This window comes from Variovorax sp. GW821-FHT06D12, from assembly GCF_059419205.1.
The window spans coordinates 276,383-330,843 of sequence record NZ_JBWKRI010000006.1; the positions used below are offsets into that span (position 1 = coordinate 276,383).

53 protein-coding genes (2 of these 53 running past the window's edge) are annotated in these 54,461 nt (G+C 67.6%); 31 read left to right on the top strand and 22 right to left on the bottom strand.

Translation table 11 applies throughout. The features are described 5' to 3' along the window. The 3 genes from dbpA to AC07SQ_RS20265 form a co-directional block, all read right to left on the bottom strand. Positions 1 to 49 carry the 5' end (the start) of an ATP-dependent RNA helicase DbpA gene (dbpA, locus tag AC07SQ_RS20255; protein WP_062482564.1) on the bottom strand. 1,394 nt of this gene lie to the left of the window's left edge, so only the first 49 of its 1,443 coding nucleotides appear in the window; the start codon lies at positions 47 to 49; its stop codon lies off the left edge, out of view. A gap of 124 nt (positions 50 to 173) precedes the next feature. Continuing rightward, the gene (infA, locus tag AC07SQ_RS20260; RefSeq protein ID WP_062482563.1) at positions 174 to 443 is read right to left on the bottom strand and encodes a translation initiation factor IF-1; all 270 of its coding nucleotides are present in this window, start codon (positions 441 to 443) and stop codon (positions 174 to 176) included. A gap of 553 nt (positions 444 to 996) precedes the next feature. Then, on the bottom strand, positions 997 to 2,247 hold the full coding sequence (locus AC07SQ_RS20265) for an MFS transporter (RefSeq protein WP_495272656.1): 1,251 nt from the start codon (positions 2,245 to 2,247) through the stop codon (positions 997 to 999). A gap of 87 nt (positions 2,248 to 2,334) precedes the next feature. Between AC07SQ_RS20265 and pdxR the strand changes: the two genes are divergently transcribed. Then, a complete protein-coding gene (pdxR, locus tag AC07SQ_RS20270) occupies positions 2,335 to 3,801 on the top strand; it encodes a MocR-like pyridoxine biosynthesis transcription factor PdxR (protein WP_495272657.1) in 1,467 nt (488 codons plus the stop codon). An 11-nt stretch (positions 3,802 to 3,812) separates the two neighbouring features. On the opposite strand, the gene AC07SQ_RS20275 is transcribed toward pdxR, so the two are convergent. Then, a complete protein-coding gene (locus tag AC07SQ_RS20275) occupies positions 3,813 to 4,289 on the bottom strand; it encodes an Lrp/AsnC family transcriptional regulator (RefSeq protein WP_159274176.1) in 477 nt (158 codons plus the stop codon). Between the two features lie 120 nt (positions 4,290 to 4,409). On the opposite strand from AC07SQ_RS20275, the gene AC07SQ_RS20280 reads away from it, so the two are divergent. Further along, on the top strand, positions 4,410 to 5,708 hold the full coding sequence (locus AC07SQ_RS20280) for an aspartate aminotransferase family protein (protein ID WP_495272658.1): 1,299 nt from the start codon (positions 4,410 to 4,412) through the stop codon (positions 5,706 to 5,708). Here the strand turns inward: AC07SQ_RS20280 and AC07SQ_RS20285 are convergent. Then, entirely contained in the window at positions 5,705 to 6,760 is a 1,056-nt protein-coding gene (locus tag AC07SQ_RS20285) for a sugar phosphate isomerase/epimerase family protein (RefSeq protein WP_495272659.1), read from the bottom strand. The genes AC07SQ_RS20280 and AC07SQ_RS20285 overlap by 4 nt on opposite strands. Positions 6,761 to 6,865: 105 nt before the next feature. Here AC07SQ_RS20285 and AC07SQ_RS20290 point away from each other — a divergent pair, with 105 nt between their 5' ends. Continuing rightward, positions 6,866 to 7,753, top strand: a complete 888-nt coding sequence (locus AC07SQ_RS20290) for a gamma-glutamyl-gamma-aminobutyrate hydrolase family protein (RefSeq protein ID WP_062480404.1) — start codon at positions 6,866 to 6,868, stop codon at positions 7,751 to 7,753. A gap of 165 nt (positions 7,754 to 7,918) precedes the next feature. Here AC07SQ_RS20290 and AC07SQ_RS20295 read toward each other — a convergent pair whose 3' ends face one another. The 3 genes from AC07SQ_RS20295 to AC07SQ_RS20305 are packed head-to-tail and all read right to left on the bottom strand — an operon-like array spanning position 7,919 to position 11,974. After that, positions 7,919 to 9,433 carry a class I adenylate-forming enzyme family protein gene (locus AC07SQ_RS20295; protein ID WP_495272660.1) on the bottom strand — a complete coding sequence of 505 codons (1,515 nt, stop codon included), beginning with the start codon at positions 9,431 to 9,433 and terminating at the stop codon, positions 7,919 to 7,921. A gap of 17 nt (positions 9,434 to 9,450) precedes the next feature. Further along, positions 9,451 to 11,100, bottom strand: a complete 1,650-nt coding sequence (locus tag AC07SQ_RS20300; protein ID WP_495272661.1) for an acyl-CoA dehydrogenase family protein — start codon at positions 11,098 to 11,100, stop codon at positions 9,451 to 9,453. 37 nt (positions 11,101 to 11,137) lie between these two features. After that, positions 11,138 to 11,974: a thioesterase family protein gene (locus AC07SQ_RS20305; RefSeq protein WP_495272662.1), complete on the bottom strand. Its 837-nt coding sequence runs from the start codon at positions 11,972 to 11,974 to the stop codon at positions 11,138 to 11,140. A gap of 150 nt (positions 11,975 to 12,124) precedes the next feature. Here AC07SQ_RS20305 and AC07SQ_RS20310 point away from each other — a divergent pair, with 150 nt between their 5' ends. Beyond that, positions 12,125 to 12,679, top strand: coding sequence for a TetR/AcrR family transcriptional regulator (locus AC07SQ_RS20310; protein ID WP_495272663.1), 555 nt, complete (start codon positions 12,125 to 12,127; stop codon positions 12,677 to 12,679). 9 nt (positions 12,680 to 12,688) lie between these two features. On the opposite strand, the gene AC07SQ_RS20315 is transcribed toward AC07SQ_RS20310, so the two are convergent. The 3 genes from AC07SQ_RS20315 to AC07SQ_RS20325 all read right to left on the bottom strand — a co-directional run bounded on the left by AC07SQ_RS20315 (position 12,689) and on the right by AC07SQ_RS20325 (position 14,820). Then, positions 12,689 to 12,868, bottom strand: a complete 180-nt coding sequence (locus AC07SQ_RS20315; RefSeq protein ID WP_062480395.1) for a hypothetical protein — start codon at positions 12,866 to 12,868, stop codon at positions 12,689 to 12,691. 95 nt (positions 12,869 to 12,963) lie between these two features. Continuing rightward, the gene (locus AC07SQ_RS20320) at positions 12,964 to 13,845 is read right to left on the bottom strand and encodes an N-formylglutamate amidohydrolase (protein WP_095948349.1); all 882 of its coding nucleotides are present in this window, start codon (positions 13,843 to 13,845) and stop codon (positions 12,964 to 12,966) included. A gap of 12 nt (positions 13,846 to 13,857) precedes the next feature. Continuing rightward, positions 13,858 to 14,820, bottom strand: a complete 963-nt coding sequence (locus tag AC07SQ_RS20325; RefSeq protein WP_062480391.1) for a tripartite tricarboxylate transporter substrate binding protein BugE — start codon at positions 14,818 to 14,820, stop codon at positions 13,858 to 13,860. Between the two features lie 109 nt (positions 14,821 to 14,929). Here AC07SQ_RS20325 and AC07SQ_RS20330 point away from each other — a divergent pair, with 109 nt between their 5' ends. Then, positions 14,930 to 15,865, top strand: a complete 936-nt coding sequence (locus AC07SQ_RS20330; protein WP_369645665.1) for a LysR substrate-binding domain-containing protein — start codon at positions 14,930 to 14,932, stop codon at positions 15,863 to 15,865. Positions 15,866 to 15,872: 7 nt separating this feature from the next. On the opposite strand, the gene AC07SQ_RS20335 is transcribed toward AC07SQ_RS20330, so the two are convergent. Together AC07SQ_RS20335 and AC07SQ_RS20340 are read right to left on the bottom strand one after the other, a co-directional pair. After that, the gene (locus AC07SQ_RS20335) at positions 15,873 to 16,850 is read right to left on the bottom strand and encodes a tripartite tricarboxylate transporter substrate binding protein (protein ID WP_495272664.1); all 978 of its coding nucleotides are present in this window, start codon (positions 16,848 to 16,850) and stop codon (positions 15,873 to 15,875) included. A gap of 6 nt (positions 16,851 to 16,856) precedes the next feature. After that, on the bottom strand, positions 16,857 to 19,826 hold the full coding sequence (locus AC07SQ_RS20340; protein ID WP_062480385.1) for a DNA topoisomerase III: 2,970 nt from the start codon (positions 19,824 to 19,826) through the stop codon (positions 16,857 to 16,859). An 84-nt stretch (positions 19,827 to 19,910) separates the two neighbouring features. Here AC07SQ_RS20340 and AC07SQ_RS20345 point away from each other — a divergent pair, with 84 nt between their 5' ends. From AC07SQ_RS20345 to AC07SQ_RS20355, 3 genes are read left to right on the top strand one after another with little or no spacing between them, the layout of a single operon-like run. After that, complete coding sequence (locus AC07SQ_RS20345; protein WP_370870000.1) at positions 19,911 to 20,639, top strand: SET domain-containing protein; 729 nt, start codon at positions 19,911 to 19,913, stop codon at positions 20,637 to 20,639. Positions 20,640 to 20,641: 2 nt separating this feature from the next. Then, positions 20,642 to 21,457: a biotin--[acetyl-CoA-carboxylase] ligase gene (locus AC07SQ_RS20350; protein WP_492737545.1), complete on the top strand. Its 816-nt coding sequence runs from the start codon at positions 20,642 to 20,644 to the stop codon at positions 21,455 to 21,457. Positions 21,458 to 21,465: 8 nt separating this feature from the next. Then, a complete protein-coding gene (locus AC07SQ_RS20355; RefSeq protein WP_495272665.1) occupies positions 21,466 to 21,666 on the top strand; it encodes a sporulation protein in 201 nt (66 codons plus the stop codon). 6 nt (positions 21,667 to 21,672) lie between these two features. Here AC07SQ_RS20355 and AC07SQ_RS20360 read toward each other — a convergent pair whose 3' ends face one another. After that, a complete protein-coding gene (locus AC07SQ_RS20360; RefSeq protein ID WP_495272666.1) occupies positions 21,673 to 22,398 on the bottom strand; it encodes a HEAT repeat domain-containing protein in 726 nt (241 codons plus the stop codon). After that, positions 22,395 to 23,837, bottom strand: coding sequence for a sensor histidine kinase (locus AC07SQ_RS20365; protein WP_495272667.1), 1,443 nt, complete (start codon positions 23,835 to 23,837; stop codon positions 22,395 to 22,397). The genes AC07SQ_RS20360 and AC07SQ_RS20365 overlap by 4 nt, the downstream gene beginning before the upstream one ends. 142 nt (positions 23,838 to 23,979) lie before the next feature. Between AC07SQ_RS20365 and AC07SQ_RS20370 the strand changes: the two genes are divergently transcribed. Further along, positions 23,980 to 24,945, top strand: a complete 966-nt coding sequence (locus AC07SQ_RS20370; protein WP_487847660.1) for a hypothetical protein — start codon at positions 23,980 to 23,982, stop codon at positions 24,943 to 24,945. Between the two features lie 26 nt (positions 24,946 to 24,971). Here AC07SQ_RS20370 and AC07SQ_RS20375 read toward each other — a convergent pair whose 3' ends face one another. Beyond that, entirely contained in the window at positions 24,972 to 25,646 is a 675-nt protein-coding gene (locus tag AC07SQ_RS20375) for a response regulator transcription factor (RefSeq protein WP_056575150.1), read from the bottom strand. A gap of 62 nt (positions 25,647 to 25,708) precedes the next feature. Beyond that, a complete protein-coding gene (locus AC07SQ_RS20380) occupies positions 25,709 to 26,194 on the bottom strand; it encodes a MarR family winged helix-turn-helix transcriptional regulator (protein ID WP_062482795.1) in 486 nt (161 codons plus the stop codon). Between the two features lie 146 nt (positions 26,195 to 26,340). Here AC07SQ_RS20380 and recA point away from each other — a divergent pair, with 146 nt between their 5' ends. The 3 genes from recA to AC07SQ_RS20395 are packed head-to-tail and all read left to right on the top strand — an operon-like array spanning position 26,341 to position 28,396. Beyond that, positions 26,341 to 27,450, top strand: coding sequence for a recombinase RecA (recA, locus tag AC07SQ_RS20385; RefSeq protein WP_062482792.1), 1,110 nt, complete (start codon positions 26,341 to 26,343; stop codon positions 27,448 to 27,450). A gap of 60 nt (positions 27,451 to 27,510) precedes the next feature. Then, positions 27,511 to 27,984 (top strand): recombination regulator RecX, encoded by a 474-nt coding sequence (gene recX / locus AC07SQ_RS20390; RefSeq protein WP_495272668.1) that lies wholly within the window; start codon positions 27,511 to 27,513, stop codon positions 27,982 to 27,984. Next, positions 27,953 to 28,396: an SRPBCC family protein gene (locus AC07SQ_RS20395; protein WP_495272669.1), complete on the top strand. Its 444-nt coding sequence runs from the start codon at positions 27,953 to 27,955 to the stop codon at positions 28,394 to 28,396. Before recX ends, AC07SQ_RS20395 begins: the two co-directional genes overlap by 32 nt. Positions 28,397 to 28,408: 12 nt before the next feature. Here AC07SQ_RS20395 and yiaA read toward each other — a convergent pair whose 3' ends face one another. Further along, positions 28,409 to 28,849, bottom strand: a complete 441-nt coding sequence (gene yiaA, locus AC07SQ_RS20400) for an inner membrane protein YiaA (protein ID WP_062482786.1) — start codon at positions 28,847 to 28,849, stop codon at positions 28,409 to 28,411. 114 nt (positions 28,850 to 28,963) lie between these two features. Here yiaA and AC07SQ_RS20405 point away from each other — a divergent pair, with 114 nt between their 5' ends. From AC07SQ_RS20405 to scpC, 3 genes are all read left to right on the top strand, one after another. Continuing rightward, positions 28,964 to 29,686 (top strand): hypothetical protein, encoded by a 723-nt coding sequence (locus AC07SQ_RS20405; RefSeq protein ID WP_495272670.1) that lies wholly within the window; start codon positions 28,964 to 28,966, stop codon positions 29,684 to 29,686. Between the two features lie 133 nt (positions 29,687 to 29,819). Beyond that, positions 29,820 to 30,770: a bestrophin family protein gene (locus tag AC07SQ_RS20410; RefSeq protein WP_495272671.1), complete on the top strand. Its 951-nt coding sequence runs from the start codon at positions 29,820 to 29,822 to the stop codon at positions 30,768 to 30,770. Between the two features lie 68 nt (positions 30,771 to 30,838). Then, positions 30,839 to 32,338: a succinyl-CoA:acetate CoA-transferase ScpC gene (scpC, locus tag AC07SQ_RS20415; RefSeq protein ID WP_495272672.1), complete on the top strand. Its 1,500-nt coding sequence runs from the start codon at positions 30,839 to 30,841 to the stop codon at positions 32,336 to 32,338. Positions 32,339 to 32,395: 57 nt separating this feature from the next. Here scpC and argC read toward each other — a convergent pair whose 3' ends face one another. Further along, positions 32,396 to 33,319: an N-acetyl-gamma-glutamyl-phosphate reductase gene (argC, locus tag AC07SQ_RS20420; RefSeq protein ID WP_495272673.1), complete on the bottom strand. Its 924-nt coding sequence runs from the start codon at positions 33,317 to 33,319 to the stop codon at positions 32,396 to 32,398. A 207-nt stretch (positions 33,320 to 33,526) separates the two neighbouring features. Here argC and sucC point away from each other — a divergent pair, with 207 nt between their 5' ends. The 15 genes from sucC (at position 33,527) to AC07SQ_RS20495 (ending at position 51,472) form a co-directional block, all read left to right on the top strand. Beyond that, the gene (gene sucC, locus AC07SQ_RS20425; protein ID WP_062475330.1) at positions 33,527 to 34,693 is read left to right on the top strand and encodes an ADP-forming succinate--CoA ligase subunit beta; all 1,167 of its coding nucleotides are present in this window, start codon (positions 33,527 to 33,529) and stop codon (positions 34,691 to 34,693) included. A 10-nt stretch (positions 34,694 to 34,703) separates the two neighbouring features. Then, a complete protein-coding gene (sucD, locus tag AC07SQ_RS20430; RefSeq protein ID WP_056575184.1) occupies positions 34,704 to 35,597 on the top strand; it encodes a succinate--CoA ligase subunit alpha in 894 nt (297 codons plus the stop codon). A 116-nt stretch (positions 35,598 to 35,713) separates the two neighbouring features. Beyond that, positions 35,714 to 36,397, top strand: a complete 684-nt coding sequence (locus AC07SQ_RS20435; protein ID WP_062475329.1) for a TerC family protein — start codon at positions 35,714 to 35,716, stop codon at positions 36,395 to 36,397. Between the two features lie 28 nt (positions 36,398 to 36,425). Beyond that, positions 36,426 to 37,235, top strand: a complete 810-nt coding sequence (locus AC07SQ_RS20440) for a Stp1/IreP family PP2C-type Ser/Thr phosphatase (RefSeq protein WP_070063289.1) — start codon at positions 36,426 to 36,428, stop codon at positions 37,233 to 37,235. Positions 37,236 to 37,308: 73 nt separating this feature from the next. Next, positions 37,309 to 37,959, top strand: a complete 651-nt coding sequence (locus tag AC07SQ_RS20445; protein ID WP_062475325.1) for an FHA domain-containing protein — start codon at positions 37,309 to 37,311, stop codon at positions 37,957 to 37,959. 72 nt (positions 37,960 to 38,031) lie between these two features. Further along, the gene (locus tag AC07SQ_RS20450; protein ID WP_495272674.1) at positions 38,032 to 40,290 is read left to right on the top strand and encodes a CHASE2 domain-containing protein; all 2,259 of its coding nucleotides are present in this window, start codon (positions 38,032 to 38,034) and stop codon (positions 40,288 to 40,290) included. 29 nt (positions 40,291 to 40,319) lie between these two features. Beyond that, positions 40,320 to 41,123 carry a 3',5'-cyclic-nucleotide phosphodiesterase gene (locus AC07SQ_RS20455; protein ID WP_307637740.1) on the top strand — a complete coding sequence of 268 codons (804 nt, stop codon included), beginning with the start codon at positions 40,320 to 40,322 and terminating at the stop codon, positions 41,121 to 41,123. A gap of 202 nt (positions 41,124 to 41,325) precedes the next feature. After that, positions 41,326 to 41,862, top strand: a complete 537-nt coding sequence (locus AC07SQ_RS20460; protein ID WP_495272675.1) for a pilin — start codon at positions 41,326 to 41,328, stop codon at positions 41,860 to 41,862. A 302-nt stretch (positions 41,863 to 42,164) separates the two neighbouring features. Further along, positions 42,165 to 42,824 carry a GspH/FimT family pseudopilin gene (locus tag AC07SQ_RS20465; protein ID WP_495272676.1) on the top strand — a complete coding sequence of 220 codons (660 nt, stop codon included), beginning with the start codon at positions 42,165 to 42,167 and terminating at the stop codon, positions 42,822 to 42,824. 53 nt (positions 42,825 to 42,877) lie between these two features. Further along, positions 42,878 to 43,480 (top strand): type IV pilus modification protein PilV, encoded by a 603-nt coding sequence (gene pilV / locus AC07SQ_RS20470; RefSeq protein ID WP_495272677.1) that lies wholly within the window; start codon positions 42,878 to 42,880, stop codon positions 43,478 to 43,480. Next, positions 43,477 to 44,487 carry a PilW family protein gene (locus AC07SQ_RS20475; protein WP_495272678.1) on the top strand — a complete coding sequence of 337 codons (1,011 nt, stop codon included), beginning with the start codon at positions 43,477 to 43,479 and terminating at the stop codon, positions 44,485 to 44,487. The genes pilV and AC07SQ_RS20475 overlap by 4 nt, the downstream gene beginning before the upstream one ends. Next, complete coding sequence (locus tag AC07SQ_RS20480) at positions 44,484 to 45,113, top strand: PilX N-terminal domain-containing pilus assembly protein (protein WP_495272679.1); 630 nt, start codon at positions 44,484 to 44,486, stop codon at positions 45,111 to 45,113. Before AC07SQ_RS20475 ends, AC07SQ_RS20480 begins: the two co-directional genes overlap by 4 nt. A gap of 26 nt (positions 45,114 to 45,139) precedes the next feature. Next, positions 45,140 to 45,631: a type IV pilin protein gene (locus AC07SQ_RS20485; protein WP_495272680.1), complete on the top strand. Its 492-nt coding sequence runs from the start codon at positions 45,140 to 45,142 to the stop codon at positions 45,629 to 45,631. Between the two features lie 124 nt (positions 45,632 to 45,755). Beyond that, the gene (locus AC07SQ_RS20490) at positions 45,756 to 49,658 is read left to right on the top strand and encodes a pilus assembly protein (protein WP_495272681.1); all 3,903 of its coding nucleotides are present in this window, start codon (positions 45,756 to 45,758) and stop codon (positions 49,656 to 49,658) included. Between the two features lie 107 nt (positions 49,659 to 49,765). Further along, a complete protein-coding gene (locus tag AC07SQ_RS20495; protein WP_495272682.1) occupies positions 49,766 to 51,472 on the top strand; it encodes a PglL family O-oligosaccharyltransferase in 1,707 nt (568 codons plus the stop codon). Positions 51,473 to 51,482: 10 nt separating this feature from the next. Here the strand turns inward: AC07SQ_RS20495 and moaC are convergent, their stop codons facing one another. Further along, on the bottom strand, positions 51,483 to 51,971 hold the full coding sequence (gene moaC, locus AC07SQ_RS20500; RefSeq protein WP_062475294.1) for a cyclic pyranopterin monophosphate synthase MoaC: 489 nt from the start codon (positions 51,969 to 51,971) through the stop codon (positions 51,483 to 51,485). 54 nt (positions 51,972 to 52,025) lie between these two features. Here moaC and AC07SQ_RS20505 point away from each other — a divergent pair, with 54 nt between their 5' ends. Beyond that, a complete protein-coding gene (locus tag AC07SQ_RS20505; RefSeq protein WP_495272683.1) occupies positions 52,026 to 53,597 on the top strand; it encodes a M48 family metalloprotease in 1,572 nt (523 codons plus the stop codon). A 21-nt stretch (positions 53,598 to 53,618) separates the two neighbouring features. Here AC07SQ_RS20505 and AC07SQ_RS20510 read toward each other — a convergent pair whose 3' ends face one another. After that, positions 53,619 to 53,975 (bottom strand): phage holin family protein, encoded by a 357-nt coding sequence (locus AC07SQ_RS20510; protein ID WP_095747298.1) that lies wholly within the window; start codon positions 53,973 to 53,975, stop codon positions 53,619 to 53,621. Between the two features lie 109 nt (positions 53,976 to 54,084). Next, positions 54,085 to 54,461, bottom strand: partial view of a hypothetical protein gene (locus AC07SQ_RS20515; RefSeq protein ID WP_070063278.1) — the 3' portion only. Its footprint extends 88 nt past the window's final position; the window shows 377 of its 465 coding nt (coding positions 89–465); the start codon falls outside the window, past its right edge; the stop codon is at positions 54,085 to 54,087.

The following is a 54,461-nucleotide window of genomic DNA, read 5'->3' on the forward strand; positions in this document are numbered from 1 at the left end:
CGTGGGGTTCGGCCTGGAGGCCGCCGGCTGGGGAGGTGGTGGAGTTCATCGTTCGGCAGCCGGAGACAGACAGACAGGAAAACGCAAAGGGGGAAAAGTGACGGCCCGGAAAAGACAAAGGCCTTGCAGGGCCCCCTCCGGGAGGGCGCTCTGCAAGGCCGGCCGGGCGTCGCTCAGCGGCGGGGCGTGTTGTTGCCCGAGTTGGTCGGCGGGGGACCGCGGCGTTCCAGGTGACGGAACGTGATGCGGCCCTTGGTCAGGTCGTAGGGCGACAGCTCGAGCGAGACCTTGTCGCCGGCCAGGATGCGGATGTGGTGCTTGCGCATCTTGCCGCCGCTGTAGGCGATCAGCTGGTGGCCGTTGTCGAGCGTGACGCGGTAGCGCGAGTCGGGCAGGACTTCGGTCACTGCGCCGTTCATTTCGATCAGTTCTTCCTTGGGCATGTGTGATTACCTCTGAATCGTTCGATGTGTGTTGGAGATGAAGATGGGCGTGTTGGTTTCAGTCGGCCGGCGGGTCAGCCGGCGTCCAGGAATCTGTCGTTGCGGTGCGGGAAGCAGAAACCTGCCCACCGCGATGCTGTTGCGAAAGTGTCCATGAAGCCTGGGGCGCTGCGTGCCGGTGCGGGGCGCGCAATGCCGAAAAATTAGTGAGAACGGACGCGCCGCACGCGCGATTCGCTTCAACAGGAACGAAGGCAGTGGTGGCATTCATGGGCGCCCGGTCTGGCGCTCCAACACACTGTGAAAGCCGGCGTGGCCCGAGGGCTGGAAACGAGAAGCCTGATGAATCCTGGATCCCGGATTCAGATGGCAACGCAGATCGGCCGGCGGGGGTGACGAAATTCTTCGTCGTGGTATCGAAACGAACCCGACATTATAGCTTGCAGGGCATGACAGTTGCTTGTCTTAAAAACAACGTCCGCATGAAAAAGGCCCCGAAGGGCCATCCATCCTGCAAAGGTAGCTATTAAAAATATAGCAACCCGCCGCAGGGTCAGGCGCAGGCCGGTGCCGATGACGCCACAGGCGCGGCCGACCGGGCCCGCCGCGCCGCGCGCCACAGCAGCACCAGCCCCGCCAGCTGGGCGGCGGCGCCCACCCAGCCCACCGCGCTCACGCCGAACCACGCGATCGTCGCGCCGCCCAGCCCCGAGCCCGCCGCGATGCCCAGGTAGACCGCCGAGGCGTTGAGCGACAGCGTCATCGGTGCGCGCTCGGGCGCCAGACGGATCAGCCGCACCGCCTGCGCCGGGCCGAAGCCCCAGCCGGCGAAGCCCCACAGTGCCGACAGGCCCACGATCAGCGGCAGCGCCAGCCCGCGCGGCAGCATCTGCGCGGCGAACGAGAGCCCGCCCATGATCACCACCAGCGCCAGCGCGAAGCCCCGCGCCATGCGGTCGGCGCCGAAGCGGTCGGTGGCCCAGCCGCCGGTCGCGGTGCCCAGCGCGGCGGCCACGCCGATCGCGAAGAACACCGCGCCCACGCCCTCGGCCCCGAAGCCCAGCGTGTGGCCGAGGAACAGCGCGATGTAGGTGTAGAAGCTGAAGCCGCCCGTGGCCCACAGCACGGTGGCCAGCAGCGCCGGCGCCACGCCGGGTTCGCGCGCCACGGCGAAGGCCGAGGTGCGCGGGGCCGCGTCAGTGGGGGCCTGCACCAGCGTGCGCGGCAGCCCCACGAACAGGCCCCAGGTGGCCAGTGCCGCCACCGCGGCGATCAGCAGGTAGGCCGTGCGCCAGCCGCCCCAGCCCGCGATCCAGGCGCCCAGCGGCACGCCGAGCGCCACCGCCACGGTGCCGCCGCCGGTCACGATGGCCAGCGCCCGGCCGCGCAGCGCGGGCGACACCATCGCCGCCGCCACCGCGCTGGCCGTCGGCAGGAACACGCCCGCCACCAGCCCGAGCGCGACGCGCGCCAGGGCCAGCTGTGCGATGCCGTGCGCCATCGAAGCCGCCGCCGTGAGGCCCGCGAACGTCGCGAGGCTGGCGATGAGCAGCGGGCGGCGCCCGAAGCGCGCGAGCAGCGCGGCCATCAGCGGCGAGCCGATCGCATAGCTCAGCGCGAACAGCAGCACCAGCTGGCCGGCCCGCGCGGCGCTGACCTGCAGGTCGGCCGCCAGCACCGGCAGCAGGCCGGCGACCATGAAGCTTTCGGTGCCGATGGCGAAGGCGCCCAGCGCGAGCCAGGCCAGGCCCAGGGGCAGGCGTTCGGCGGGCGGTTGCTGCGGGGTTTCAGGAGCGGTGTGCATGGTGAAGGACTCCATGGGTGGGTGTTCCAAGGCCTTCAGAATAGGATTGCAGGCGGCTCTTCAAAAGAACCACAATCGGCAAAGATCATGGAGCCACTTTTCGAGCTTGCCCTGCGCCTGCCGGCCGCCGGTTCGCGCGACCTGCTGCGCGCGCTGCACCGCCAGCTGCGCGACGCCATCCTCGACGGCCGGCTGCAGCCCGGCGCGCGCCTGCCCGCCACGCGCGCGCTGGCGCAGCGGCTGGGCGTGTCGCGCAACACCATGCTGGCGGCCTACGACCTGCTGCTGAGCGAGGGCTACCTGCTGGCGCGCCCGGGCTCCGGCACCTACGTGGCCGACACGCTGCCGGCGTTGCGGCGCGGCCGGGCCGCGCCGAAAGAGGCGGGCGCCGCGCCCCGGCGCGATCCGCGGCTGGTGCCGCTGAACGTGCCCGGCGCCGACCTCGCCCCCACGCTGCAGCCGCGGGCCGCGCGCGACGACTTCCGCGTCGGCCTGCCCGATGTCGGCGCCTTTCCGTTCGACATCTGGCGCCGCCTGTCCGACCGCGCGCTGCGCCGCGTGGCGCGCCAGACCGCCGACTACGCCGACCCGCAGGGCCAGGGCGCCTTGCGCGAGGCGATCGCGGCGCACGTGTCGTTCACGCGCGCGGTCGGCTGCACGGCCGACGACATCGTGGTCACGGCCGGCGCGCAGCAGGCCTTCGGGCTGCTCGCGCGCATCCTGGTGGTGCCGGGGCGCACGGTGGTGGCGGTCGAGCAGCTGTTCTATCCCTCGCTGCGCGAGGCCATGCTGGCCGCGGGCGCGAAGGTGGTCACGGTGCCGACCGACGACGAAGGCCTGTGCGTGGACCGCATCCCGCCCGAGGCGCGCGTGGTCTGCGTGACGCCTTCGCACCAGTTCCCCACCGGCGTGGCCATGTCGCCGCCGCGCCGGGCCGCCCTGCTGGCCTTTGCGCGGGCGCGCAACGCCGTGCTCATCGAGGACGACTACGACAGCGAGTTCCGCTTTGCCGGCCGCCCGCTCGACGCGCTGCAGACGCTCGACCGCGCCGGCTCGGTGTTCTACGTCGGCACCTTTTCCAAGAGCCTGTTCCCCGCGCTGCGCCTGGGCTTCGTGGTGGCGCCGCCCTGGGCCCGCGCGGCGCTGGTGCGGGCGCGCGAGCTGGCCGACTGGCACGGCCCGGTGCTCGGGCAGGAAGCGCTCGCGGCCTTCATCGCCGAAGGGCACCTGGCGCGCCACATCCGCCGCATGCGCAAGCTGTACGGCGCACGGCGCAGCGCCCTGCTCGACGCGCTGGCGCGCCACGGCGCGGGCCGGCTGGAGGCGATTCCGTCCGACGCCGGCCTGCACCTGTCGGCCTGGCTGCACGGCGGCGCGCGGGACCACGTGGTGGTCGAACGCGCCGCGGCGGCCGGCATCACCTTGCCGCCGCTGTCGCGCTTCGCGCCCGATCCGCAGGCGCCCGACGCACCCAACGGGCTGGCCTTCGGCTTCGGCCTGATCGCCGAGTCGCAGATCGACGGCGCCATCCGGCGGCTGGTGCGCCTGCTGTAGCGGCGGCGCCCTCAGGCGCTGTCCAGCGGCAGCCGCGTCGTGAACTTGGTGGTCGACAGCACGATGTCGCTCGAGTAGTTCTCCAGCTCCAGCGCGTCGCCCAGCTGCTCCTGCGCGAAGGCCTGGTAGTCGGGCAGCGAGCGCGCGCAGATCACGAGCACGAAGTCGGTCTCGCCGGCCACGCAGTGGCATTGCAGCACCTGCGGCAGCGCATGCACCTTGCGCTCGAAGGCCCCGATCGCCTCGCGCGTGGTGCTGCGCAGCGACACGCGCGAGATCACCAGCACCGGAAAGCCCACGCGCGCGGCATCGAGGATCGCCACCTCCTCGCGGATCACGCCCGCGCGCCGCAGCCGCTGCACGCGCTTGAGGCAGGCCGAGGGCGAGAGGTTCACGCGCTCGGCCAGCGTCTGGTTCTGCAGGCCCGCGTCGGCCTGCAGTTCGGCCAGGATGCACTGGTCGATGCGATCGAGGGTGCCGGTTTTCATGGTGCCGCCAGTGTGGCGCAAGGTGCGCGCAATCGGCTTCGTTTTCGGGCCCGCACAACGACACCGGATTTCGCGGCCGATGGCTACGCTGGGGCTCCCCCGACGAACAAGGAGCATCCGATGGCCGAAGGCGCAACCTACGACCCTGTGGTCAGCAAGCACCTCGTGCGCTACGGCATGGGGCTGAGCCCGCATGTCATCGTCAAGGCGCGCGGCGCCACGCTGTGGGACCAGCACGGGCGCGAGATCCTCGACTTCACCTCGGGCCAGATGTGCGCCACCATCGGCCACAACCACCCGCGCATCGTCGCGGCCATCGAGAAGGCCTGCGAAGGCGCGCTGCACCTGTACAGCGGCTTCGTCGGGCCGGCCGTGCCGGCGCTGGCCGGGCGGCTGGCGGCGATGCTGCCGCCGTCGCTGTCGAAATCGCTGTTTTTGTCCACCGGCGGCGAGGCCAACGAGGCCGCCGCGCGCATGGCCCGCGTGACCACCGGCCGCTACGAGATCGTGGGCCTGAACGGCGGCTGGCACGGCGTGAACGGCGGCATGGCCGCACTCACCTTCGCCGGCCGGCACCACGTCGACTACGGGCCGCGCAAGCCCGGCACCATGTCGATCCCCGCGCCGAACTGCTACCGCTGCCCCATCCGCCATTGCCGCGATACCTGCGACACCACCTGCCTCGACGTCGGCTTCGACATGGTCGATGCGCAGTCCAGCGGCTCGCTCGCGGCCTTCATCGCCGAGCCGGTGCTGAGCTCGGGCGGCGTGATCGTGCCGCCCGCCGGCTACTTCCCGAAGCTGCAGGCCAAGTGCCGCGAGCGCGGCATGCTGCTGATCCTGGACGAAGCGCAGACCGCCTTCGGCCGCCTGGGCAGCAACTTCGCGTTCGAGCAGGCGGGCGTGGTGCCCGACTTCCTCACCGTCTCGAAGACGCTGGGCGGCGGCCTGGCGATCGGCGCCACAGTCACCAGCGAAGCGATCGAACAAGATTGCCACGAGAAGGGCTTCGTGCACGTCACCTCGCACGTGTCCGACCCGCTGCCGGCCGAGGTCGGGCTGGCGGTGCTCGACGTGCTCGAGGAAGAAGGGCTCAACCAGCGCGCCGCCGCCATGGGCGAGCGGCTGAGCCGGGGCCTGGCCACGCTGAAGGCGCGGCACGAGGTGATCGGCGACGTGCGCGGCCACGGCCTGCTGCAGGGCGTGGAGCTGGTGAAAGACCGCGAGACCCGCGAACCCGACGCCGAGCGCGGCCGCGCCATCACCGACGCCTGCATGGCGCGCGGCCTGAGCATGAACATCGTGGCCGTCGGCGGCATGGCGGCCGTGTGGCGCATCGCGCCGCCGCTGAACGTGAAGCCGGAAGAAATCGACCGCGGCCTGGAAATACTCGACGACGCGATCCGCTCGACGAGTTAGCCGATTCCCAACATCCGTCGGTTCGCCGCCACGTCCGCCCCGCCCGCCGCGAAGTCGTCGAAGGCGCGGTCGGCCACGCGGATGATGTGGTCGCGGATGAAGGTGGCGCCTTCGCGCGCGCCGTCTTCCGGGTGCTTGATGCAGCACTCCCATTCGAGCACCGCCCAGCCCGGAAAGTCGTACTGCGCCATCTTCGAGAAGATGGCCTTGAAGTCGACCTGCCCGTCGCCCAGCGAGCGGAAGCGCCCGGCGCGGTTGATCCAGCTCTGGAAGCCGCCGTACACGCCCTGCTTGCCGGTCGGGTTGAACTCGGCGTCCTTCACGTGCAAGAGCTTGATGCGCTCGTGGTAGTGGTCGATGTAGGCCAGGTAGTCCAGCTGCTGCAGCACGAAGTGGCTCGGGTCGTACAGCAGGCAGGCGCGCGGGTGGTTGCCCACGCGTTCCAGGAACATCTCGTAGCTCACGCCGTCGTGCAGGTCTTCGCCGGGGTGGATCTCGTAGCCCACGTCGACGCCCACGGCGTCGAAGGCATCGAGGATCGGGCGCCAGCGGCGCGCCAGTTCGTCGAAGGCCTCCTCGATGAGGCCGGCCGGGCGCGGCGGCCACGAATACAGGTACGGCCAGGCCAGCGCGCCCGAGAAGGTCGCGTGCGCCGTGAGCCCGAGATTGGCCGAGGCCTTGGCCGCGTGGTGCAGCTGCTGCACCGCCCACTGCTGGCGCGCGACGGGGTTGCCGCGCACCTCGGGCGCCGCAAAGCCGTCGAAGCCCGCGTCGTAGGCCGGGTGCACCGCCACCAGCTGGCCCTGCAGGTGGGTCGAAAGCTCGGTGATCTCCAGGCCGTGGCCCGCAAGCGTGCCCTTGATCTCGTCGCAGTAGGTCTTGCTCTCGGCGGCGCGCTTCAGGTCGATGAGGCGCGTGTCCCAGCTGGGGATCTGCACGCCCTTGTAGCCGAGGCCCGCGGCCCATCCGGCGATGGCGTCGAGCGAGTGGAACGGGGCCGTGTCGCCCGCGAACTGGGCCAGGAAAATGCCCGGCCCCTTGATCGTCTTCATGCGTGTCTCCTGATGCGCCGCACAGCATACTTCGGGGGTTCGGCTGACACACGACCGAAGTTCGATGGGCGCACAATGAACTTTGTCCACAGGGAACCCATCGACATGTCTCAGCCTGTCGCCGCCCGGCTCAAGATCGGCTTGTCCGCCTGCTTCTCGCACGCCGACCCGGCCCGCTCGCTTTTCACGAACAAGACGCTGCAGTACGTCGAACAATCGATCGCCCACTGGCTCATGTCGGCCGGCGCGATGGTGGTGATGGTGCCCTGCCCCACGGGCGAGACGGCGCGCGGCGACACCAAGCTGTCGCACTACGCCGAGTGGCTCGACGGCGTGGTGATGCACGGCGGCGCCGACGTGTGGCCCGGCAGCTACGGCGAGGAGCCGCTGAAAGACGCCTGGATCGGCGACCAGATCCGCGACCTGTACGACCTGGCGCTGGTCGAGGCCTTCGAGCAGGCCGGCAAGCCGATCTTCGGCGTGTGCCGGGGCCTGCAGCTGATCAACGTGGCCTTCGGCGGCACGCTCTACCAGGACATCGAGGAACAGCACGGCCACCCCGAGACGGTGCGCCACCGCGACCCGGTGACCTACGACCAGAACTTCCACCAGATCGAGATCGTCGAAGGCACGCGCCTGGCGAAGCTGTACCCCGAGGTGCGCACGGCGCGCGTCAACAGCATCCACCACCAGGGCATCAAGGGGCTCGCGCCCGGCTTCGAGATCGAGGCCTGGAGTCTGCCCGACCGCGTGCCCGAGGCGATCCGCCGCCGGCCCGAGAAGGGGCGCGGCTACATCGCGGCGACCCAGTGGCACCCCGAGTTTCACAAGTACGGCAGCACCGAGACCGTGGACGACACGCCGATCCTGCACGACTTCCTGTGGGCCTGCGCCACCGCCCGCGTGGCGCCGCGCACCAGCATGCGCGAGATGCAGGGGCGCATTCGCAACCGGGCGGCGCGATTGCTGCGGCAGGCGCTGCTGCGGCGCTGAGTGTTGCTGTTCGGGGCGCGTGCACAGGCCACCGGGTACTTCCCTCCGCGAATGTCCCCCGGCCTTCGGCCTCCTCCTTGATTTCGCTGCGGGAAGCACCCAGTGTCCTGCGCCCGCTGAGCGCTGTCGTTGTGCCGGCCGATCAACGGCCGCACTGTCCAACGCTCAGCCCGCGTCGCGCAGCAGGTGCTTGAGCAGCTTGCCCGTCGCCGTGCGCGGCAGGCTCTCGCGCACTTCGAAGATGCGCGGGATCTTGTAGCGCGCCAGCCGGTCCTCGAGAAAACGCACCAGCTCGCGCGCCTCGAGTGCGCGCCCGCCGCGCGCCACCAGCACCGCCGTCACGGTCTCGCCCCACTCGGGGTGCGGGCGGCCGATGACGGCCACGTCCTGCACGTCGGGGTGGGCGCCCAGCGCGTCTTCCACCTCCTTCGAATAGACGTTCTCGCCGCCCGTGATGATCATGTCGCGCAGCCGGTCGACGATGAACAGGAAGCCGTCCTCGTCCACCCGCGCGAGGTCGCCCGTGCGGTACCAGCCTTGCGCGTCGAAGGCCTCGGCGCTCGCCTGCGGGTTGTCGAGGTAGCCCTGCATCACGGCCGGCGAACGCAGGTGGATCTCGCCGACCTCGCCGGCGCCGCAGCGCCGGCCGTCGGGATGGCGCACTTCGATCGCCACGCCGGGCACGCCCGCGCGGCCGATCGAGCCGGCCTTGGCGATCGCGTCTTCCGGGTAGAGCACCGTGCCCAGCGGGCCCGATTCGGTCATGCCGTAGACCTGCACGAAGCGGTCGCTGCGGTAGCTGTCGGCCAGCTTGCGCGCCATGTCGGCGCCGAGCGGGCCGCCGCCGTAGGCCCACAGACGCATCGCGCTGAAGTCGTATTTCTGTACATCGGGCACCACCGACAGCGGCGCCAGGAAGGCGATGGGCGCGCCGAAGGTGAAGGTGATGCGCTCCTCGGCCAGCGTGTCGAGAAAGGCCTTGGGCGCGTACTCGCGCAGCAGCACCACGGTGCCGCCCATGAGCAGTGTGCCCAGGAGCCAGTTGTTGAGCGGCGACGAATGCCACACCGGCATCGCGACCAGCGTGCGCTCGTTGCGCGACAGCGACATGCCCGCCGCCGTGCACACCGCCGCCATGAACACGTTGCGGTGGCTGTGCAGGCAGCCCTTGGGCTTGCCCGTGGTGCCCGAGGTGTAGAGCACCTGGGCCAGCGTGTCGGTGCCGGGCGCCGGGGCGTCGTCGCCGATCGGCGCGGCCTGCGCCATCAGCGCGTCGAACATCGGCAGGCCGTCGGCGGCGCTGTCGGTCGCGAGCCAGTCGCAGCGGTGCGCGATGCGCGCGGCGACCTGCGTGGCGAGCGAGCCGTCGGCCACGCACAGGCGCACGCCGGCATGGGCCAGCACGTAGTCGATCTCCGGCGCCTGCAGCTTGTGGTTGACCGGCACCACGGCCGCGCCGAGGCGCCAGGCGCCGAACATCGCGGCGACGAAGCCGACCGTGTTGAAGCACAGCAGCGCGACCTTGTCGCCAGGGCCCACGCCCTGGCCGCGCAACACGGTGGCGGCGCGGCGCGAGAGGTCGGCGAACTCGGCGTAGGTCCACGCGCGGCCCGCGGCGCGCAGGCATTCGTGGGTGGGCTGGGTGCGGGCGTGCTGGTCGAGCAGGGAAACGAAATCCATCCGGGTCGGCTCCGTGCTCAGTGCCAGGCGGCGCGCACCAGCGCGCCGGGGTCGCTGGTGCCGGCGCTGATGCCGGTCACCGGGCCCCAGTCGGGATCGAAGCGACTCGACACGAAGGCCGCCGCGGCGAGCGGGCTCGCGTGCTGCAGCATCAGGCCGGCCTGCGCCGCGCGCACCAACCGCTGCGTGAAGCGGCGCGCCTGGCGTTCCAGGTCTTGCGGCGCGAGCTGCACCATCTGGCGCAGGGCCTGCACCTCGGTCTGCAGGCGCGCTTCGCCGGCGGTCACTTCCTGCAGGTGGTCGAGCACGAGGTGCGCGTCGTCGGGGTTGCGCGACACGGCGCGCAGCACGTCCAGGCACATCACGTTGCCCGAGCCTTCCCAGATCGAGTTGACGGGCGCCTCGCGGAACAGGCGGCCCATCGGGCCGTCTTCCACATAGCCGTTGCCGCCGAACACCTCCATCGCCTCGCCGGTGAGCGCCACCGCGCGCTTGCAGTTCCAGAACTTGGCGGCGGGCGTGAGCAGGCGGCGCCAGGCGGTGTCCAGCGGCGCGGGCGAGCCGAAGCGCGAGGCCAGCTCCATCGCCAGCAGCGTGGCGCTTTCGGTTTCCAGCGCCATGTCGGCCAGCAGCTCGGTCATCACGGGCTGGTCGACCAGCGCCTTGCCGAAGGCGAAGCGGTTGCGCGTGTAGTGCAGCGCCTGCGCGAAGCCCTGGCGCATGAAGCCGGCGCTGGTGAGCGCGCAGTCCAGGCGCGTCACGGTGGCCATCTCGATGATGGTCGGGATGCCGCGGCCTTCGTCGCCCACGAGCACGCCCCAGGCCTCCTTGAACTCGACCTCGCTGCTGGAGTTGGAGCGGTTGCCGACCTTGTCCTTCAGGCGCTGGATGTGGATCGCGTTCTTGCTGCCGTCGGGCCGCCAGCGCGGCACGAAGAAGCACGAGGAGCCGTGCTCGTCGGTCTTGGCCAGCACCAGGTGGCCGTCGCACATCGGCGCCGAGAAGAACCACTTGTGGCCGGTGATGAGGAACTCTTCGCCCCACGGGCCACTTGCCATGCTCCCCGCCGGCACCGCGCGCGTGGTGTTGGTGCGCACGTCGCTGCCGCCCTGCTTCTCGGTCATGCCCATGCCGACGGTCATCGAGGTCTTGCCCTTGAGCGGGATGTCGCGTGGGTCGTGCACGTGGGCGGCGAGCTTGTCGCGCAGGTCGGCGTACAGCGCAGCGTTGCGGCGCATCACGGGGATGCAGGCCTTGGTCATGGTGGTCGGGCAGGTCGAGCCCGACTCGATCTGGCTGTGCATGTACAGCGAGGCGCCGTAGCCCACCCAGGCCGAGGGCCGCTCGTCGAAGAACGGCAGGTTGGCGATGCCGTTGCGCCGCGCGATCGACATCATGGTGTGCCACGCGGGATGGAACTGCACGCTGTCGATGCGCGTGCCGGTGCGCGAGTGGGTGTGCAGCTCGGGCTCGTGGCGGTTGGCGTCCTCGGCGGCGCGCAGCGTGGCCTCGGCGCCGTACTCGGCACCTTGGCGCACCAGCTCGTCGTCGCGCCAGGCGGCGCCGCCGCGCCCCACCGCGCCGCGCAGCGCGGGGTCGCTGGTGTAGACGTTGTAGTCCTTGAGCTCGGGGACCTGGTTGTCGGGATGGATGCCGGGAATGGTCATGGCGTTGTCTCCGTGAAGCGGTGAAAGAGGGGCGTGTTCAGGCAGCGGTGGCGCGTTCGCGCACCACCAGCGTCTGGGTCGCGAGGCCGATGAGGCCGCGCGTGTCGTACAGGTGGGACACGGTGAGGCCCGCGCCGCCGGCGTGCATCTCGGTGCTGGCGCGCAGGCCGATCCACTCGCCCTCGGGCACGCGGAACAGGTTCAGGCTCAGGTCGGCGTTCGAGAACAGGAAGTCGGCGGGCGACAGCACCCAGCTCAGGCCGTTGCCGAAGTCGGCCGCCGCCGCCGCGCGCATCGCGGGCGAGGTGGCCACGCCGCGCACCAGCGGCACCGCCAGCCGGAACCACGCGGCGCCCGCGCCGGGCCGCGCGATGTCGCCCTGCGCCAGGCGCGATTCGACGGCGGTCTGGTGGAACGAGAGGCCGTCGGGCAGGCCGGGAATGCGCAGTCGCTCGGTGCAGTCCTCGGGCCGCGGCAGCAGTTCGCGCGGCGCGTCGCCCGTGGGCAGGTTCGCCGGCAAGGTCAGCGGCGAGGTCTTCAGCAGCAGCGCGTGCGCGCGCGCCACCACCGTGTCGCCCGCGAGCAGGTCGATGCCCACGCGCACCGTGGCGCGCGAGGCCTGCGACTGCGTGCGTGTGGCCAGCGGCGCCACCGGCACCGGCTTCACCAGTTCGAGCGTGAGCCGCGCCAGCTGCCAGCCGGGGCCGGGCGCGGCGCGTTCGGCGATGTGGGCGAGCAAGGCGGCAGGCGCGCCGCCGTGCTGCGCGCGCGGGTCCCACGGGCCGCGCGAGAGCGCGTCGGGCAGCCACGCGTCGCCCTCGCCGGTGTAGACGGCGGGGGGCGTTGTCTCGGGGGCGCGGTCGGGCGAGGTCATTGCAGAATGCCTTTCGATGGGATCAAAAATTCTAGGAACAACCCGCCCGCGAGGTGTTCGGGTTCGGCGGCCATGACCGGCGCCCGCGCACCCGCCGCCGCCCCGAGGAGGAAGCCTCGCCAGTCCCGCGCGCGCCACACCTCGCAGGCCTTGCAGGAAGCCTTTGTTCGGCTTTTGGTCGAGAAGGGCTACGCCGCCATCACGATCCGCGAGATCGTGGCCGTGGCGGGCACGGGCCTGGGCAGCTTCTACGAATACTTCGAGAACAAGGAAGACCTGGCGCGCGTGTGCCTGCACCTGCGCTCCAAGGCGCTGCTGCTGGACATGCGCGCGGTCGTGGCCACGAACGAAGGCCGACCATGGCGCGAGATCGTCGACGCGGTGATCGATGCGCAGCTCGACGCGCACCGCACGCAGCCCGTGGCCTGGGGCGCGCACTACCTGCTGGAGCGCCACCTCTCCAGCCCCGAGGCCTACCGCAAGATGTACGACCGCTTCGTGGCCGAATGGGTGGGCGTGCTGGACGCGGCGGGCGACGTGAAGGCCGACGCCCCGAAGAAGAAAGAGGCGGCGCGCGTGTGCCAGACCATCATCTACGGCCTGGTCGCGCACACCCACATCGGCACGGGCGGGCGGCCCGACCTGCAGACGCTGTCACGCCAGCTGCGCGATGCGCTGCGGGGCTACCTGGCGACGGTCGCCTGAGGCTCTCGCTCAGCGCGACGACTTGTTCGTCGTGCCGCTGACGCCGGCGTCGATGGTGCCGAACACCGTCACGCCGCTGCCCGATGAAGACGTGGAGGAGGACGAAGACGGCGATGGCGCGGTGCCGGCGCAGCCCGAGACCAGCAGACCGGTCGCAAGGACGGCGAGGGCGGCAAGGATCGACTTCACGGCAGGACTCCAGAAAACTAAGGACGTCCCACTATAGGCCGGGGCCCCCGGCCGCCCTGTAACAAAGACACCAGCCCCTGCAGGGGCTGCGTCGTTCAGCCTGCCACGCGCGGGTCGGTCGCCAGCAGCATCTCGACCATCGAACGCAGGTCGGCCTGCAGCCGCGCGGCGCCGGCCTCGTCGAGCGCCAGCGTGGCCTCGTCCATGTAGAGCTTGCGGTTGATCTCGACCTGGATGCTGTGCCGGTTCGCCGCCGGGTCGCCGTGGCGGCGCACCAGCTCCACGCCCTTGTACGGGTGGTTGTAGTCCACGCTGTAGCCGCATGCGCGCAGGTGCGCGCACAGCCGCTGCGACAGCGCCGGGTCGGCCGTGCTGCCGTCGCGGTCGCCGATCACGAAGTCCGCGTGCGCCAGGCCCGGGAAGTCGGTGGCATGGCTGCCCGCAATGGCGGGCATCGAGTGGCAGTTGATGTGGATGCTGTAGCCGTGCCGCGCATGCGCGTCGTCGATGGCCTGGGCCACCGCCGCGTGGTACGGGCGCCAGCACTGGTCGATGCGCTGGCGCACCTCGGCCACCGTGAGCGGCCGGTCGTAGATCGGCAGGCCCTCGTCGGTGAGCTTCCAGATCAGGCCCTTGCCCAGGCGCACTTTCGACAGCACGCGCGGGTCGGTCGACACCGGGTCGGTCCACGGGCCGTCGAGCATGGTGGTGTCGACCTCGGTCATGTCGCGGTTGGCGTCGAGGTAGCTGCGCGGAAAGTGCGCCTCGATCCAGGCGGCGCCCATGTCGCTCGCGAAGGCGTAGAGCTTCTCGACGTGGGTGTCCTCGGCCCGGCGCAGCGTGGCGAGCTCGCACACGGGCCGGAAGTCCTCGGGGTAGACGGTGCCGCTGTGCGGAGAGTCCAGCACCAGCGGGGTGTGCCCGGCGACGCTCGTCACCTGGGCGCGGGTTTGAATCAGTTTCAGGACTGGATGCATAGGCGGTGTCGGTCAGTCCAATCGGATGCGCGCGAAGGCGGCCACCTTCTTCATCTTCTCGATCTCGCTCGCGATCTGCTTCGTGAACTCGGCCGGCGTGGTCCCCGAGGCGTACAGCCCCTGCAGCGCGAGGCGCTCGCGCACGGCGGGGTCCTTCAGCGCCGTGGCCACGGCCTGCTGCATGCGCAGCACCAGCTCGGGCGGCGTGCCGGCGGGCGCGATCATGCCGAACCACGAGGGGTCGTTGCTGGCCGCGTAGCCCAGCTCGCCGTAGGTCGGCACTTCGGGCAGCACGTCGAGGCGGCCGCTCCAGGACACGGCCAGCGCCTTCAGCTTGCCGGCCTTCACGTGCGGCAGCGACGAGGCCACCTGGTCGAAGTACACCGGCACCTGGCCCGCGAGCACGTCGTTGATGGCCGGGCCCGCACCGCGGTAGGGGATGTGCACCATCGAGGTTCCGGTGCTGCTCTTGAACAGCTCGCCCCACATGTGGCCGATGGTGCCGTTGCCCGGCGACGCGTACGACACCTTGCCGGGGTTGGCCTTCAGGTACTTCACGAGCTCGGCGAAGCTGCCGACCGGCAGCACGGCCGGGTTGATGACGATCACGCCCGGCGCCTTCACCAGCTCGGTCACGGCGGCGAAGCCCTTGATCGGGTCGTAGGGCAGCTTCTGGTACACGGCCGGGTTCACGCCGTGCGTGGACAGCGTGGCCACGCCGAAGCTCAGGCCGTCGGGCGTGGCGCGCGCCAGCTCGGCCATGCCGATCGAGCCGCCCGCGCCGGCGCGGTTGTCGATCACCACGGGCTGCTGGAGGATCTTGGCCAGGGGCTCGGAGAGCACGCGGGCCGTGATGTCGGTGGCGCCGCCGGGCGGGAAGGGCACGACCAGGCGGATCGGCTTGCCTTGGGCAAAGGATATTCCTGGGGCGAAAGAAACGGCAGCCAGGGTGGAGAGGAAATGACGACGTTGCATGAGGGTTCTTCCAATGGAACGATGAGTGAATGTGCAAAGCTGCAGCTCACCTGAAGCAAAGGATATACCCGATATCATTCCAATCTGGAATGACTTGATGGGCTCCCCCATGCCGCTGCGACGCCTCAACCCGCCCCTGAACCTGCTGCGCGCCTTCTCCACCGTGGTGCGCTTCGGCGGCGTGTCGCGCGCGGCCGAGGCGCTGCACCTCACGCAGGGCGCGGTGAGCAAGCAGGTGCAGGAGCTCGAGCGCTGGATCGGCGCGCCGCTGTTCGAGCGCAGCCGCAAGCGCCTGGCGCTCACGCCCGCCGGCGAGCGCTACGAAAAGGCCGTGCGCGCCCTGCTGGCGCAGCTGGAGGCGGCCACGCTGGAGCTCATCACCAGTGGCGACGGCGGCGGTGCGCTGCACCTGTCGACCCTGCCCACCTTCGGCGCCAAGTGGCTGATTCCGCGCCTGCCCGACTTCCAGCAGCGCCACCCGCAGATCACGCTGCATTTCGTGCCCTTCGTGCACGGCTACGACTTCGAGCGGCCCGAGCTCGACTGCGCCATCCTGTTCGGCGACGGCCACTGGCCCGGCGCGCGCTCGCACTACCTCGCGGGGCAGGACGTGGCGCTGATCGCCCCGCGCGCCGCGCAGGCCGAGGCCCCCATCCGCACGCCGCAGGACGTGGCGCGCTGCACCCTGCTGCGCCACGTGAGCGTGCCGCAGTCGTGGCTGCACTGGAGCGAGGCGCACGGCGTGCGCGGGCTCGACCCGCTGGCCGGCCTGCAGTTCGACCAGTTCCAGACCATGATCCGCGCCGTCATGGCCGGCATGGGCGTGGCGCTGGTGCCGCGCTGCCTGGTGCAGGACGAAATCACGTCGGGGCTGGTGGAAGAGCCGCTGCCCAACGGCGGCTACCGGGGTAGCGAGGGCTATTGGTTCTGCTACCCCGAAGGGCGCGGCCAACTGGCCACGCTGGATCATTTCCGCCATTGGCTGCTGGCCGAGGTCGACCGCAGCGGGGAAGCGACCGTGCTGCCGCCGGTCGCGCAGAACTGAGCAGGGGTTACTCGGGCTTGGCGCCCGAAGCCTTCACCGCCGCACCCCAGAGCCCGATCTCGCTCGCCACGAAGCGGTCGAACTCGGCGCCGGTCGTCGGCGCCGGCTCGGAGCCCCGGTCGCGGATGAAGCGCGCCATCTGCTCGCTCTTCAGGATGTCGGTCACTTCGTGGTTCAGCCGGGCCACGATCTCGGACGGCGTGCCGCGCGGCGCCATCAGGCCGAGCCAGCCCACGGCCTCGAAGTTCTTCGTGCCGGCCACGCCGCTCTCGCGCACGGTGGGCACCTCGGGCAGCTGCGACGAGCGCGTGGCCGACGTCACCGCCAGCGCAACCGCTTTGCCCACCTTGATGTGCGGCAGCGCGGCCGTCACCGAATCGACCATCAGCGGCACCTGGTTGCCCAGGAAGTCCGCCTGCGCCGGGCCGCTGCCCCGGTACGGAATGTGCGTGATGAACACATGCGCCGCCGATTTGTACATTTCGCCCGACAGGTGCTGCGTGCCGCCGATGCCGGCGCTCGCGTAGCTCAGCTTGCCGGGCTCGGCCTTGGCGCGCGCCGTGAGCTCGGCCAGCGTGCGGATGCCGCTCTCGGGCGTGGCCAGGAACACCAGCGGCACCTTCGCGATGAGCGAAATGCCGACCAGGTCCTTGCGCGGGTCGAAGCCCGGCTTGGCGTAGAGCGTCTGGTTCACCGCCATCGCGCTGCCCGCCACCACCAGCGTGTAGCCGTCCGCCGGTGCGCGCACCACGAACTCGGTGCCGATATTGCTGCCCGCGCCCGCCTTGTTGTCGACGATCACGGGCTGGCCCAGCCGCTTGCCGAGCTGTTCGGCGAGCGCGCGGGCAAAGATGTCGGTGGCCTGTCCCGGTGGGAAAGGCACGACCAGCTTGACGGGCTTGTCAGGCCACGCGGCGGCCTGGGCCAGGCCTGCGCCGCCCAGCAGCGCGGCGGCGCACAGGGCCGCGAGGTGTCGGCGCTGCATGCGTCGTCAGGCCGCGTCGGGCGCCGAGAGGTGCTTGCCCACGATGCCCGCGAGTTCGAACATCGTCACCTGGTCCTTGCCGAACACCGGCTTGAGCTTGGCGTCGGCGTTGATCGCGCGCTTGTTGGTCGCGTCCTGCAGGCCGTTGGCCTTGATGTAGTCCCACAGCTTCTTGATGACCTCGGTGCGCGCCACCGGTTCGGCGCCGATCACCGCGGCCAGCGAGTCGCTGGGCTTGAGGCCCGCGCCCGGCTTGCGCGGCTTGGCCGCCTTCTTCTCGGCCGGTGCCTTCTTGGCGGCGGGCGTCTTCTTCGCCGCGACCTTCTTGGCCGCCGCGGTCTTGGCGGCCGGCTTGCCGAAGGTCTTGCGCGGCGGGAACTTGCTGCCGCCTTCGCGCGGTGCGAATTCGAAGGTCACCTTGCCTTCTTCGGCGTTCCACGTGAGGAAGGCCTTGAAGGCGCGGCGCGTGCGCATCGACACGAACTTGTCGAGCAGGTCGGTCTTGCCGGTGGCCAGCAGCTTCTCCATCTGGTCGCGCTCCACCGGTTGCTGCAGGATGATCTTGCCGGTCTTGAAGGTGCAGCTGGGGGTCGGCTGCTCGTTCGTCGGCACCGACTTCTCGCAGACGTAGTTGCTGCCGTGATCGAACACCGGCGCGCCGCAGACCGGGCACGGGCCCACGGTGTCCTGCTGGCTGAAGTCGACGATCTCGCCGCTGTCTTCGTTCTTGTCGTCGCCGAAGTCGAACTCGAGCTTCCAGTTCTTCGCTTCTTCCCCGTCGTACTTGAGGATGATCTCGGCCGTGAAGGGCCAGCCCGCCTTGGAGCGGAAGCCCTCGAGCGGGCCGATGTGCTTGTTGGCCAGCAGCTGCTCGGCCTCGGCCACCTCGAAGGTGCGCCCGGCCGGCGACTTGCCGAACGAGAAGCCGCAGGCGTCCTCGCCCGTGCCGCTCTTGCCGGTGCAGCCGTAGCGGCGGTAGTTTTCCTTCACCACGCCGCCGCAGTTCGGGCAGGGCGTGGCGAGCGTGGCGTAGTCGCCGGGCACGGTGTCGCGGTCGTACTCCTTGGCCTTCTTGACGATGTGCTCCGTCATCTCGGCGATCTCGCGCATGAAGGCGTCGCGGCTCAGCGCGCCCTTCTCCATCTGCGCGAGCTTGTATTCCCACTCGCCCGTGAGCTCGGCCTTGGAGAGTTCTTCCACGCCCAGGCCGCGCAGCAGCGTCATGAGCTGGAAGGCCTTGGCGGTCGGGATGAGCTCGCGGCCTTCGCGCAGCATGTACTTCTCGGCGATCAACCCTTCGATGGTGGCCGCGCGCGTGGCTGGCGTGCCCAGGCCTTTTTCCTGCATGGCCTCGCGCAGCTCGTCGTCGTCGATGGTCTTGCCGGCGCCTTCCATGGCGCCCAGCAGCGTGGCTTCGGAATAGCGTGCGGGCGGGCGCGTCTTCAGGCCCTTGAGGTCGGCCGACTCGTTCTGCACGATCTCGCCCGGCTTCACCGGCACGAGGCGCTTGCCGTCCTTGTCGTCTTCCTTCTCGTCGTCCTGGGCTTCCTTGCCGTAGATGGCGAGCCAGCCCGGCTTCACCAGCACCTTGCCGTCGGTGCGGAAGGGGTACTTCTTGCCGCCCTGCTCCACCGTGCTGATGCGCGTGGTCACCTGGTGCTCGGCGCTCGGGAAGAACACCGACAGGAAGCGGCGCACCACGAAGTCGTACAGCTTCTGCTCGGCCTCGCTCAGGCCGCTCGGGGCCTGCAGCGTCGGGATGATGGCGAAGTGATCCGACACCTTGGCGTTGTCGAAGATGCGCTTGTTCGGCTTGACGTAGTTGCCGTCGACCGCCTGCTGCGCGAACGGCGCCAGGTGCTTCATGCCGCTGTTGGCGAGCATCTCCATGGTCTGCTTGACCACCGGCAGATAGTCTTCCGGCAGTGCGCGCGAATCGGTACGCGGGTAGGTCAGCGCCTTGTGGCGCTCGTACAGGCTCTGCGCGAGCGCGAGCGTGGTCTTGGCACTGAAGCCGAAGCGGCCGTTGGCCTCGCGCTGCAGCGAGGTCAGGTCGAACAGCGCGGGCGAGGCCTGCGTGGTGGGCTTGCTCTCTTCGGTGACGGTGGCGGGCTTGCCGCGCGAGGCGTCGGCGATGGCGCGGGCTTCCTGCTCGCTCCACACGCGGTCGGCGCGCTGCTCGGCATCGGGCTCGCCGTTGGCCAGCAGCGGCGCGTTGGCCTTCTTCCAGTCGGGGTTGAACCACTTGCCGGGGTACTGGCCGGCCTCGGCCGCGAAGCTGCCGTGGATTTCCCAGTACTCGCGCGAGACGAACTTGCGGATCTGCTCCTCGCGCTCCACGACGACGGACAGCGTCGGCGTCTGCACGCGGCCCACGGTCGTGAGGAAGAAGCCGCCGTCGCGCGAATTGAATGCGGTCATGGCGCGCGTGCCGTTGATGCCCACCAGCCAGTCGGCCTCGGAGCGCGAACGCGCGGCGTCGGCCAGGCCCTGCATCTGCTTTTCGGTGCGCAGCGCGTCGAAGCCGTCGCGGATCGCCTGCGGCGTCATCGACTGCAGCCACAGCCGCTTCACCGGCTTGCCCAGCGGGCTCTTGCCGCCGGCGTACTGCTCGATGAGGCGGAAGATCAGCTCGCCCTCGCGGCCCGCGTCGCAGGCGTTGATGAGCTGCGTCACGTCTTTGCGCTTGGCCTGCTTGACCACGGCGTTCAGGCGCGTCTTGGTCTTGTCGACCGGCTTGAGGTCGAAGTGCGGCGGAATCACCGGCAGGTTGGCGAAGCTCCACTTGCCGCGCTTGACGTCGAATTCCTCCGGGGCCTGGATCTCGACCAGGTGGCCCACGGCGCTGGTCACGACGTAGGTGTCGTTCTCGAAATGCTCGTCATGTTTGTCGAACTTGCCGGCCACCGGCGTGAGGGCCCGGACGATGTCCTGGGCCACCGACGGCTTTTCTGCGATTACCAAAGTCTTTGTCATCTGAGGGCTCTCTATACTCTGCGGCTTCCGCGTGCGCACGCGCGCACACGCATGTGTGCATATTCAACCTAACAGACTTCGGCGATGCCTTCCAAATCCCCACTTTCCGCCGGCCGCGACAAGGAAGCCGCCCCCGTGACCGAGCCCGAGGCACGGTCCGCCGCCACGCGCTCCGGTGGCCGGCGCATCCAGATGCGCCGCTCGGACGTCCACGGCAACGGCGTGTTCGCCCTGCAGGACCTGGCCGAAGGTGAAACGCTGATCGAATACAAGGGCGAGGTCATCAGCTGGAAAGAGGCGCTGCGCCGCCATCCGCACGACCCGACCCAGCCGAACCACACCTTCTACTTCCACATCGACGACGGCCGCGTGATCGACGGCAACGTGAAGGGCAACGACGCGCGCTGGATCAATCACTCGTGCGAGCCGAACTGCGAGGCTGACGAAGTCGATGGGCGCGTTTATATCAAGGCCCTGAGAAACATCGCCGCCGGCGAGGAACTGAACTACGACTACGGCCTGATCATCGACGAGCCGTACACCGAGAAGCTGCTGTCCGAGTTCCCGTGCTGGTGTGGTTCCGAGATGTGCCGCGGCACGCTGCTGACGCCCAAGGACGAGGACGAAGAAAAAGACAAGAAGAAAAAGAAGAAGGCCAAGAAAAAAGCCGAGAAGAAGAAGGCCGAGGCCAAGGAAGCGAAGAAGGCTGAAAAGAAAGCCGAGAAGAAAAAAGCGGACAAGAAGGCCGACAAGAAAAAGGCCGACGGCAAGAAGAAGTCCAAGGGCGACGCCCCGGCCGCCGCCGGAGACTGACGATGGCCACGACGCCGGCCAGCGCCTGGTTCGAAGACCGGATCGCCGCGACGGTCGCGCCGCTGCTGCCCGGCTTCGCGGTCGAGGCCGTGGCCGAAATCGATTCCACCAACACCGAGCTGATGCGCCGCGCGCGCGCCGGCCGCACCGACCCCGTGCTGCTCGTGGCCGAGCGCCAGACGGCCGGGCGCGGTCGTCTCGGCCGCCCCTGGCAGAGCGCGCAGCAGCCCGAGGCGCCCGCCTCCCTCACCTTTTCGCTCGGCATGCCGCTGGCGCCGGCCGACTGGTCGGGCCTGTCGCTGGCCGTGGGCGTGAGCGTGGCCGAAAGCCTCGACCCGACGGGCGCGCACCAGGTCGGCCTCAAGTGGCCCAACGACATCTGGGTGAACGACCGCAAGCTGGTCGGCATCCTCATCGAGACCGCCATGCCGCAGACCGCCCGGCCCGATGCCGCGCGCTACCTCGTGGTCGGCATCGGCATCAACATCGGCCCGCGCGAGGGCGACGGCATGCGCACGCCGCCGGCCTGGCTGCGTCAGTGGCAGCCCGACGCGTCCGCGCCCGAGGTGCTGCTGTCGCTGGCCGAGCCGCTGGTGCGCAGCGTGCTCGCCTTCGAGGCCCACGGCTTCGCGCCCTTTGCCGAACGCTTTGCGGCGCGCGACGTGCTGCGCGGGCGCGAGGTGACGCTCAGCGACGGCACCGCGGGCCTGTGCGAAGGCGTGGCCTGGGGCGGCGAGCTGCAGGTGCGCACCGACGCCGGCCTGCAACTGATCTCCAGCGACGAAGTGAGCGTGCGCCCGCGCGGCATGTCTTTCTGAGCGAGGGCATGAAGCTGCGCCTGGTCCTCATCGCCCTGCTCGCCGCCAACGCGGGCTACTGGCTGTGGACGCGCGGCGACCTGGCCGGCTTCGGGCTTGCGCCCGCGGCGCTCGACGAGCGCGAGCCGCAGCGCATGGCGCGGCAAATCCACCCCGAGTGGGTGCAGATCCGCAAGGAAGCCAAGCCTTCGAGCACGCCTGCGCCCTGACCTGGATCAGGCAGCAGCCGCGCGCGCGAACATGCGCCGCGCCTTGGCCAAGGCGGCCTGCAGTTTCTCTTCGGAGGGCGGCTCGTGTGAACTCGAGCTCAGGCCGAACTTCTTGCCCGCGATCTCCTGCACCGCGACCAGGATGCCGCCCAGCACGGCCGGATCGGTCTCGGTGTCGAGCGCCTGGCGCAAGGGCTCGAGCGCCTTGGGCGCAGCGCTGCGGCGGTTGAACACGATCTGCATCAGCGCGCTCGCGGCCCATCGGCGGTTCGTGGCGACGGCATCGTGCGTGAGCAGCGGCACGACCTTGGCGATGTCGGTCGTGCCGCCGAGCCAGCCGATCACCCACAGCCCCTTGCAGCGCAGCTCGTCGTGCGGCGACGCGAGCGCGGCGCGCGCGAGGGCCGCGGTCTCTTTCAGGCGACGGCCCTTGCGGTACTTGAAGCCGCCGAGCAGCTGCAGCACCGTGGCCTGCATGGCTGGATCGGTCTCCCGCTCGAACTGCGCGAGCAGGTGGTCTTCGGCTTCGTCGCCGCGCTCGCCGAACTTGCGGCAGAGCCAGTCGTAGAGCTCGCTGTCCATGCCGGTGTCGTGCAGCAGCGTGTAGTGGAAGGCGAGCGCCTCGGCTGAATCCTGTTCCAGCAGATCGGCGCCGAAGTCGAACATGTCCGACACGTCGGTGTCGAGGCGGATTTCCAGGAAGCGTTGGCGCAGCGTGTCGAGCGGATTCATTCCGACGGAGCCTCCTCGAAGCGCACGGTGAAAAGCGCGCCCGGCGGATGCTTGCCGGGGTGCGCGTCTTCGAGCTTGACCCGTGCGCGGTGCTGGTTGGCGATCTCTCGCACGATCGGCAGGCCCAGCCCGGAGCCGTCGGCCTCGTTGCCGAGCACGCGGTAGAAGGGCTCGAACACCAGCTCGCGGTCGGCCTCGGCGATGCCGGGGCCGTTGTCTTCCACCTGCACCAGCTGCACGTGGCCGAAGGGGTCGGCCAGCACGCGCGCCGTGACCACGCCGGGGCGTTCGGGCGTCGAGGGCGTGTAGTTGAGCGCGTTGTCGACCAGGTTGCGCACCAGCTCCTTGAGCAGCGTCGGGTTGCCGTCGACCATCACGCCGGGCGCGCCGGCCTGGACGCCGTCGTAACCGAGGTCGATGCGCTTTTCGATGGCGCGCGGCACGGCCTCGCGCACCACCTCGATGGTCAGCCGCGCGAGGTCGCAGGGCTGGCAGTGCGTCATGGCGCTGGTGCCCTCGGCGCGTGCCAGCGACAGCAACTGGTTCACGGTGTGCGTGGCGCGCACGCTGGCGCGGCCGATCTGCTTGAGCGACTGCTTGAGCTCGTCGGCGTTGGCGCCTTCGCGCTGCGCCAGGTCGGCCTGCATGCGCAGGCCCGCCAGCGGCGTCTTGAGCTGGTGGGCGGCATCGGCCAGGAAGCGCTTCTGCGTGAAGATGGAGTCGTTGAGTTTGTCGAGCAGCTCGTTCACCGACGACACCAGCGGCACCACTTCGAGCGGCACCGAGGACTCGTCGAGCGGGCTCAGGTCGCCGGGACGGCGCTCGCGGATGCGCGCCTCGACCACCGACAGCGGCTTGATGCCGCGCACCAGCGCCAGCCAGATCAGCAGCACCGCCAGCGGCAGGATCGCGAACTGCGGCAGCAGCACGCCCTTGATGATCTCGGTGGCGAGCACCGCCTGCTTCTCGCGCGTCTCGGCCAGTTGCAGCAGCGAGGGCGGCACGTCCTCGCTGCCGCTGGGAATCCACAGCGAGGCCACGCGCACCGGCCGGCCGTGCACGGTGCTGTTGTGCAGCAGGACCACGTTGGTGCCGGGCGGGTCGTCCACGTTGGGCTGCGGCAGGTCGCGCTCGCCGTGCAGCAGCGTGCCGTGGCCGTCGAGCAGCTGGTAGTAGATGTGGCCGGCGTCGTCGGCGCGCAGGATCTCGCGCGCCGATTGCGACAGCACGAAGTGCGTCTGCCCCTGCTTCACCGTGACCAGCTCGGCCAGCACCTTCACGTTGTGCTCCAGCGCGCGGTCGAAGGGCGCGTTGGCGATGCCCTGCGCCACCAGCCAGGTCACGCCGATGCTCACCGGCACGAGCAGCAGCAGCGGCGTGAGCATCCAGTCGAGGATCTCGCCGAACAGGGAGCGCTGGGCGCGCTGGAAGAGCTTCAAGGGAGTTCCTGGCAAGGCGAAAGAACGCGGGCGAGCGTGAACTAGTACTGCGATTCGCAGGTGTGACGTTTCATTGACAAGGTGTGACTGGTTGTAGCCTTGACGTGCAGTTTCTGCAATTCAAAAACATCAGGGAGAAATCATGAAGCAAAAGACCGTGGGCGGCTGCCCCAAGCCGCTCTGGATGGCCGCGACCGTGTTGGCCGCCAGCGTGGGTGTCACCGCATGCGGCGGTGGAGGTGGCGGAGGCGGTGGTGGCATGCCGATGCTGCCGATCGCACCGGTTCCGGCGCCCGCCCCCGCGCCCTCCCCGGCCCCCGCGCCTGCGCCCGCACCGGCCGAGAACCGTGCCGCTGTGCCGGGCTCCGAGCCGTCGCCCTCGCTGAGCGCGCCGCAGCCCGGCTCCACCGCCGCGGTGGGCAACGACAGCGAAGGCATCTACGCGGGCGTGCGAGGCATTGCCTTCGTCGGCACCAACGGTTCGTTGGCAGGCAGCTTCCTCGGGGGCACGATGTGGGGTTCGCTGAAGGTCACGGGGCTCGACTGGTCGTTCAACCCGGACACCGAGTTGTATGTTCCGCCCAACGCATATCCGGTGACGGGCTCGGGCACCTTCACGCCGAAGAAGTCGGTGGATGGCACCTACGCCTACGACAACCGCAGGCCGTCCGATGTCGGCCCGCTGGCCTACACGATCGAGAACGCGCTGGCGGTGTCGCAGGCCAGCATGACCGGCACGTGGTCCAACACCGACAGCAGCCCGAGCCTGGGCGTGACGGTGCAGGTCGATGGCCAGGGCGTGTTCACTGGCAGCACGAGCGGCGTGCAGATCGGCCAGTGCACGCTCTCGGGTACTGTCGCCCTGGCGCAGCCCGGCTCGGCCAAGAACATGTACAGCCTCACGCTGAAGGCCGTGAATGCCGCCACGGCCAGCACCAACGACTGCAAGCTCACCCCCGCCGCCACCGGCAGCTATGCCGGGCCGGCCATCATCGGGCTGGTGCCGGCGGGCGTGTACGACAGCAACGGCTACTTCCGCAGCCTCATGTTCCTGATCCGTTCGAACACCGGCGCCACGCTGCTCGTCAATCTGCGCAAGCAGCCCTGACGGCATTTCGCGCGGGCGGGGCACGCTCAACCGGGAATCTTCTCGAGGCAGTAGCCCAGCCCGCGCACCGTCGCGATGCGCACCGGTCCCTTCTCGATCTTCTTGCGCAGGCGGTGGATGTAGACCTCGATGGCGTTGATGCTCACCTCTTCGCCCCACTCGCACAGCCGGTCCACCAGCTGGTCCTTGCTGACCAGCCGGCCGGCGCGCTGCAGCAGCACCTCGAGCAGGCCGAGTTCGCGCGCCGACAGCTCGATCATCTTGCCGTCGATGGTCGCCACGCGGCCGGCCTGGTCATAGACCAGCGGGCCGTGGCGGATCGCGTTGCTGGTGGCGCCCATGCCGCGCCGCGTGAGGGCGCGCACGCGCGCCTCGAGCTCCTGCAGGCTGAAGGGCTTGGCCATGTAGTCGTCGGCGCCGTGGTCCAGGCCCTTGACGCGCTCTTCCACGCTGTCGGCCGCCGTGAGCACCAGCACCGGCAGCTGCGAGCCGCGCGCGCGCAGGCGCTTGAGGATCTCGATGCCGTGCAGGCTGGGCAGCCCGAGGTCGAGGATCAGCAGGTCGAACTCGCTGTGGGTCATGAGCGCGGTGTCGGCCTGCGAGCCGTTGGCCACGTGATCGACCGCCGCGCCCGAGGTGCGCAGGCTGCGCAGCAGGGCATCGGCCAGCACCTGGTCGTCTTCGGCAATCAGTATTCGCATGAGCCACCTCCGGCGGATTCAGGCGCCATGCCGGCGCAGTTCACATTTGTCTCAACGCGAGTCTAGCCCGCTGTATAGGCTTCGAGTCCGATGGTTACCACGGTGGCGATCTCGTCGCCCACGCTGGCGCGGAACTCGCGCTCGGTCTGCGTCACGGCGCGGCGGAAGGCGTCCAGCCAGGCCAGCCCGTCGGCCGTGAAGAGCACGCGCCGCGCGCGCGCGTCGAGCGGGTCGGGCCCGCGCGTGACCAGCCCCCAGGCCTCGCACTGGTCGACCAGCGTGCCCATGGCCTGCTTGGTCATGCCGGCGCGCTCGGCCAGCTCGGTCAGGCGCGAGCCCTCGCGCGCCAGGTGCCGCGTGATGTGGATGTGCGCCGCGCTCACCTGCGCGCGCGCCGCGAGGTTCGACAGCGCCAGCGGCACGTCGATGTCGTGCGCCATGAGCGCCAGCACGCGCTCGTCGAAGCGGCGCATCGCGTGGCCCAGCAGGCGGCCCAGGTGGGTCTGGCGCCAGGCGTCGGGATCGGTGGGAAAGGCGGGGTCGGCCATGGCTTCAGATGGTAAGGCAAACTGACTTTAAAGTGGGTTTGCGAAACGCCATGAGCCCCTACACTACTGTTCAAGCATCCAGCCTGTGGTTAAAAGCAGATGGATGAATCCCGACACAAACCGTTGATATTCAAGGAGATTTCCACATGGACGCAGTCGTCAAGGGCGCAAGCATCTCGGTCGCCAACAGTGAAAAGGCCAAGGCCCTGCAGGCCGCGCTGGCCCAGATCGAAAAGCAGTTCGGCAAGGGCACGATCATGCGGCTGGGCGAAGGCGAGGCGCTGGAAGACATCCAGGTGGTCTCCACCGGCTCGCTGGGCCTGGACATCGCCCTGGGCGTCGGCGGCCTGCCCCGTGGCCGCGTCGTTGAAATCTACGGCCCGGAATCCTCGGGCAAGACCACGCTCACGCTGCAGGTGATCGCCTCCATGCAGAAGCAGGCCGGCACCTGCGCCTTCGTCGACGCCGAGCACGCGCTCGACGTGCAGTACGCCCAGAAGCTCGGCGTGAACCTGTCGGACCTGCTGATCAGCCAGCCCGACACCGGCGAACAAGCGCTCGAAATCGTCGACTCGCTGGTGCGCTCGGGCGCCGTCGACCTGATCGTGGTCGACTCGGTCGCCGCGCTCACGCCCAAGGCCGAAATCGAAGGCGAAATGGGCGACTCGCTGCCGGGTCTCCAGGCCCGCCTGATGAGCCAGGCGCTGCGCAAGCTCACGGCCACGATCAAGAAGACCAACTGCATGGTCATCTTCATCAACCAGATCCGCATGAAGATCGGCGTGATGTTCGGCTCGCCCGAAACCACCACCGGCGGCAATGCGCTGAAGTTCTACGCCTCGGTGCGCCTAGACATCCGCCGCATCGGCACCATCAAGAAGGGCGACGAGGCCATCGGCAACGAAACCAAGGTGAAGGTGGTGAAGAACAAGGTGTCGCCCCCGTTCAAGACGGCCGAGTTCGACATCCTGTTCGGCGAAGGCATCAGCCGCGAGGGCGAGATCATCGACATGGGCGTGAACGCCAAGATCATCGACAAGTCGGGCGCCTGGTACGCCTACAACGGCGAGAAGATCGGCCAGGGCCGCGACAACGCCCGCGAGTTCCTGCGCGAGAACCCCGACCTGTCGCGCGAGATCGAGAACAAGGTGCGCGAGTCGCTGGGCATTCCGCTGCTCGCGGCCGACGCCGGCAGCGAACCCGAGAAGGCCGAGAAGCCCGCCAAGGCCTCGAAGGCCGACAAGGCGGCGGAGTAAGTTCGAGATAGGCGGCCTTCGCGCAGTGCGTGGGCCGCGTGAGCGACCCAGCATCCCCGAATGGCCTTCAGCGCCCCCTCCCTCAAAGGCCGCGCACTGCGCCTCCTGAGCCAGCGCGAGCATTCGCGCGCGGAGCTGGAGCGCAAGCTGGCCAGGCACGAGGAAGAGCCCGGCACGCTGGCGAAAGCGCTCGACGAACTGGCCGCCAAGGACTTCATCAGCGAGCCGCGCGTCGTGGCCTCGGTGCTGCACCAGCGCGCGGCCCGCTCGGGTGCCTTGCGCGTGAAACAGGAACTGCAGGCCAAGGGCATCGCGCCCGAAGCCATCGCCGAAGCGGTGGCCGGCTTGCAGGAGACCGAAGTCGAGCGCGCCACGGCCCTGTGGCGCCGCCGCTTCGACGCGCCACCCGCCGATGCGAAGGAGCGCGCGAAACAGATGCGATTCCTGATGGCGCGCGGTTTCTCGGGCGCCGTCGTGTCCAAGGTGCTCAGGAGCGACTTCGATGACCCAAGCGACGACCCCAACGGCGAATGAAGGCGACGCGGCCCTGTCCCGCGTCATCACGCAGCGCGTGCAGTGCGAATGGCGCGACGCCTATGCGCTCGCGTCCGACCCGAAGCGATTGCCCGACTGGGCCAGTGGCCTCGCCAAGAGCGCGCTGGTGCCGCACGGCGACCACTGGATCGTGCGCACGCCCGAAAGCGGCGAGGCCCGCATGCGCTTTGCGGCGCCCAACGACCTGGGCGTGCTCGACCACTGGGTGGCGCCCGAAGGCGTGCCCGAGGTCTACCTGCCGTTTCGCGTGATCGGCGTGGCGCCCGGCGTGTGCGAGCTGCAGTTCACGCTGCTGCGCCAGCCGCACATGGACGATGCGGCCTTTGCACGCGACGCCGGATGGATCGCGTGCGACCTGCAGGCCCTGCGCCGCCTGCTCGAGGCGGGCTGAGCCCGGCCCGGCTTACTCGGTGGCCGTGACGTCGTCGGCCAGCGGGTTCTCGGCCTTGTACGCGGCGATGTCGCGCACGTTCTTCTGCACCGCCACTGCGCCGAACAGGCTCAGCAGGAAGGCCATGGCGTAGAAGCCCTTCTCGCTCGCCGCCAGTGAGGCGTTGAACAGGCCCACGGCCAAGAGGCCCACCGACAGCAGCAGCGAGACCCAGCACAGGCCGAAGTAGATGCCGGTGACCGAGATGCCCTCGAGCCGGTCGCGCACCGTCTTTTGCAGCGACACGGCCGAGAACAGGCCGTACATGAGGATGGTGAAGTAGTAGCCCTTCTCGTTGAGCTGCATCGCGGCATTCCACAGCCCGAGCAGGTACACGATGGCGCCGATGATCAGCGCGGCCCAGGATGCGGCGACGAATGCGCCGGTCGGTTTCTGAAACTTGACGGTTCCCATGACGATCCTCCTCGTTGTTGTGTGGCGCGATTATGGTGCGGGAAGGCGGTGGCATGATCGCCAGCGACCGGCCTCGCAGGAGGCGGCTTTCCAGAAAAACCGGAGGAACCCTTCATGTCGTCGCAACCCGCCCACCCGCAGTCCCTCGTTCGCACCGGCGCCAAGGCCGGCTTCGCCTTCGCCGGCTCGGCCATCAAGGGCGCGCTGATCGGCCTGTTTCTCGGCGGCGGCGTGTTCTTCTACTACCTGAGCCAGCTGCAGGGCCCGGGCATCCCGGCGGCGCGCGCCGGTGGCGCGGGCGCCATCCTGGCGCTGCTCATGTCGCCGCCGTTGCTGGTGGCCGTGCTGCTGTCTTTGTTCGTCGGCGTGTACTTCCTGCTCGGCGTGCAGCGGGGCCGCGCCCGCGCGATGCAGCACCTGGTCGCGGCGCGCGGCGAGGCCGTGTCGCAGCGCCTGGGTGACGCCATCGCGGGCCGCATCGAAGCCATGCCGCGCACGCACGGCGGCCTGCAGCGCGTGGCCGACTGGCTCTCGCCCGACGCCCTGTGCCAGCAGCTCGCGCCGGTGCTCGGCGAAGGCCGGGCCGTGCGCGCGGTGGTCGGCTTCGTGCTGGGCCGCCTGCCCCTGAGCGACATGCTGGCCGAGTGGCAGCAGGAGCGTGCCGCGCACGGTGCGACGACGCCGGCGACGGGCGAAGACCCCGCGTTGCGCGCCCTGCTCACGCGCCGCATCCACGAGGTGCTGCAGGAGATGGCGACGCCCTCGCGCAAGCTCTTCTACATCGCGCTGGTGGCGCAGGCCGTCCTGCTGGGCGTGGGGCTGTGGCTCGTGCGCTGAGCCCGACCGTCTTCGTTGGTCTTGAGGCGTGCAGCTGCTGCGGCGCTGACGCCTCGGCGACAATCAGCGCCCGCGCGGGCCTTGCGGTGAGCGCGGCCTCCATGCCTGCCTGCCTCCCCTGCCCCCCGCTTTCATGATCGTCCGGAAACGCCCGTCCGGGCTCAAGCTGTTTCTGTCCTGGCGGGGCTCCGTCCTGCCGCGCATCGCTGCGGCGCTGACGCTCAACGTGATCGTGGCCATCGTCGTCACGGTGCTGCACGGGCGCTTCGGCTCCATCAAGATCCCGCTCGGCACCGTGCCCTTCGCGCTGCTCGGCCTGCCGCTGGCGATCTTCCTGGGCTTTCGCAACACCGCGGCCTACGACCGCTTCTGGGAGGCGCGCAAGCTCTGGGGCGAGGTGATCCTGCGTTCGCGCAACCTGGCGCGTCAGTGCCAGAGCCTCATCGACGGCGATGCGCCGGTGAACGCCGGCGCCGACACCGTCCGCCGCCTGGACGACCTGCGCGTGCGCATGACCTTGCGCGCCGCGGCCTTCGCCCATGTGCTGCGCCACCAGCTGCGCGGCACCGACGCCGCCGCCGACACCCGGCCCTTCCTGTGCGAAGCGGAATGGCAGGGCCTGACGCAGGTCGCCAACCGGCCGCATGCGCTGCTGATGCACATGGGCGCCGACCTGCGCGAAGCGCTGCGTGCGCGGCGCATCGATCCGGCGCTGGCGGCGGGCGTCGACGGCACGCTGTCGGCGCTGAGCGCCGCGGCCGCGTCGTGCGAGCGCATCCTCAGCACGCCCATTCCCTTCTCGTACACGCTGCTGCTGCACCGCACGGCGTACCTGTACTGCTACCTGCTGCCCTTCGGGCTGGTGGACTCGGTCGGGTTCATGACGCCGGTGGTGGTGCTGATCGTGGCCTACACCTTCTTCGGCCTGGACGCGCTCGGCGACGAGATCGAGGAGCCCTTCGGCACCGAGTCGAACGACCTGCCGCTCGAGGCCCTGTGCCGCACGCTCGAGATCGACCTGTGCCAGTCGGTGGGCGCCCCGGCGCCGGCGCCGCTGGTGCCGGTCGACTACTTCCTGCGCTGACACCCGCCGCGCGCGCGGTGCCGGCTTTTCTTTTCCCTGCCTGACGAAAGAAAGACGTTTTGTCCCCCATGCCGCACGAAGACCGCATCCGCCTGCCCGCCCTGCGCAGCAGGATCACCACCGCCGAGGCCGCCGCCGAATGGATCCGCGACGGCATGGTGGTCGGCATGAGCGGGTTCACGCGGGCCGGCGACGCCAAGGCCGTGCCGCTGGCGCTCGCGGCCCGCGCGCGCCGCGCGCCGATGAAGATCACGCTGATGACCGGCGCCTCGCTCGGCGGCGACGTGGACCGCCAGCTGACCGAGGCCGGCGCCATCAGCCGGCGCATGCCGTTCCAGGTCGATACCGTGCTGCGCCAGGCGATCAACCGCGGCGAGGTGATGTTCATCGACCACCACCTGTCGGAAACGGTCGAGATGCTGCGCACGCGGCAGATTCCGCCGATCGACATCGCGATCATCGAAGCCGTGGCCATCACCGAGACCGGCGCGCTGGTGCCGAGCACCTCGATCGGCAATAGCGCGAGCTTCGCGATCCTGGCCGACAAGGTGATCGTCGAGATCAACACCTCGCAGTCGACCGCGCTCGAAGGGTTGCACGACATCTTCATTCCCAAGCACCGCCCGCAGCGCGAGCCGATGCCGCTGGTGGCGCCGCACGACCGCATCGGCACCAGCGCCATCCAGATCCCGCCCGAGAAGATCCTGGGCATCGTCATCACCGACAAGGCCGACAGCACCTCCACCGTGCTGCCGGCCGACGCCGAGACCGCGGCCATCGCGGCGCACCTGGTGGCCTTCTTCGAGCGCGAGGTGGCGCAGGGCCGGCTCACCGAGCGGCTGCTGCCGCTGCAGGCGGGCATCGGCACGGTGGCCAACGCGGTGATGTCGGGGCTGGGTGCGGGGCCGTTCGAGCACCTCACGATGTACTCGGAGGTGCTGCAGGACTCGACCTTCGACCTGTTCGACGCCGGCAAGCTCGACTTCGCCTCGGGCTCGTCGATCACGCTGTCGCCCGCGAAGGCACGCCAGGTGTTCGGCGACCTGGCGCGCTACAAGGACCGGCTGGTGCTGCGGCCGCAGGAGGTGAGCAACCACCCGGAGATCATCCGGCGGCTGGGCATCATCGCGCTGAACACGGCGCTGGAGGCCGACATCTACGGCAACGTCAACTCGACCCACGTGCTGGGCACGCACATGATGAACGGCATCGGCGGCTCGGGCGACTTCGCGCGCAACGCCTACCTGTCGATCTTCGCGACCAAGTCGGTCGCCAAGCAGGGCGCGGTGTCGAGCATCGTGCCGATGGTGTCGCACGTGGACCATGCGCCGCAGGACGTCGACATCCTGGTCACCGAGGTGGGCCTGGCCGACCTGCGCGGGCTGGCGCCACGTGAACGGGCGGCGGCGATCATCGCCAACTGCGCGGCCGAGCCGTACCGCGCGATGCTGCAGGATTACTACACGCGTGCTGTGGCGACCTGCGGCGGCCACACGCCGCACCGGCTCGAAGAGGCGTTTTCGTGGCACGTGCGCTATCGCGACACGGGCACGATGCGGGCCGACTGAAAGCAAAAAGGCCGGTCCTTGCGGGCCGGCCTTTCTCTTGTCAGTGTTTGACGTGGCTCAGAGCGCCAGCATCAGTTTGAGGTTCTGCACCGCGGCGCCGCTGGCGCCCTTGCCCAGGTTGTCCAGGCGCGCGATCACCACGGCGTGGCGGTGGTCCTCGTTCGGGAACACGCGGATCTCGAGCTGGTTGGTGTCGTTGAGTGCCAGCGCGTCGAGCTTGCCGTCGTCGGTCGGCGGCAGCACCTTCACGAACTGCTCGGGCGTGTTGCTCCGGGCGTAGTGGGCGGCCAGGGCGTCCTGCAGGTCGCCGGCCTTGGGCTTGCCGGGCAGCAGGTCCAGGTGCAGCGGCAATTGCACCAGCATGCCCTGCTTGAAGTTGCCCACCGACGGAATGAAGACCGGGCGGCGCGTGAGGCCGGTGTAGGTCATGATTTCGGGGATGTGCTTGTGCTTCAGGCCCAGCGCGTAGGTCTCGAACAGCGGCGCCTTGCCGCCCTCGTAGTCCTCGATCATGGTCCGGCCGCCGCCGGAGTAGCCGCTCACCGAAGGCAGCGACACCGGGAAGTCGGCCGGCAGCAGGCCCGCGTCGACCAGCGGGCGCACCATGGCGATGGCGCCGGTGGCGTAGCAGCCGGGGTTGCCGACGCGGTCGGCCTGGGCCACGGCCTGCCAGTGGCCTTCGACGAGTTCGGGGAAGCCGAAGACCCAGCCCGGCGCGATGCGGTGGGCGGTCGAGGCGTCGATGATCTTGGGCTTCTTGCCCGGGAGCTGGTCGATCAGCGCGACCGACTCGCGTGCCGCGTCGTCGTGCAGGCACAGCACCACGAGGTCGACGCCGGCCATCAGCTCGCGCTTGGCGTCCACGTCCTTGCGCAGCTCGGGCGCGATGCTCACGAGCTCGATCTGCGGCATCGTCTGCAGCCGCTCGCGAATTTGCAGGCCGGTGGTGCCGGCTTCGCCGTCGATGAAAACCTTGGCCATATCGGAGTATGCGTAGGGTGGCTAGAAGAAAGTACGTATTGACCGCAACCGCGCATCAAGTATTGGTGCGGCGCACCATGATACAGTCCGCGGTTGTTCGCCGCCCCCAGCCGTCAGGCTGCCGTCGCCCGCGAACAACAGAGCAGAAACAACAGTCTCACTCCCGATCTCCCGTTCTCAACCTCCTCCTTCCGAGAGACATCCCTCATGAAGATTCACGAGTACCAAGGCAAGGAAATCCTTGCCAAGTTCGGCGTGCCGGTGCCGCGCGGCATCCCGGCCTATACGGTTCAGGAGGCGGTCGAGGCCGCCCAGAAGCTTGGAGGCCCGGTCTGGGTCGTCAAGGCCCAGATCCACGCGGGTGGCCGCGGCAAGGGCGGCGGCGTCAAGGTCGCCAAGTCGATCGAAGACGTCAAGAAGCTGGCTGGCGAGATCCTCGGCATGCAGCTCAAGACCCACCAGACCGGCCCTGAAGGCCAGAAGGTGCGTCGCCTCTACATCGAAGACGGCGCCGACATCAACAAGGAATACTACATTTCGGCCGTGACCGACCGCGCCACCCAGAAGGTGGCGTTCATCGCTTCGAGCGAAGGCGGCATGGACATCGAGGAAGTGGCCCATTCCACCCCCGAGAAGATCATCACGGTCTACGCCGACCCCAAGGACGGCCTGACCGACGCGCAAGCCAAGGAAATCGCCGACGGCATCGGCATGCCGGCCGATTCGACCGCCCAGACGGTCGACATCCTGAAGAAGCTCTACACCTGCTACATGGAGACGGACGCCTCGCTGGTCGAGATCAACCCGCTCAACCGTGACAGCAAGGGCAACGTTGTCGCCCTGGACGCCAAGTTCAACTTCGACAGCAACGCGCTGTTCCGCCACCCCGAAATCGTGGCCCTGCGCGACCTGGACGAAGAAGACGCGGCCGAAGTCGAAGCCTCGAAGTTCGACCTCGCCTACATCTCGCTGGACGGCAACATCGGCTGCCTGGTGAACGGCGCCGGCCTGGCCATGGCCACCATGGACACCATCAAGCTGTTCGGCGGCGAGCCGGCCAACTTCCTGGACGTGGGCGGCGGTGCCACCCCCGAGAAGGTCACGGAAGCCTTCAAGATCATGCTGAAGAACAAGAACGTGGAAGCCATCCTCGTGAACATCTTCGGCGGCATCATGAAGTGCGACACCATCGCCACCGGCGTGATCGCAGCCTGCAAGGCCGTGAACCTGCAAGTGCCGCTGGTCGTGCGCATGAAGGGCACCAACGAAGTCGAAGGCAAGAAGCTGCTGGCCGAGTCGGGCCTGCCGATCATCAGCGCCGACACCATGGCGGACGCGGCCCAGAAGGTCGTGGCAGCAGTCAAGAAGGCCTAAGGAACAAGTCATGTCGATCTACATCAACAAAGACACCAAAGTCATCACGCAAGGCATCACCGGCAAGACCGGCCAGTTCCACACCGAGAAGTGCCAGGAATACGCGAACGGCAAGAACGCCTTCGTGGCCGGCGTGAACCCGAAGAAGGCCGGCGAGTCGATCTTCAACATCCCGATCTTCGGTTCGGTGAAGGAAGCCGCCACGCAGACCGGCGCCACCGTGTCGGTGATCTACGTGCCGCCGGCAGGCGCCGCGGCCGCCATCTGGGAAGCTGTCGAAGCCGACCTGGACATGGCGATCTGCATCACCGAAGGCATTCCGGTTCGCGACATGCTCGAAGTGCGCAACAAGATGAAGGCCAAGGAAGCGGCCGGCGGCAAGAAGACCCTGCTGCTGGGCCCGAACTGCCCCGGCCTGATCACGCCCGACGAAATCAAGATCGGCATCATGCCCGGCCACATCCACCGCAAGGGCCGCATCGGCGTGGTCTCGCGCTCGGGCACACTGACGTACGAAGCCGTGGCTCAACTGACGGAAATCGGCCTGGGCCAATCGTCGGCAGTCGGCATCGGCGGCGACCCGATCAACGGCCTGAAGCACATCGACGTGATGAAGGCCTTCAATGACGATCCGGACACCGACGCCGTCATCATGATCGGCGAAATCGGCGGCCCCGACGAGGCTGACGCAGCCCGCTGGTGCAAGGACAACATGAAGAAGCCGGTCGTCGGTTTCATCGCGGGTGTCACCGCTCCTCCCGGCAAGCGCATGGGCCACGCCGGCGCGCTGATCTCGGGCGGTGCCGACACGGCCGAAGCCAAGCTCGCCATCATGGAAGAGTGCGGCTTCACCGTGACGCGCAACTTCTCGGAGCTGGCCAAGCTGCTCAAGGGCAAGCTGTAAAAAGCACACGCACCGCTGGCGGCATTCCCGCCGCTCGCATTACCACGCAGAAATGAAAAAGCGCCCGCATTGAGTTGCGGGCGCTTTTTTAACTACAACACAGTGGAATCAGAGACATGGAACTTCTTCAAAGCACGGACTTCTGGATCGGTCTGATCAAGATCGTCTGGATCAACATCATCCTCTCGGGCGACAACGCCGTCGTGATCGCCATGGCGGCGCGATCGCTACCGCCCGCGCAACAGAAAAAAGCCGTGCTGTTCGGCTCGGGTGCGGCCGTCGTGCTGCGCATCGTGCTGACGGTGGTGGCGGCCAAGCTGTTGGCGCTGCCCTACCTGCAGATCATCGGCGGCGCCCTGCTGCTGTGGATCGGCCTGCAGCTGCTCAGCGAGGAAGACGAAGGCGACGGCGAGTCCAAGGAATACGGCAGCATGTTCGCGGCCGTGCGGACCATCCTGCTGGCCGACCTGGTGATGAGCCTGGACAACGTGATCGCCGTGGCGGCCGCCGCGCAAGGCAGCATGGTGCTGCTGGTGTTGGGTCTGGCCATCAGCATCCCCTTGGTGATTTTCGGCAGCACGCTCATGATCAAGCTCATGGAACGCTTCCCGATCATCGTCATGCTGGGCGCCGCGCTGATCGGCTGGGTCGGCGGCGAGACCATCGTGAGCGACGTGTCGCTGCACGAGGCGCTGGCGGCCAACCCCTGGATGCACTACGTGGGCGCGATCGCCGGCGCGGTGCTCGTCGTGGCCCTGGGCCGCTTCCTGCAACGGCGCGCACGCGCCGCTGCGCACTGACCCCTTAAAAAGCGAGCGCTGACAAACGATGGCAGGTGTTGGCGTTTCCCTTTTCTCCAGTCGACCGGCGCTGAGCTGGGAGTTTGCGGCGCTGACCGATGTCGGGCGCCTGCGCGCCCACAACGAAGACGCGGTGCATGTCGACCCGGCCCTCGGCCTGGCGCTGCTGGCCGACGGCATGGGCGGCTACAAGGGCGGCGAGGTGGCCAGTGCCATGGCCATTTCGCTGATGCACGCGAGCTTCGGCCGCTGGTTCGCCCAGGCCGGCATGCAGGCGCCCGCCCGCGTGGTCCGGCGTGCGCTGCAGGCGGCCACCGACGAGGCCAACGGCGCCATCCTCCAGGCGGGCATCACCCACGAAGAACTGCGAGGCATGGGCACGACCCTGGTGCTGGCGGCATTCCGCCCGCAGCGCGTGGTGGTCGGCCACATCGGCGATTCGCGCTGCTACCGCCTGCGCAACAACAAGCTGGAGCAGCTCACGCGCGACCATTCGCTGCGCCAGCAGCAGCTCGACGCGGGCGCCATCACGCCCGAAGAAGCCCTGAACTCCCCCACCCGCAACCTCGTGACGCGGGCCGTGGGCGTGGAAGCCCAGGTGTTGCTGGAGATGCACGAGCACAGCGCCAGGCCGGGCGACCTGTACATGCTGTGCTCCGACGGGCTCAGCGAGATGGTGCCGGATGCGCAGCTTTTCACGCTTTTGAGCCGTGATCTGGGGCTGAAGGAGATGGCTTCACTTTTGGTTGCAATTTCAAACGACAATGGCGGACGGGATAACATTTCAGTTGTTCTGGCCAAGGCGGGCGTCAGCGAAGCGACCCGCGGGGCCATGTAGCAGCCAACCCAGGCGGCGGACCGTTTGCGCCGCCTGACGGTGCTGGATCTTTGCAAACGGGGAGTAATCGGCCATGCCGAAGATGATCATTTCGGTCGATGGCGTCGTCATCGGCCAAGTGGCGCTCGCCAAGAACCGCACGACGTTGGGCCGGCGCGCCTACAACGACATCGTGATCGACAATCTCGCCGTCAGCGGCGAGCATGCCGTGCTGCACATGAGCGGTGGCGAAGTCGAAATTGAAGATCTCAACAGCACCAACGGCACCTACGTCAATGCGCTGGCCGTCCAGAAGCAGGCGCTCCAGGACAACGACGTCATCGAGGTCGGCGGCTGCCGCATCCATTTCCGCTCGCACAGCAACCTCATGGCCGGCCCCGGCTCCGTGCGGGCCTCGCTCTCCGAGTATTCGGCGCCGATGCCGCTCTCGTCGGCACCCACCGAATCGGGCGCGCTGGTCGAGCTGGGCGTGCCCGTGCTGCGCGTGCTCTCGGGCACCAACGAAGGCCAGGACGTCCCGCTGCAGAAGGTGGTCACTACCATCGGCAAGCCCGGCGTCGCCGTGGCCGTCGTCACCCGCCGCCGCCAGGGCTACGTGGCGGCCACCGTCGTCGGCAGCGTCACGCTCAACGGCGCCCCGCTGGGCGCCGAGGCCGTCGCGCTGCAGGAAGGCGACGTGCTCGAACTCGGCGGCGCCTCGCGCATGCAGTTCGTCCGGATCTGAGTCGGCGCGGGCGCCCTTCTCCGCTCCCCGTTTTTTTGCCGACAGGCATCCGTTGTCCAAGGCTGACCAGCCATGAGCGCATTGCGGCGGCACTGGCCGCGCATCGCCATCACGCTGCTGCCGGTGCTGCTGGCGCTGCTCCATGCCACCGGCGTTTGGCGGCTGGGCGTGATCGAGCACCTGGACCACCTGATCTACGACGCCCGCCTGCGCGCCACCATGCCGGGCACGCCCGACACGCGGGTCGTGATCGTCGATGTCGACGACGCCAGCCTGGCGCGCGAGGGCCAGTGGCCCTGGCCGCGCGACAAGATCGCCAGCCTCACGACGGAACTGCTGGCCCGTCAGCACGTGGCCGTGCTCGGCTTCGACGTGATGTTTCTCGAGCCCGATCGCAGCTCGGGCCTCGGGCGCCTGAAGGAGATCGCAGCCGGGCCATTGAGCGGCGTGCCGGGCCTCGCTGCCGAAATCGACCAGCTCGCGCCCACCCTCGACCACGACGCCACACTGGCTCAGGCCCTGCGTGGCCAGCCCGTGGCGCTCGGCTACTACTTCACCCGCACCGAACAGCCCAGCGCCAAGGGGCTGCTGCCGGCGACGCCCGTGCTGCCACCCGACGCCTTTCCGCCCCATGCTTCCTTCGTCACGCTCTGGAACGGCTTTGGCGCCAGCCTGCCGGTGCTGGGGCGCGCGGCGCCGGTCGCGGGGTTCCTGAACACCTTGGTCGGTGACGGCAGCGACGACGGCGTGATCCGCAGCGTGCCGCTCATCGCCCGCTACGAAGGCGAGCATGCGTCGCCCGGGCACTACGAGTCGCTGGCGCTGGCGGTGTACCGGCTGGCGAACGGTTCGCCGCCCGTGCGGCCGGCGCTCGTGGCCGGCGACGGCAACTTTCCGCGCCTGCAGGCGCTGGTGCTGGGGTCGTTGCGCATCCCGGTCGACCAGAGTGCCAGCCTGCAGGTGCCGTTTCGCGGCCCCGGCGGGCCGCGCGCAGGGTCGTTCCGCTACGTGGCCGCTGCCGACGTCCTCGAGGGCCGACTGGCGCCGGGTGAGTTGAAGGACAAGATCGTGCTGCTCGGCGCCACCGCGCCCGGCCTGCAGGACCTGCGCGCCACCCCGGTCGGCGCGGCGTTCCCGGGCGTCGAAGTGCACGCCAACATCGTCTCGGGCTTGCTCGACCGGCGCCTGCTGGCCGTGCCCGACTACGCGCCGGGTTATGAAGTGCTGACCGTGCTGGCGGCGGGGCTGCTGCTCGCGTTCGGACTGTCGCTGCTGTCGGCATCGCGCGCCGTGCTGCTCGGCGCGGGCGTGGTCGCCGCGCTGGTCGGCCTCAACACCTGGCTCTACGTCGGCCACAGCCTCGTGCTCCCGCTGGCGTCGGCGCTCGTCATGGTGGCGCTGGCCTTCGCGCTCAACATGAGCTGGGGCTACTTCGTCGAATCGCGTGCGCGGCGCGGGCTGGTGCGGCTTTTCGGCACCTACGTGCCACCGCAACTGGTCGACGAAATGCTCGTGCGCCCCGGCCGCTACAGCATGCGCGCCGAGAGCAAGGAAATGACCGTGATGTTCTGCGACATGCGCGACTTCACCCGGCTGTCCGAGCAGATGGCGCCGGCCGAGTTGCAGGCCTTCCTGAACACCGTCTTCAGCCGGCTGACCGAGGTGATCAGCGCGCACCGCGGCACCGTCGACAAATACATGGGCGACTGCGTCATGGCCTTCTGGGGCGCGCCCATCGACACGCCCGGCCACGCCGCGCTCGCCGTGCAGGCGGCGATCGACATGGCCGCCGCCGTGCACGACATCAACCGCCAGCACCGCGCCAACGGCCGCCCCGAGATCAGCGCCGGCATCGGCCTCAACAGCGGCCTCATGAGCGTCGGCGACATGGGCTCGACCGCGCGCCGCAGCTATACCGTGGTCGGCGACGCGGTCAATCTCGCGTCCCGGCTGGAGGGCCTGAGCGGACACTACGGGGTCGAGATCGTGGCCAGCGGCGCCACCCGCGAGGCGGCGCCCGGGTTCGTCTGGCAGGAACTCGACAGCGTGCGCGTCAAGGGCAAGGCCCAGGCCGTCGCCATCTACACCCCGCTCGCGCCGGAAGCTGCGGCCGAGGCGCAGGACACACGGCAGCAACTCGACCGTTGGAGCCAGGTGCTCGCCGCCTACCGCCGCCAGGATTGGGCGCTGGGCCGGAACTTGCTGGCTCCCCTGCTCGCCGCGGATGCGAAAAAAGTCCTTTACCAGCTCTACGCCCAGCGTTTAGCCTCGATGGCGCTTCGCCCGCAGGACCCGGACTGGGACGGCGCCACCCGGTTCGACACCAAATGACGACAGACGCATACAAGGGGTCTTCCACAATGCAGGTTCGCGTGCTGGGTTGCTCGGGCGCCATCGCCAAGGACTGCCGCACCACCTCGTTCTTGGTCGATGCGGACCTGCTCGTGGACGCCGGCACGGGCGTCGGCGACCTCACCCTCGACGAGATGGCTGCCATCGACGACGTGGTGCTCACCCACTCGCATCTCGACCACATCGCCGCCCTGCCCCTGATGCTCGACGCCGTCGGCAGCCGCCGCGCCCAGCCCCTGCGCGTGCATGCCCTGGCGGCCACCATCGACGCACTGCGGGCGCATGTGTTCAACAACGTCATCTGGCCGAATTTCGAACGCATTCCCAGCCCCGAATCACCGTTCGTGAGCTTTCATGAGATCACGGTCGGGCAACGCCTCGAACTGGGCAGTGATGCCCCCAAGCTGATCGAAGTGCTGCCGGCCGTCCACACCGTGCCGGCCTGCGGCTTCGCCATCCGAAGGGCCGAAGGCGGCGCCCACTGGGTCTTCAGCGGCGACACCGAACGCAATCCCCCGTTCTGGGAGCGCGTCAACGCGATCGACGTGGCGATGCTGGTCATCGAGACCGCCTTCAGCTCCCGCGAGGAGGCTTTGGCCGAACGCAGCCTGCACCTGTCGCCGGTGGCGCTGGCGCATGAGCTGGCGCACATCGATCCGGGCAAGCAGTACCCGATCTACATCACCCACACCAAGCCCGCAGAGACCGAAGAAATCATGAGCCAGATCGAGATGCTGGCGGGGCGGGAGGTGGCTGGGTTGGCGCAGCGGGACATCCGTTGGCTCAAGGCGGATGGAGTGCTGACCTTCTGACAGGGCCCGGTCGGGCATGACAAATTTGTCGACACAATTGGCATCTGAGTGCGAGTTGTGTCACATCATGTAACCAACTTGTGACCAAAGGCGGCCTGATCGAGGGCTGCAGGGTGAGGGAACCGGGTGGCACGGATGCTGCGGAAGGTTCCTCGCTCCGGGCTGGTTCCCGGGCTCTACAAACCAACTTGGAGTTAATCGAATGAACCGTCGCACTCTCGCTCGCCGCGCACAAGCCGGCTTCACCCTCATCGAATTGATGATCGTTGTGGCGATCATCGGCATCTTGGCTGCCGTCGCTCTGCCGGCGTACAAGGACTACACCATCAAGGCCCGCATGTCTGAAGTGGTTCTGGCCGCGTCGCAGTGCCGTACGACCATCAGCGAAACGCTCCAAAGCATGGATTTGGCCAAGGTGTTTACCGCAGCCGACGTCAACGCCTATGGATGCGATGCTTCGGGCCCCACCAAGATGGTTAATTCGATCGTGGCCGATCCTCTGACGGGCGAAATCACTGTTGTTCCGCACCTCACCAATCTGGGCCAAGCAACGGCTTTTGTGGCCAACGCTGACTACCTCAAGCTGACGCCCTACCGCAACACTGGCACGGCTGCTGCCCCCGTTTCGACTGCGTATGCCTTGAGCGCTGCCAACGGCGGCCAAGGCACTCAAGTGTATGAGTGGAAGTGCACTTCGTACGGCGCTGCTGCCAAGTACGCTCCTGGTTCGTGCCGCTAAGCTCTGAGTCCTCTTGAAAAGCCGCCCTCGGGCGGCTTTTTTGCGTCTGCGCGGCGCGGTCTTTGAGCGCGGCGCTTTACGCGGTTTGAGAACTGCGCCGGGGCGTCTATGGATGGCGGGGTAAGGCCGTCCTTGCTGGTTTTGCAGGCAGGCCAAGACCAGCGAGACAACCGGCATCTTGATCTGCGTTGTTCAAGTTTGCTGGATGCCGCCAAGCGGTTGCTGTTGCGCGATGTGCGGCATTTGCTGATCGAATGCATCGCATAGCATTGAAAGTCACATAAAGACACATTATTAAACAAGTGCAAAAACCTCTCCGGCCGGCCAATCAAGCTATTGAGCACGAGTCGCGTGGGCTTTTGTGCGCGGCACGCCTTGGCCTTCAGCCCTCGCGTCGCCAATGCGGTCTGACAGCCATCGAACTGTTGGTCACGCTCTCCATCTTGGCGATCCTGGTCGGCATTGCCGCCCCCTCGATGTCGCGCTTCGTCAACCAGTGGCGTGCTTCCAATACCGTCAACGCCCTGACCGGCTCGCTGCGCATTGCGCGTACCGAGGCGATTGCGCGCGGACGCCCGGTCGTCGTGTGCCGGGTAGCGTCCAGCACGGCCACCGCCTGCGAGACCGCCGCGGGCGCCAAGGGCTACGCCAGCGGCTGGATCGTGTTCGTCAACAACGATCGCGACGCCAACAACGATTTTTCTTCGACGAACGGCGATGAACTGTTGCTTCGTCAGGTGGAGCCCTCCGGCATCGCGTCCATCAAGCTCAAGACCGCAGGGCGCTTTGTCTTCATGCCCAACGGTCTGCTGAACGGCGCTGCCAACGGCATCGACATCGACGCCACCGGTTTCAGCAGCGTCAGCGCCACGCCGTGGGCGCGCAAGGCCCTCTGCATCACCAAGCCTGGTCGTGTCCGCTACGTAGCGAACGCGACCGACTGCGATAGCAACGAGGGATGAGGTCGCCCGACAGCTCGGCCGTACATGGACAGCCCCGCCCTCTCTTCACGGACATGAAAACCCACAACAGACAACGAGGCGCCACCCTCATCGAGGTGCTGGTGGCCATCGTCATCCTGGCCGTTGCCCTGTTCGGCATGGCGGGGCTCACGTCCTCGGCCATCAAGTACAACCAGTTCTCCCGCATGCGGGCCACCGGCTTGAGCCTGGTGACCGACTACACGGAGCGCGCCCGAGCCAATCTCTCTGGATTTGCGAACTACGCCAACATCACGGCGTACACCGCCAGCACGCGTTCGGCCGCTACGACCGACCCCACGGAGGCACCGGCCAGTTGCCAGGTCGATACCTCCAATCCCACGAATCCCATCAATACCTGCGGCGCGGCCATTGCGAACTACGACAAGTCCCAGTGGCTCACCAACGTCGCCAATCGGTTGCCGGGCGGCACCGCCTACGTCACCGCAGACCTGACGGACGCACCGGCGGGCGTGAACGGCCTGCCAGCCACCCGCGTGCTGAACATCTGGTTGATCTGGACCTCGATCCAGGAGGGCGATGGCTTTCGTCAGTCGCAGCCGTGTCCCAAGGGCGCCAACATTTCCGAGACGACCGAGGCTTCGCTGACCTGCATGTATTTCCGGGTCACGCTATGAGAAACACCGCAAGCTTCTCGCCCCGTGCGCACCGGCAGCACATCGCCGGCTTCACCCTGCTCGAATTGCTGATCGCGCTGACGCTCGGGCTGGTGATCCTGGCGTCCAGCCTCTCGATCTATGTCGCATCCAGTCGGGGCAGCCAGATGTCCCAGGTCGAAACGCAGATGAATGAGGACGGCATCCTCGCTCTCAACCTGATCCAGCAGCAACTCAAGCAAGCTGGTTACTCGCGGCAGATCATTCCAGGCAGCGGTGCCACTGTAATGGGCAACTATGCGGGCCCGGCTGTGCGTGGGTGCGACGGTGGCTTTACCGATGCCACCGCTGCGGGCGCCTTTGGCAGCCTGGCGTGCAAACCGGGCGGCGGCAGCGACGCCATCGCCATCCGGTACGAGGCCACCACGGACAACACGACGCCCTCGACCGACAGCACGCCGTTGGCGACAAATTGCGTGGGCACCGGCATCTTCGCGGCGACCCCCTCGCAGGTGGCCCCACCTCCGACGCCTGCGTCTGCAGCGCCAAACTACACCCTGGCAGACAACCGCTACTCGGTGACTGACGCGAGTACGCAGCCCATGCTGTCCTGCCGCGGATCGGAGAAAAGCGGCGCCACGGCCAACACCATCGGCGCCGCGCAACCGCTGCTGGCCAATGTCGAAGACATGCAGATCCTCTACGGTGTGGCCAATCGCCCCAGCGCCGAATTGGCCTCCACCTACGATCCCATGCGGCACCAGATCGTCAAGTACCTGAATGCCTCCGAGGTCGACGCATTGGCCAGCAGCGGTGTCCTTCCCGATCTCACTGAAGACCGCTGGAGCCGAGTGTTGAGCGTGCGTGTGTGCTTGCTCATGCGCAGCGATCGGACCGTGAAGGACGTGCCCGCCGGTGGGACGTCTTACAAGAACTGCAGCAACGTTGACGTCACGAACAACGACGGCTATCTGCGCAGAGCCTACATCACCACGGTGCTGCTGAGAAACCGCCTGATCATTCAATGAGCATCATGCCCTCCAACCATCGTGGCCCGTGCAGCTTCTCGGGACACCCCCCTTTCCGGCAAGAACGCGGCGCAGTGCTGGTCATCACCCTGATCCTGATCGTGATCCTGTCGCTGCTGGGCACTTTCGCGATCCGCAATGCGACCCAGAGCGAGCGCAGCATCAACGGCATCCGCTCGGCTGAAGTGGCTCGCGAGGCTGCAGAAACCGCGTTGCGCTTCTGCGAGCAGGTGGCCATCTTCGATGGCGACGGCAAGGATTACACGGAGTACGGCACGGCCACCCAAGGCCTGCGCGGCAGGATCATCACCACCACCATCGGGTCGGAGTTCGATCCCGACGCGGAGTGGCGCAAGAGTGCCAGTTGGACTGGCAACAAGGTGATCAAACTTCCGGCGGACTACTACAACAAGAAACCGTCCGGCTCAGACATCGACTCTGCGCAGTTGGACATCGAACCACGCTGCCTCATCCAGAAGATCGAAAGCACATCCACGCCCAAGCTCACGGGTTACCTGATCACCGCGCGGGGCTTCGCCAACAACGCCAAGTTCGACGACGCGACCGGGAAATCCGTCCGGGGCGCCGAATCGTGGATGCAGTCCGTGCTGTCGCGTAGCAGTTGATTCCCATGCTCCCGCCTATTCCCGCCATGACACACCCATCTTTCGATTCCCGCAGGCACCGTCGCGGCTTCACGTTGATCGAAGTCATGATCGTCGTCGCGATCGTTGCCATCCTCGCGGCCGTCGCGTTGCCGAGCTATCAGGAGTACGTGCGCCGTTCCAAGCGTGCTGAAGCTCAGGCCATCCTGATGGAAGCCGCGCAGTTCATGCAGCGCTATTACTCGGCCAATGACCGCTACACCGCCAGCACGGGAGGCACAAGCGCCAGCGAAGTCGAACAGAAGAACGGCGACGTCAGCATGCTTCCTGCGAACCTGCGCAATTCGCCCAAGACGGGCACCGCCAACTACACCATTGCCGTGTTCGCGCCCGACACCACGCACAACTACACCCTCAAGGCCACCCGCACGGGGAGCATGAGTGCAGACAAGTGCGGCACGCTGACCTTGAACAGCCAAGGGGTGAAAGGTGTAGTGAACGCAGCCACAGGCCTCGACGCTGCGGACTGCTGGAAATAGCGACAGGTGCTCCTGCCCCGCTTGCCTGACCCCAGCACGAACCTCTCGCACCGTCCGGATATGCACGGCCGACTGGACACGTATGAACGCCCATGAGACCCCTCTGATTCACAGGGAAGACAGCATGAAAGCCACTCTCCAAGCACTCGTTTCGACACCGGCGACAGCCAAGCGTGCACGATGGCGCCTGCTGCTGACGACCATGGGCTTTGTCGCTGCCTGGGTTTCGGCAACCTTGGCCACGAGTGACGCGCTCGCTGCCAGTACGCCCAGCCAAGCGCCGTTGTACAGCGCGGTACCGGGTGCAAAGCCCAATGTGATGTTCGTATTGGATAACTCCGGGTCCATGGGATTTGAATACCAGGAAGGGTATTCAATGGACGACGATTGCAAGGGCCAGAGTTGTGGTTATGCGTGGTATCGCATGCGATCAAGCGATGTCAATACCCAATATTACAACCCCGCCACGACATATCTTCCCAGAATTAATGCTACGGGCACTGCAATCACAGTTGCCAATCCTCCTGTTTTTGTCGATAACCAATCGACGGGACAGTTTTATATCGACACGCCGAGTGTTGGGTACAAGTGGGGGATTGATCGATTCGGTCGGCTCAATTCGGGAGTCTATGTTCCCTACTACAGCGTTTATACAGGGTCAGTTCCCAGTGGAGCGAAATTTTCCTACGTGCGATGCACCAATTCAAGTTGCTCAACTCGCGTCACCGTTGATTTAACTTATCCATCCGATGCAACGTCCATCAATTTGCCAGCCAGCCATAAACGAACAGACTGCGGGCCAAATGCTACGACCTGCACCAGGGATTTGGAGTTGGCAAATGTCCTGAATTGGTACCAGTGGTACAGAAATCGCGTGCTGGCAGTGGGAACGGCTGTCGGACAGGCGATGAAAAATTACGATAACAAATTTCGCGTTGGCTATACGCAATATAATTTCACAAACACCAGCGCCAAAAATTATGGTACTGCGAGCAATATTGTTCGTGGAGCCCGTTATTTCAAAGATGACACGGGAACCTCTGGGGTCAAGTCGAAGAGTGAGTTTTATGATTGGATTTATGGCGTTATTCCTGCAGGAGGGACGCCGAGTCACAACGCATTGATCTTGGCGGCCAACTATTACAATGGCGATGTGAGGTCCACTTACGGAAATCCTTGGAAAAATGACCCTGCCAGCACATCTGCCGTAAACAGTACTGAAGATTTGAGTTGCCGCCGGTCTTATTCGATTGTTTTGTCCGATGGAGCGTGGAACGCGGAGACCTCGGCCAATGCGGACACCAAATACGCCAGCACGACGAGAACAAATTTCAGTGGCACGCCCATGGGTAACTCGGCCGCGCTTCAATACAGGCCGCAAGGCGCTGCTGATGCCAACAGCAACGTCCTAGAAAAGAAATTGGCGGCTCGAAATCTCTACATTCCCTATACAGACGGAGGAATTAGCAGCAAAGGATTTGCAGATCTGACGGCGCGCTATTTTTGGGATACGGATTTTTCTTCTTTGGCCAACAATGTGCCGCCTATCGATGGTCAGCACAATCCCACGTTCTGGCAAAACATGACGACGTTCACCATTGGCTGGGGCTTGACCCCCTCCGGAGATGCGGGAGTATCTGGTGGGTTGAAATGGGATCAAATAACCAAATACAATAATGATTGGTTGGGCGGTCTGACGGTGACGCGACCCAAATGGGCCGATGGCAATTCAGATGTCGATTTGGACAGTAAATACGTCGACGATTCGTTGCGAGTGAATGATTTTATCCGGGCGGGCTTCACGGGTGGAGGTCGCTCCTACAGCGTTTATTCCGGTGAAGATGTTCGACAGGCACTCGACAGTGCTTTGAGCAGTATGGTGGGTTCCGGCAACGATGCCGGTGTCGCGGTTTCCGGAAACAGCAGTGAATTTCAGACACTTGAAAACCAGTACAAATACACGACTGAATATCAGACCGCGGACAACAGCGGTGATATCAAGGCATTTCGGCTGAATGCCAATGGTGGTAATCTGGATGTGGATGCATCTGGCAAGGCAGTCCCCGCTTGGTCCGCCAATGCCAAGATGCCGGCCCTGACGAGTCGGAAGATTTTCTCCTTGTCGGACTACGACGCCAACGTCCCCAGCAAATCGGCCGCCAAGCGCGTGGAGTTGAACTACAACACAACGCTGAGCAGTCTGCCCGCCGATTTCAACGCGCTGCTCAACGCAAACAGCCTGCAGAAGACCGACAGCAGCTTCATCCGCTATTTGCTGGGTGAAGACCCGCAGAAGGACATCAACAACACCGTCTATCGCTCGCGCAAGCAGCCGATCGGTGCCTCGGTCAATTCGCCTCCGGTGTTCGTTGGCGGACGCATCGACATGGGCTACAACATCTACGGATCGGTCGATGGCAAGGATACCTATGCCACCTACAAGGGCAACAAGACATCGCTGCCTCCAACCATCTTTGCCGCTACCAACAACGGCAAGGTCCACGTACTGAACGCCGCCAAGACCGACACCACCCTGTCAGGTATCCCCGCTGGCACGGAGTTGGCCGAGTTCATGCCCAAAGGAGCCATGGCTTCGCAGATCGATCTGGCCAACTCGAATTTCCGCTTCCGCTACACCTTGGACGGGCCACTGGTGGAGCATGACGTGTACGACAAGAACAACCTCACCCCCGCAGGCGGAGTTGCCTGGCGTCAACTGGTGCTGGGCACGGGCGGCCGGGCAGGCAGCTTCATGTACGGTCTGGAGTCGCCCATGAACGCGGGCAACCGGACGCCGACCAAAGATCACTTTCTCTGGGAACTGGACAACAAGACCACGGGATATGGTGATCTGGCCAACGTGACCAACAACCCCGCCGCGGGCCAATTGGACGATGGCACCTGGGTCATGCTGACGGGCAGCGGGCACTATCCGGCGACAGGCAAGCAGGTCGGCCTGTACGTGGTGGAGGCGCTCACCGGCAAGCTAAAGAAGTTCATCCCGCTGCCGGCGGCATTTGGCAACGACGTCACCGACGGCAACCGCGGTCTGGGCGGTGTGGTCGCCGTGCGAGACACCACCCGCAAGATCGTGGCCGCCTACGCCGGCGACGCCAACGGCAATCTGTGGCGTTTCGACCTGCGAAGCTCGAAGTTTGTGGTGTCCTATGACCGGCCGTTGTTCACCACGCCGGGTGGCAAGACACAGCCCATTTACGCCGCACCGACATGGCAGGTCCATCCTGGCGACGCGAGTGCCTGCACGTACAGCACCACCTCGCAGTGCGGCGCTATCGTGGTGGTGGGCACGGGCATCCTGCTCGACGAAGACGATCTGAAGACGCCGGCCACGAAGCAGGCCATCTACGGCATCTGGGACCAGACGCCGATCGGGGGCAACGACAAGGCGGGCTTCAACAAGGTCGTGCTCACGGATCTGGTGGCGCAAACCATCGACACGGGGTCGGCGAAACTGGGAACCGGCATCGAGAACGGCAAGAATTTCTACCAGGTCAGTGCCAATCCCGTGGACTGGAAAACCAAGAAGGGGTGGCTGCTGAATCTGGGGGTGATCAACTACACCGGGGCCATGGCCAATGGTGAACGCGTTGTGGGCGACCTGGCCAACCTGGGCAGCAGCGTGATGATCACGTCTTTTCTGCCCGAGAGTAAGGACCTGGGCCTCGAGTCCTGCACGGCCACTGGCAGCCTGCCCAACATCATTTACGTGCTCGACGCGCTGACGGGCAAGAACAAGTATTCCTTCGACGTCGATTCCAATGGCAGCTTCGATTTCTATTCGATCGTCTCCATTCCTGCTGGTGGCTTCACGCGTGGCAACGTGAGTTCGCGCAACATGATCGGCCAGCCGAACGAAGGCCGGCCGGACCTGAGGCCCGATGTCGATTGCACCAACGAAACTGGCTATCTGACCGGGGTGGGCGGCACGCAGAAGGCCGGTGACGGCTGCTCGGCGCCCAAGGTCTGGCGCCGCGCCTGGAGGCCGGTGGTTTCGCCACCGTTCTGAGATCCTGACGGTACGGCGAGCTGTCGCCGGCAGGGTTGTCGGGCGTTGCTCTCTGGCCCGACCGGGCCGCCGTTCGGAAATTCGGGCCAAGGGCACAATGTCAACGGATGACCGTTGACATTGCCCGCGCCCCCGCACCTGTGGCCGACCGCGCAAGTCTCGTGGTGCTTGCGGGGCTGGTGGCATTCCCTTTCTTGAGCCCGCTGGTCGCGGGACCCTCAGTCAATACCTGGCAGTCGTTCGTCACAGGGGCATGCCTTGCAGGACTGCTGGTGCTGATGCCAACAGCCCCTCTGCAACGAAAGATGTGGATCTGGTTGGCCGCAAGTGCGTTCTTCGTCGTGCTGTCAGACGCGGGCCGAGTCACCGCGATCCTGTGGCCCACATTGGGCGTGTTCGTGGGAATAGGCGCTGCAGCCTCTATTGGCGCGGGGGCGGTCAGCGGTCAAGGGCCGCATGCCCGTTCAGTGGCGGTGGGCCTGCTCGTCGCAGGCTCGCTGACCGCGGTCCTTGGCCTGCTCCAGTACTACGGCTGGGCGGAGTTTCTTGGTCACCTGACCACCTCTCCCTCCGAAGGACGTGCCTGGGGGAATCTTCGCCAGCGCAACCAGTTCGCGACGCTGATCAACCTGGCCTTGGTCGCGGCGTTATGGCTGTATGCGTCGCGGCGATCTCGATGCGCCGACTGGGCGTTGGGTGTCGCCGCCGTTCTGCTGGTTGCAGCCGTGGCGGCGTCAGTGTCCCGCACGGGCTTGCTGGAATTGCTGTTGATCGCCGGCATCGCCGCCGTCATGGCATGGCGGGAGCGCCGCAAGTCGCAAGGAGGCTCGCAGAGCGAGCGTTTCGGTCTTCCTGCGCCGTGGGTCCTGCTCGGCGCGATCCCCTTGTATGCCGCATTTCATTGGCTGTTGCCGTACCTGGCCAGTGCCGGCACTGCGGTTTCCGGCACCGGCATGCTCCACCGCCTGCAACCCGCCGCCGTCACCACCGACAGCCGCATCGTCCTCTGGCAGAACGCTCTCACCCTGATCGCCCAGCGCCCCCTCACCGGCTGGGGCTGGGGCGAGCTCAGCTTCGCGCACTTCGCCACGCTGTACAGCGGCCCGCGTTTCCCCGTGACCCTCGACAACGCCCACAACCTGCCGCTGCACCTCGCGGTCGAGCTGGGCATTCCGGCGGCGCTGTTGATCTGCGGGGGCTTTCTGTGGATGGTGGGTGCGGCGAAGCCGTGGCGCGAGCGCGACCCCTTGCGGCTGATGGCGTGGGGCCTGCTCGGCGTCATCCTCGTGCACAGCCTGCTCGAGTACCCGCTCTGGTACGGCCCGTTCCAGCTGGTGTTCGGCCTGTGCCTCGGCATCCTGTGGCCGGCATCGCCCAAGCGCACGAACGCGAACAGCAGAAAGCTCGCCGCGTTCGCAGCCGCCGCGGCCTGGGTCGTCGTCATTGGCTACGCCGCCTGGGACTACACCCGCATCAGCCAGATCTACCTGCCGCGCGACGCCCGCATGCCGGCCTACCGCGACGACACGCTCGCCAAGCTCCAGGGCTCGTGGCTGTTTTCACGCCAGGTGGATTTTGCCGAGGTGACGCTGACAGCCGTCACGCCGGTGAATGCCGCGCACATGCACGACCTGGCCGGGCGCGTGCTGCATTTTTCGCCCGAGCCGCGCGTCATCGTGAAGTTGATCGAAAGCGCCGAGTTGCTGGGCCGCGATGCCGAGGCGCATGCATGGGCCGAGCGCTTCCGGGTGGCGTTTCCGGCCGCGTTCGCCCGCTGGCTGGACAACCGACCGGACGACGCGCCCGAGCTGTAGCCGCTGGATTTCAGCCCGCCGTCGCGACGTAGCTCCCCGACTTCCCGCCGTGCTTCTCCAGCACATGCACGTCGGTGATCCGCATCCCGCGGTCGACGGCCTTGCACATGTCGTAGATGGTGAGCAGCGCGACCTGCACGGCGGTCAGGGCTTCCATTTCCACGCCGGTCGGGCCGACGGTCTCGACGGTCGCGGTGCAGGCCACCTGCGGCGCCTGGCCGCCCTCGGCGAGCGCGAAGGCCACGGCCACGCGGGTCAGCGCCAGCGGGTGGCACAGCGGGATCAGGTCGCTGGTCTTCTTGGCAGCCTGGATGCCGGCGATGCGCGCGATGCCCAGCACGTCGCCCTTCTTGGCGGTGCCCGATTCGATCAGCGCCAGCGTCGCGGGCTGCATCTCGATGCGGCCGGTGGCCACGGCCACGCGGTGGGTGGCGGGCTTGGCCGCCACGTCGACCATGTGGGCCTGGCCCTGGGCGTCAAAATGGGTGAGGGTGCTCATCGGTGAACGTTCGTTTTGAAGATGCATCATACGAGCCCGAGCCACAGACGAGGAATGCCGCGCTTGACTCCCTCTCCCCACAAGAAAACCCGCCCGACGCCCCTCCGGCATGCGGTGTGCGCTACTTTTTTGATAGCTTCCCAGGTGCTGCTGCCGGCCCCCGCGCTGGCGCAGGTGCAGCAGATCCTGCCGGGCCTCGGTGACGGCGGCGAGATGACGGCCAGTGCCGAGCGCCGGCTGGGCGACCAGATCGTGCGCGAGCTGTACCGCGACACCGACTACATCGACGACCCGGTGATCGCCGCCTACGTGCAGGACATCTGGCAGCGCCTGCTGGCCGCCGCGCGCGCGCGCGGCGAGCTCACGCCCGAACTCGACGAGCGCTTCGCCTGGACCATCCTGCTGGGGCGCGACCGCAACATCAACGCCTTCGCGCTGCCGGGCGGCTACCTCGGGCTGAACCTGGGGCTGCTGGCCGCGGTCGGCAGCCGCGACGAGTTGGCGACGGTGCTCGGGCACGAGCTGTCGCACGTCACGCAGCGCCACATCTCGCGCATCATGAGCAAGCAGGGCAAGCAGATGCCCTTGATGATCGCCGGCCTGATCCTCGGGATGATCGCGGCCAGCAAGAGCCGCAACTCCGACGCCGGCCAGGCCGTGATCATGGGCAGCCAAGCGCTGTTCATGCAGAACCAGCTGAGCTTCTCGCGCGACATGGAGCGCGAGGCCGACCGCATCGGCTTCGGCGTGATGACGCAGGCGGGCTTTGCGCCGCAGGGCGCCGCGGCGATGTTCGAGAAGCTGCAGTACGCCTCGCGCCTGAACGACAACGGCTCGTACCCCTACCTGCGCAGCCACCCGCTGACGACCGAGCGCATCTCGGACATGCAGGGCCGGTTCCAGTTCCGTGCCGAAGCGGCACCGCCGACGGTGCCGCTGGTCATGGACCACGCCATGGTCGCCTCGCGCGCCCGCGTGCTGACGCGCCCGGGCGTCGATGTGCTGCGGCTGTGGGTCAATGCGGCGTCGAGCGGCGAGTTCGCGGGCAGTTCACCGGCCCAGCAGGCGGGCACGCTCTACGCGGCGGCGATGGCGGCCAAGGAGCTGCGCGATTTCAAGGCGGCGCGCGCACTGGCCGAGCGGCTCGTGGCCCGCACGGCCGACGATGCGGCCGCATCCAAGCAGGCGCGCTGGCTGCAGGCGGAGATCGAGCTCGCGGCCGGTGGCGCCTCTCGCGCGGCGGCGCTGCTCGACGCCAAGTCGAAGGAGCGGCCCGAGATGATCCTCGCAGCCGAAGCCGCGATCGCCCAGCGCCAGCCCGCGCCGATGGTGCCCGTGCTGCGCGACTGGGTGGCCGTTCATCCGCGGGACGCCACGGCCTGGCGCACGCTGGCCAATCTGTACGGCGCGCAGAACGACACGCTGCGCGCCATTCGTGCCGATGCCGAGGCCAACGTGGCGATCCTCGACTACCCGGCGGCGCGCGATCGCTTCAAGGCGGCGCAGGAGCTGGTCCGCAAGTCGGGCGCGCCCATCGACCACTACGAGGCTTCGATCATCGACACGCGCGCGCGCGCCGTCGACGTGCTGGTCAAGCAGCAGGCCGAGGAGCCGCCGCTGAAGTAGTGAAGCATCGAGGAGCGGCGCTCAGCGCCGGGAGGACAGCAGCCCGCCCAGCGCGCTCTCGATAAGCAGCCCGAGCAGCGAGTAGATCAGCGAGCCCAGCAGCGCGGCGAGGAAGCCGTTCACATGGAAGCCGCCGAGCAGGCCCGAGGCGGCCCAGAACAGCAGGGCGTTGATCACGAACAGGAACAACCCGAGCGTGACGATGGTGACCGGCAGCGTCAGGATCACCAGCACCGGCCGCACGACCATGTTGAGCAGGCCGATCACGGCCGCCGCGAGCAGCGCCGAACCGAAACTCTGGACCTGGACGCCGCTGTAGAGGTAGGCGACCGCGAGCAGCGCGACGGCGCTGAGCAGCCATTTGAGGAGGATGCGCATGCGCCGCAGGATACCCCACGGGCCCGCACAAAAGAACAAGCCCCGCTGCGTTGCCGCAGCGGGGCTTGTGTCGGTTCGGGAGGGCCGGGCGTGTGGCCCCGCCCCGGGCTTACTCGGCCAGTTCGTTGGCTAGCACCAGCAGCGCGCCCATGCCCATCACGGCGCCGGGAAAGGCCCAGCCCGATTGCTTGGCCGGGGTCTGGTCGGGCGTGACCGGTTCCAGGTCGACGCCGATCTTCGGGCGGCGCGCATCGACCACGTGAGTGGCCGCGTGCTCGCGCTTGAGTTGCTGCGTCAGGTCGGTCAGCGGGCCCTTGGCCAGCACCGCCGTCACTTGGCCGCCGTTGCGTTCGAGCAGCGGCAGCATCTGCGCCTGCACCTTGCTGAACCACTTGGCGCGCCAGTTCTCGCGCGCGCTGTGGCTCACCCACTTGCTGATCCGGTGTGTCATGCGCGGCGCGCAGGCCACGAGCACCCAATGGCGCG

What these genes read in the sequence shown, in the direction of transcription:
- infA (WP_062482563.1), bottom strand. Translation starts at nt 443, where the DNA reads ATGCCCAAGGAAGAACTGATCGAAATGAACGGCGCAGTGACCGAAGTC.
- AC07SQ_RS20265 (WP_495272656.1), bottom strand. Translation starts at nt 2,247, where the DNA reads ATGCACACCGCTCCTGAAACCCCGCAGCAACCGCCCGCCGAACGCCTG.
- pdxR (WP_495272657.1), top strand. Translation starts at nt 2,335, where the DNA reads ATGGAGCCACTTTTCGAGCTTGCCCTGCGCCTGCCGGCCGCCGGTTCG.
- AC07SQ_RS20275 (WP_159274176.1), bottom strand. Translation starts at nt 4,289, where the DNA reads ATGAAAACCGGCACCCTCGATCGCATCGACCAGTGCATCCTGGCCGAA.
- AC07SQ_RS20280 (WP_495272658.1), top strand. Translation starts at nt 4,410, where the DNA reads ATGGCCGAAGGCGCAACCTACGACCCTGTGGTCAGCAAGCACCTCGTG.
- AC07SQ_RS20285 (WP_495272659.1), bottom strand. Translation starts at nt 6,760, where the DNA reads ATGAAGACGATCAAGGGGCCGGGCATTTTCCTGGCCCAGTTCGCGGGC.
- AC07SQ_RS20290 (WP_062480404.1), top strand. Translation starts at nt 6,866, where the DNA reads ATGTCTCAGCCTGTCGCCGCCCGGCTCAAGATCGGCTTGTCCGCCTGC.
- AC07SQ_RS20295 (WP_495272660.1), bottom strand. Translation starts at nt 9,433, where the DNA reads ATGGATTTCGTTTCCCTGCTCGACCAGCACGCCCGCACCCAGCCCACC.
- AC07SQ_RS20300 (WP_495272661.1), bottom strand. Translation starts at nt 11,100, where the DNA reads ATGACCATTCCCGGCATCCATCCCGACAACCAGGTCCCCGAGCTCAAG.
- AC07SQ_RS20305 (WP_495272662.1), bottom strand. Translation starts at nt 11,974, where the DNA reads ATGACCTCGCCCGACCGCGCCCCCGAGACAACGCCCCCCGCCGTCTAC.
- AC07SQ_RS20320 (WP_095948349.1), bottom strand. Translation starts at nt 13,845, where the DNA reads ATGCATCCAGTCCTGAAACTGATTCAAACCCGCGCCCAGGTGACGAGC.
- AC07SQ_RS20325 (WP_062480391.1), bottom strand. Translation starts at nt 14,820, where the DNA reads ATGCAACGTCGTCATTTCCTCTCCACCCTGGCTGCCGTTTCTTTCGCC.
- AC07SQ_RS20330 (WP_369645665.1), top strand. Translation starts at nt 14,930, where the DNA reads ATGCCGCTGCGACGCCTCAACCCGCCCCTGAACCTGCTGCGCGCCTTC.
- AC07SQ_RS20335 (WP_495272664.1), bottom strand. Translation starts at nt 16,850, where the DNA reads ATGCAGCGCCGACACCTCGCGGCCCTGTGCGCCGCCGCGCTGCTGGGC.
- AC07SQ_RS20340 (WP_062480385.1), bottom strand. Translation starts at nt 19,826, where the DNA reads ATGACAAAGACTTTGGTAATCGCAGAAAAGCCGTCGGTGGCCCAGGAC.
- AC07SQ_RS20345 (WP_370870000.1), top strand. Translation starts at nt 19,911, where the DNA reads ATGCCTTCCAAATCCCCACTTTCCGCCGGCCGCGACAAGGAAGCCGCC.
- AC07SQ_RS20350 (WP_492737545.1), top strand. Translation starts at nt 20,642, where the DNA reads ATGGCCACGACGCCGGCCAGCGCCTGGTTCGAAGACCGGATCGCCGCG.
- AC07SQ_RS20355 (WP_495272665.1), top strand. Translation starts at nt 21,466, where the DNA reads ATGAAGCTGCGCCTGGTCCTCATCGCCCTGCTCGCCGCCAACGCGGGC.
- AC07SQ_RS20360 (WP_495272666.1), bottom strand. Translation starts at nt 22,398, where the DNA reads ATGAATCCGCTCGACACGCTGCGCCAACGCTTCCTGGAAATCCGCCTC.
- AC07SQ_RS20370 (WP_487847660.1), top strand. Translation starts at nt 23,980, where the DNA reads ATGAAGCAAAAGACCGTGGGCGGCTGCCCCAAGCCGCTCTGGATGGCC.
- AC07SQ_RS20375 (WP_056575150.1), bottom strand. Translation starts at nt 25,646, where the DNA reads ATGCGAATACTGATTGCCGAAGACGACCAGGTGCTGGCCGATGCCCTG.
- AC07SQ_RS20380 (WP_062482795.1), bottom strand. Translation starts at nt 26,194, where the DNA reads ATGGCCGACCCCGCCTTTCCCACCGATCCCGACGCCTGGCGCCAGACC.
- recA (WP_062482792.1), top strand. Translation starts at nt 26,341, where the DNA reads ATGGACGCAGTCGTCAAGGGCGCAAGCATCTCGGTCGCCAACAGTGAA.
- recX (WP_495272668.1), top strand. Translation starts at nt 27,511, where the DNA reads ATGGCCTTCAGCGCCCCCTCCCTCAAAGGCCGCGCACTGCGCCTCCTG.
- AC07SQ_RS20395 (WP_495272669.1), top strand. Translation starts at nt 27,953, where the DNA reads ATGACCCAAGCGACGACCCCAACGGCGAATGAAGGCGACGCGGCCCTG.
- yiaA (WP_062482786.1), bottom strand. Translation starts at nt 28,849, where the DNA reads ATGGGAACCGTCAAGTTTCAGAAACCGACCGGCGCATTCGTCGCCGCA.
- AC07SQ_RS20405 (WP_495272670.1), top strand. Translation starts at nt 28,964, where the DNA reads ATGTCGTCGCAACCCGCCCACCCGCAGTCCCTCGTTCGCACCGGCGCC.
- AC07SQ_RS20410 (WP_495272671.1), top strand. Translation starts at nt 29,820, where the DNA reads ATGATCGTCCGGAAACGCCCGTCCGGGCTCAAGCTGTTTCTGTCCTGG.
- scpC (WP_495272672.1), top strand. Translation starts at nt 30,839, where the DNA reads ATGCCGCACGAAGACCGCATCCGCCTGCCCGCCCTGCGCAGCAGGATC.
- argC (WP_495272673.1), bottom strand. Translation starts at nt 33,319, where the DNA reads ATGGCCAAGGTTTTCATCGACGGCGAAGCCGGCACCACCGGCCTGCAA.
- sucC (WP_062475330.1), top strand. Translation starts at nt 33,527, where the DNA reads ATGAAGATTCACGAGTACCAAGGCAAGGAAATCCTTGCCAAGTTCGGC.
- sucD (WP_056575184.1), top strand. Translation starts at nt 34,704, where the DNA reads ATGTCGATCTACATCAACAAAGACACCAAAGTCATCACGCAAGGCATC.
- AC07SQ_RS20435 (WP_062475329.1), top strand. Translation starts at nt 35,714, where the DNA reads ATGGAACTTCTTCAAAGCACGGACTTCTGGATCGGTCTGATCAAGATC.
- AC07SQ_RS20440 (WP_070063289.1), top strand. Translation starts at nt 36,426, where the DNA reads ATGGCAGGTGTTGGCGTTTCCCTTTTCTCCAGTCGACCGGCGCTGAGC.
- AC07SQ_RS20445 (WP_062475325.1), top strand. Translation starts at nt 37,309, where the DNA reads ATGCCGAAGATGATCATTTCGGTCGATGGCGTCGTCATCGGCCAAGTG.
- AC07SQ_RS20450 (WP_495272674.1), top strand. Translation starts at nt 38,032, where the DNA reads ATGAGCGCATTGCGGCGGCACTGGCCGCGCATCGCCATCACGCTGCTG.
- AC07SQ_RS20455 (WP_307637740.1), top strand. Translation starts at nt 40,320, where the DNA reads ATGCAGGTTCGCGTGCTGGGTTGCTCGGGCGCCATCGCCAAGGACTGC.
- AC07SQ_RS20460 (WP_495272675.1), top strand. Translation starts at nt 41,326, where the DNA reads ATGAACCGTCGCACTCTCGCTCGCCGCGCACAAGCCGGCTTCACCCTC.
- pilV (WP_495272677.1), top strand. Translation starts at nt 42,878, where the DNA reads ATGAAAACCCACAACAGACAACGAGGCGCCACCCTCATCGAGGTGCTG.
- AC07SQ_RS20475 (WP_495272678.1), top strand. Translation starts at nt 43,477, where the DNA reads ATGAGAAACACCGCAAGCTTCTCGCCCCGTGCGCACCGGCAGCACATC.
- AC07SQ_RS20480 (WP_495272679.1), top strand. Translation starts at nt 44,484, where the DNA reads ATGAGCATCATGCCCTCCAACCATCGTGGCCCGTGCAGCTTCTCGGGA.
- AC07SQ_RS20485 (WP_495272680.1), top strand. Translation starts at nt 45,140, where the DNA reads ATGACACACCCATCTTTCGATTCCCGCAGGCACCGTCGCGGCTTCACG.
- AC07SQ_RS20490 (WP_495272681.1), top strand. Translation starts at nt 45,756, where the DNA reads ATGAAAGCCACTCTCCAAGCACTCGTTTCGACACCGGCGACAGCCAAG.
- AC07SQ_RS20495 (WP_495272682.1), top strand. Translation starts at nt 49,766, where the DNA reads ATGACCGTTGACATTGCCCGCGCCCCCGCACCTGTGGCCGACCGCGCA.
- moaC (WP_062475294.1), bottom strand. Translation starts at nt 51,971, where the DNA reads ATGAGCACCCTCACCCATTTTGACGCCCAGGGCCAGGCCCACATGGTC.
- AC07SQ_RS20505 (WP_495272683.1), top strand. Translation starts at nt 52,026, where the DNA reads ATGCCGCGCTTGACTCCCTCTCCCCACAAGAAAACCCGCCCGACGCCC.
- AC07SQ_RS20510 (WP_095747298.1), bottom strand. Translation starts at nt 53,975, where the DNA reads ATGCGCATCCTCCTCAAATGGCTGCTCAGCGCCGTCGCGCTGCTCGCG.